The organism is Vibrio sp. T20 (assembly GCF_007858795.1).
In the GTDB taxonomy this organism is placed as follows: Bacteria; Pseudomonadota; Gammaproteobacteria; order Enterobacterales; family Vibrionaceae; genus Vibrio; species Vibrio satsumensis.
Genome location: NZ_VFEB01000219.1, coordinates 1 through 57,671, shown reverse-complemented (window position 1 = coordinate 57,671; position 57,671 = coordinate 1). Strand labels below are relative to the sequence as shown.

Sequence of the window (57,671 nt, the reverse complement as noted above, 5' to 3'; positions counted from 1 at the left end):
AACTGGCGACAGAAGAGAAACGCGAAATACTTCCAACAGCGAAGAAAGCAACGTACATCTTCCTAGCTGCGATTGGTTTCGTGGTTTGTTACGCAGCGGCTATCTCTAGCTCTGTTGGCCTAATTGAAAACCCAGCGCTAGGTCGTAACGAAGCGATCATGTCTGTGATGCTGGCAGCGGCAGCGGCTATCGTGATGTTCACTAAGATTGATGCAGCGAAGATCTCTTCAGCGCCAACGTTCCGCTCTGGTATGACAGCGTGTGTTTGTGTACTTGGTGTGGCTTGGTTAGGTTCAACGTTTGTGAACGCACACGTTGCTGAAATCAAAGACGTAGCAGGCGCTCTACTGGCTGATTACCCATGGATGCTGGCTCTTGTTCTGTTCTTCGCTTCTATGCTGCTTTACTCTCAAGGCGCAACAACGGTTGCACTGATGCCTGCAGCACTAGCAATTGGCGTAGCACCACTAACAGCCGTTGCTTCTTTTGCTGCGGTAAGTGCTCTGTTCGTACTGCCAACTTACCCTACGCTACTAGCGGCAGTTGAGATGGATGACACAGGCTCAACACGTATCGGTAACTACGTATTCAACCACCCATTCTTCATTCCAGGTGTGGTAACAATCAGTACTGCGGTAGCACTAGGCTTCGCATTCGGCGGTCTGTTTATCTAACATACGCTGGCGATTGAACATTTAAAAGGAAGCTTCGGCTTCCTTTTTTGTTTTCTACTCAATGTATTATTTGATACGCATCAAATAACCATTATAAAATTTAAAAACGGCTTAAAAATAAAGTTTGAATAAAATTCCAAGATTATTCTAACCGTTCATAAACAACACCTACCAAATCAATCATCCCCCACTTACCCTTAATCCACAACGAATATTAATCCAAGCTAACTAACCAAAAAACCTTGCCATTTTTTTACCATTTTCTAACCCATTCATTGGCCATTATTTTTGTGAACAGCACCAAACTTAAATTCCAACGTAAGGAATAAAATAACCGCAGCTAAAATAAATCTAACTTCATTTGGATTGGTAAATATAAAAACATTAATTTAAAAAATCCAACTTTATATCGTTGGATATTTTATAAGTGTCAATGTATTTACAATCTATAAATCATTAGTCGCTAATTCACATCACTTCTATTTAAGATGATGTAAGGAGATAGCCATGACAACTCAAACGATACCAAGCGAGAAAAAAAAGGGCGGCTTCTTTGCCAACTTTAAATTCCCTTCTGCCTACACCATTCTATTTATTCTCATTGCGTTCGTCGCTCTGCTTACCTGGATTGTTCCAGCAGGCCAATACGACCGCGCAATGAATGAAGAGCTAGGTCGAGAAGTACCCGTAACCGGCACCTATCAAGCGGTAGAAGGTAACCCTCAAGGCGTGATTGATGTACTGCTAGCGCCTATTGATGGCTTCTACGACCATAATAGTTATGAAGCGGCCGCAATCGACGTTTCACTATTCATTTTAATCATTGGTGGCTTCTTAGGACTAGTAACCAAAACTGGCGCTATTGATGCGGGTATCGAGCGCGTCACCGCCCGCTTAGAAGGGCGAGAAGAGTTGATGATACCAATCCTGATGGCACTGTTTGCCGCTGGCGGTACTGTCTACGGCATGGCGGAAGAATCACTCCCCTTCTATACATTGCTAGTGCCTGTAATGATGGCTGCTCGCTTTGACCCTCTAGTTGCCGCTGCAACCGTACTGCTTGGCGCAGGCATTGGGGTGCTGGGTTCAACAATTAACCCATTCGCAACCGTGATCGCTGCTAACGCCTCTGGTATTCCATTTACAGACGGTATCGTGTTGCGTATTGCGATGTTGATTATTGGTTGGGGTATTTGTGTTGCCTACGTGATGCGTTACGCAAGAATGGTTCAAGCCGATCCAACAACATCAATTGTCTACGATAAATACGAAGAGAACAAAGCGCACTTCTTAGGTAATGCGAGCGGAGAGAAACTTGAATTCACCGCGACTCGCAAACTGATTCTGACCATTTTTGGTGGCTCGTTCGCTGTGATGATTTACGGTGTATCCGTTGCTGGATGGTGGATGGCAGAGATCTCAGCAATGTTCCTAGCAGCAACCATCATCGTCGGTATTGTGGCTCGTATGAGCGAAGAAGAGTTTACCACCAGCTTCATTGATGGTGCCCGCGACCTACTTGGCGTTGCGCTTATCATAGGTATTGCACGGGGTATCGTGGTGGTGATGGACCGCGGTATGATCACTGATACAATTCTCTTCTCTGCAGAGCAAATGGTAACGGGGCTTTCTTCAGTTATCTTCATTAACGTGATGTTCTTCTTAGAGATTCTACTGTCGTTCTTAGTTCCATCGACGTCTGGTCTAGCAGTATTGACCATGCCAATCATGGCACCACTGGCTGACTTTGCCGGTGTAGGTCGCGACTTGGTTATCACTGCGTACCAATCTGCATCCGGCTTGGTCAACCTAATCACCCCGACCTCTGCGGTGGTGATGGGCGGCTTGGCGATTGCTCGCGTCCCTTATGTACGCTGGGTTAAATGGGTGATGCCATTAGTCGGTATCTTGATGGTGTTCTGTATTGTTGTACTGAGTATTGGTGCGCTGATCTAACTAACAGCACTTCACTCCTTTCTCATCCAAAGCCGCTTCTCACAGCGGCTTTTTTATTGCTTCCTCTCCCAATGTAACCCTCTGCTACTAAAACAGCTCCTCAAAGCCATACACGCGATATTCAAGCTATCTTCTGTTCGTAGCAAAGCTCAGCCAAACCCAAAGCACTCGCAATAGAAGAATCAATCCGACTTTTAAACATCAAATTAGCTTGAGGAAATAACACTCTATTTTCAACTGTGATGTTTAAACAAATAGTTAGTCACTTATTAGCGTTAATTATATTTAAAGTAATTTACATACTAATAGACAAACGATAGTTAATGCCATTTTTTATCAAAAAACACACTTAAACAGACGATTTTAAAATGTGATCACAACAGCTTTATTCGCATTTACTTTGTTAATAAATAATTAATTCCAGATCCAAAATTAAATATCTAAATAAAAACACTGCATACTTCCAAGCTAAGTACACTCTTATCAATAAAAATATTCTGCATATAATCCCTCGTAAATTAGATTCTAGTAAGTTTCGTCAAAAAAGCGTGCATAAAGTTCCCAAACAGCTAACTATTTAGAATGTATTACTCATAACTAAAAGTGCATAAAGTTTGTTAAAACCCTTAATTTTAAAGGGCTGCGGGATAAAAAACGATTTGTGATAGATCTCTAAGAATACCTGACTAGCAGGCGTAATATTAATTCCAGACAAGAGATGTGAATAAATAATCCATTCATCTCAACTGAAAATAAATAATTACTCTTAGCGATAAAAGTAATTCAAATATATAAGAGAGAGACGATCATGAGTAAGTTCTATGTTGGTTCTGAAATAGGTCAATTACGCCGCGTTCTAGTTCACCGCCCAAGACGCGCACTGACTCACCTAACACCCTCTAACTGTCACGATTTGCTATTTGATGACGTACTGGCTGTTGAGCGCGCAGGTAAAGAGCATGATGCATTTACTAAAACGCTACGTGATCAAGGTGTTGAAGTTCTTCTTCTTACTGACCTACTAGCAGACACACTAGCAGTGCCAGAAGCGAAAGATTGGCTTTTGAATCATCAAGTTTCTGATTACCGCTTAGGTAAAACTTTTGCTAACGACGTGCGTTGCTACTTAGGCGACTTACCGAACTTAGAGCTAGCAAAAATCCTAACGGGCGGTCTGTCTTACGCTGAAATGCCAATGAAATCATCTTCAATGATGCAAGGCATGCACGCACCGACCGACTTCATTATCGAACCGCTACCAAATCACCTATTTACTCGTGACACATCTTGCTGGGTATACGGTGGCGTATCTATCAACCCGATGGCGAAACCTGCTCGCCAACGTGAAACCAACCACGTTCGCGCTATTTACCGCTGGCACCCAACATTCGCAGGCCAAGACTTCATTAAATACTTTGGTGATGAAGAAAATATCAGCTACGACAACTCAACGATTGAAGGTGGTGACGTTCTTGTTATCGGTCGTGGCACAGTTCTTATCGGTATGTCTGAGCGTACAACAGCACAAGGTGTTGAGCACTTAGCGTCTAGCCTATTCAAACACGGTCAAGCGAAACAAGTTATCGCAATGCAACTACCAAAACACCGCTCTTGCATGCACTTAGACACCGTTATGACTCACATGAACGAAGATACCTTCTCTGTTTACCCTGAAGTTGTAAGTAAAGACGTGCAGTGCTGGAACCTAACTGGCGATGAGTCTGGCGCAGTGAAAGTGAAAGAAGAGGGCTACTTCGTAACGGCTATCGAAAAAGCACTTGGCGTAGACAAGCTAAACCTAATCACGACCGGTGGTGACAACTTCCATGCAGAACGTGAACAGTGGAACGATGCGAACAACGTTCTTACCGTTAAACCAGGCGTTGTTATTGGCTACGAAGGCAATACATACACCAACGAAAAATACGACAAAGCAGGCATCACGGTTCTTCCTATCCCTGGAGATGAACTTGGCCGCGGTCGCGGTGGCGCACGCTGCATGAGCTGCCCAATTGAGCGTGATGGTATCTAATCACTAAGACGAAACGGCCAAGTTGAACGACCTTAAATAATCTCAGCTTGGCCAAATGAGAGAACACAATTATGACTAAGCAAACTGTTGTTGTCGCACTCGGTGGAAACGCCCTACTTCGTCGTGGTGAGCCGTTAGAAGCCGATGTTCAGCGCCGTAATATTGAAACAGCTGTTAAAACCATCTCTGAAATCGCGAAAGTGTACAACGTGGTTTTAGTTCACGGTAATGGCCCACAAGTTGGTTTACTTGCTCTGCAAGGTTTGGAATACAAAAAAGTAAATCCGTATCCATTGGATGTGTTGGGCAGTGAGACTCAAGGCATGATCGGCTACATGTTGATGCAGGAGTTCAAAAACTATCTGCCTAACCGCAACATCTCATGCATGTTGACGCAAATGACAGTTGATCCAAACGATCCTGCGTTCGCAGATCCAACCAAGCCGATTGGCCCGATCTACGAAGAAGCTGAAGCGCGTGAATTGGCAGAGAAATTCCACTGGATCGTTAAACCAGACGGCCAACACTTCCGTCGCGTGGTGCCAAGCCCACGCCCTACAGGCATTGTTGAGCACGAAGCAATCACCCAACTTATCGATGCCGGCCACCTAGTGATTTGTACTGGCGGCGGTGGCATCCCAGTCAAAAAAGAAAACGGCAAATTAGTCGGTGTTGAAGCGGTTATCGACAAAGACATGTCAGCGGCTTTCTTAGCGAAACAACTGGATGCGGATGCGCTGCTTATTTTGACCGATGCTGACGCTGTTTACCTTGACTGGGGCAAACCGACTCAACACGCACTGCGTAGCACTACACCAAGTGAACTGGCGCAATTCGAATTTGATGCAGGCTCAATGGGGCCAAAAATTGAAGCGTCGTGCGAATTCATCCAACAAGGCGGCAAGGTCGTCGGTATCGGTGCGCTCGAAGATGGTTTGCAAATCCTGCAAGGCCTGGCGGGCACCAATATCACCAAAGATTAATCCACTCGCGAGCTTTTCAAGCCTTGCGAGAAAACTGAATCACCGTTTGAACTGAAATTAATACACAAAAATTGAATCGCGCTTTCTTGAATTTTCTTTCCCTGTAACAGGAAAGCGCCTAAATCTAAGAAGGAATACATCATGGCTTTTAACCTACGCAATCGTAACTTCCTAAAACTACTAGATTTCACTCCACGCGAAATTCAACACTTGTTAGATCTTTCTATGGAGCTAAAAAAAGCGAAGTACAACGGTTACGAACAGCCGACACTGACTGGCAAAAACATTGCACTTATCTTTGAGAAAACCTCAACTCGTACTCGCTGTGCATTCGAAGTCGCGGCATTCGACCAAGGTGCTCGCGTGTCTTACTTAGGTCCATCTGGCTCTCAAATTGGCCACAAAGAATCTATGAAAGATACCGCTCGCGTTCTTGGCCGTATGTACGATGGCATTGAATACCGCGGCTTCGGTCAAGAGATCGTTGAAGAACTAGGCGCTTACGCTGGTGTACCGGTATGGAATGGTCTGACTGACGAATTCCACCCAACTCAAATCTTGGCTGACTTCCTAACCATGACGGAATACGGCCGTGGTAAACAGCTACATGAAATCAGCTTTGCTTACCTAGGCGATGCTCGCAACAACATGGGCAACTCTCTGATGGTTGGCGCTGCGAAAATGGGTATGGACATCCGCCTTGTAGCTCCAAAGCAATTCTGGCCACAAGAAGAGCTACTAGCTCAATGTCGTGAAATCGCAGAACACACTGGCGGCAAAATCACGCTAACAGAAGATGTCCAAGAAGGCGTGCAAGGTTGTGACTTCCTATACACCGACGTTTGGGTATCCATGGGCGAAGCGAAAGAAGCATGGGCTGAGCGTATCAACCTAATGATGCCTTACCAAGTGAACATGGAAATGATCAAAGCAACAGGCAACCCACATGTGAAATTCATGCACTGCCTACCGGCTTTCCACGGCGAAGATACAACAGTCGGTAAGCAACTTGCTGCTGAATATCCGCAACTTAAAGATGGCGTAGAAGTGACAGATGAAGTAGTCGAGTCTGAATACTCAATCGTATTCGATGAAGCAGAAAACCGCATGCACACCATCAAAGCAGTCATGGTTGCGACACTAGGCAGCTAATAAATTAAAAAGTTACGAAGTTAAAAAGTTAAGCACTCACTTGTTCGCAAGACATTGACAAGTTAAGTGCAATAACAGGGAAATGCGGGTGGCATTCTTGGGATTTTGACCTTGGATAAAACCCGCATTTTTTTTCATGTACTAAAAAAGATTATTACCTGAAAAATCCTGAGATTCGCAGTTCCGACAAAGGCTTAAATGGAAGTTCCAAACGGACGTGATTTCGCATAAAAATCCATTAAATGAATACTTTACAGAAAGTATTGCATGGCCTTTTTATCTGAGTATAATCCTCCGCAATTTGTCTAAAGAGAGCAAAAAATGAACCGCAGTTCTGTCGCACATAATTGTCAAACTACACGCCAAAGAGTGGCGTTAGTGTCATTTTTATTTTGCTCTATTGATCGTTTCGAAGCCTCCTATTTTTAGGGGGCTTTTTTTTGTCCGCAATTTGACTGTATGCATAGAAAAAGGAAGACCCGTTATGGCGCATTCGTTATTTAACAAGCACATCATCTCCATTCCAGAGCTCTCTCGTGATGAACTGGAGCTTATCGTCGATACTGCAGCAAGACTCAAAGCAGAGCCAAACCCAGAGCTGCTGAAAAATAAGGTGGTTGCGAGCTGCTTCTTTGAGCCTTCAACTCGAACTCGCCTTTCATTTGAAACCGCAGTTCAACGCCTAGGTGGCACTGTCATCGGTTTTGATAATGGCGGTAACACGTCATTGGCGAAAAAAGGCGAAACACTTGCCGATTCGGTGCAAGTTATCTCTTCTTACGTTGATGCCTTTGTGATGCGTCATCCACAAGAAGGCGCAGCACGTTTAGCCTCTGAGTTCTCTAACGGTGTGCCAATTGTGAATGGTGGCGATGGTGCCAATCAGCACCCAACGCAGACCTTGTTGGATCTATTCTCGATTTACGAAACGCAAGGCACGCTCGACAACCTCAATGTGGCATTCGTTGGTGACCTAAAATATGGCCGCACCGTACACTCATTGACGCAAGCACTATCAAAATTCAATAACGTACGTTTCTTCTTTATTGCGCCAGAAGTGTTAGCGATGCCTGATTACATCTGTGAAGAACTGGAAGAGATGGGTATCCAATACAGCACCCACAGCAGCATTGAAGAAGTGGTGCCTGAACTGGATGTCCTGTACATGACTCGCGTACAGAAAGAGCGCTTCGATGCATCGGAATACGCGCACATGAAGTCGGCTTACATCCTAACCGCCGATACATTGAAAGACGCTCGTCAAAACATGAAGGTGCTTCACCCACTGCCACGCGTCGACGAAATCACCACTGACGTTGATAAAACGCCACACGCTTACTACTTCGAACAAGCTGAAAACGGCGTGTATGCACGTGAAGCTTTATTAGCCCTAGTTCTAAACGACACTTTATAAGCAGGAGATACAGTCATGGTTAAACAAACTCAGCTACAAGTAGAAGCGATCCGTAACGGCAGCGTCATTGACCACATCCCTGCTCATCTTGGGATTAAAATTCTCAAACTGTTCAAGCTGCATAAAACAGAGCAACGCATCACGATGGGGCTAAACCTGCCATCATCAGCGCTCGGCAACAAAGACCTAATCAAGATTGAGAACATCTTTCTGACCAAGGAACAAGCCAATCAATTGGCTCTGTACGCCCCACAAGCGACAGTGAATCAGATTGAAGAGTACAAAGTGGTCAACAAGCTCACACTTGTGCTGCCAGAACAAATCAACAGTGTGTTCGCCTGCCCAAATAGCAACTGTATTTCACACGGTGAACCTGTCGAAAGTAGCTTTAAAGTGCAGCTAAAACACGAAAACGTACAGTTAAAATGTCACTACTGTGAAAAAGTATTCTCTCGCGAGATCATGAGTGAAATTCGCTAACCCTTAGCGCTATTACCTCCGCAACAAAAGCCCTTTATAGTTTATGGATATTTATTCCCAACACGGAATAAATATCCATTTAACCAAAGAATAAAACTCCACAATAAAAGCAATTAACCAGAATTTTGTTTGGTGATCACCTTCAAAAAGATAACTATCCTTTAGTGGTAGACTCAATGCATAGATGATCATACATCTCGCATACCCTCCCTCTTATTTCGGGGTTCATCGGTAAGCCCTAATTAACAATCGTACTCTACGGCTTTGGGAGTGCGTTCTGCGCTATGGACAAGCGATATCAACACGTTGACCTTAAGGAGTTGTTCATGAACCAAATCACTGAGCACGGTTGCTTGTATTCAGCTGAAGATAAAACACTGACTGCCGCGTGCAAACGCTTACTACAACAACAAAGCTTCTCGACCCAGAATCAACTGCGCGAGAAACTCGTCGACATTGGCTATACAGGCATTAGCCAATCGACCGTCTCTCGCATTTTGTCACAGCTTGGCGTTGTCAAAATTCAGAATGCCTGTGGCAAAAAGGTTTACTGCATCACGGTTGAAAGCGCGCCTGTGCGTGTCGATGCCTCAATCTCATCACAAATCGAATTAATTACTCACAACCAAGCGATGGTGATTGTAAAAACAAACCCTGGTTGCGCACAGTTGGTCGCAAGATTAGTCGATATCGACCCACATACCGAGATTATCGGTACGGTTGGCGGCAATGACACCGTGCTCATTATTCCGAAAGACACGATGAACATTGATGCTTGTGAACAAGTAGTAAGAGCACGCTTAGGTGTTGCCTAAATGTCTTATTGGCAAGGGCTGTTCACTGCAGTTGCGCAGCTAACCCTCTCTCGACTGCCTAAGAAAGTGGCTCACCCGCCCTAGCGGATATTTGCTGGTCGATGAAACTAATCACAAACTATTACGGTCTGATTGAGTTAAGATACCTTCAACTCCATTTTGATGACTAAATAGTATGCGACGACTTGCCACATTACTTTTTGTTTGCGTTTCCCTGTTCACCCAGCCTGCGTGGGCGCTTTTTGGAAACGACAACGCCGAGCCAAGCTTCGGAGGCAATAACAACGGTTTTGTCCCTGTAGACCAAGCTTTCCCTTTCAATTACTACCAACAAGACGGCAAGGTCCTTCTCGACTGGCAAGTAAAAGAGGGCTACTACCTCTATCAACATAGCCTCTCGTTCACTGGCCAAAACCTCGCTATCGGCAACGTTGAAATGGAAGATGGCCAACCACACCAAGATGAATTCTTCGGTGAGGTGAGCATTTATACTCAGCCGTTATTCGTGCAAGTTCCGCTACAGAGTTACCAAGATGGCTCACAGCTGGTCGTTAAGTATCAAGGCTGTGCAGATGCTGGTTTCTGCTACCCACCAGAAACTCGAGTAATCGACATAGCGCCGTTTGAAGCAACGGGTTCAAGCGACACTGCTGCCGACACTACCAGCAACCAAGCGAACACCGCACCACAAGTTGCTTCTCCAAAAGCAGATGTGGCAAATAACACGACACCACAATCAAGCGCACCCGTTTCAAAAGAAGCGAGCCTAGCCGATAAACTCGGTGACAGTTGGTGGACTCCATTATTATTCTTAGCACTCGGTGTTGGCTTAGCCTTTACGCCATGCGTTCTGCCTATGTACCCAATTCTGACGGGTATCGTATTGGGTGGCGGCAAGCTCAGCCAAGGTCGCGCTTTGATGTTGTCCTTCATCTATGTGCAAGGCATGGCGTTGACCTACACCTTATTAGGTTTAGTGGTTGCTTCTGCAGGCATGCAGTTCCAAGCTGCTATGCAACACCCTTACGTGCTGATCGCGCTGAGTGTTCTGTTCGTGGCGTTAGCGATGTCAATGTTTGGCGTTTATAACCTGCAACTGCCAAGCAGCATCCAAACTTGGCTTAACAATCAAAGCAACAAGCAGCAAGGTGGCAATAGCTTGGGCGTGTTCGCGATGGGCGCTATCTCTGGCTTGGTATGTTCACCTTGTACCACGGCGCCATTGTCAGGTGCGCTGCTGTATGTAGCTCAGAGTGGCGACCTATTTACCGGTGCGATTGCTCTGTATGCGTTAGCTATGGGTATGGGTATCCCGCTGCTCTTGGTTGCGGTATTTGGTAATAAGCTACTGCCAAAAGCAGGCAGCTGGATGGATAAGGTGAAGATCGTATTCGGCTTTATCTTGCTGGCAGCGCCTATCTTCCTGCTAGAGCGAATTATTCCTGAATTATGGGCGACGGTACTTTGGTCTGGCCTTGGCTTCATCGCCTTTGGTTGGCTTTACCACAGCAAAAATGCACTGCCATTTGGCGGCTGGAAACAGAGCGCAGTGGGCATCATCGCAATGCTCGGCCTATTCGCTTCTGCGCAACCTGCGTTGAATTACTGGTTTGCAGAAAAGAGCGTGATGGTTGAACAGCAAATCCAATTTGCACGCATCAACACGGTTGAAGAATTAGAAATCCAGCTCATCGAAGCCAAGAAACTCGGTAAGCCTGTGATGCTCGACTTCTACGCCGATTGGTGTGTGGCGTGTAAAGAGTTTGAGAAGTACACCTTCCACCAAGCTGATGTGGAAAACAAGCTTTCTGACTTCGTACTGCTACAAGCGGATGTAACGAGAAACATGCCTCAAGACATTGAACTGCTTAAACAATTACAGGTGCTCGGCTTACCGACGATTGAGTTCTGGGATGGTGAGGGTAACCATGTTCCAAATGCTCGTGTAACCGGTTTTATGCCTGCCGATGTATTCTTAAAACACATGCAAAACCACCAGCTATAACGGTAATGTTCACTAAAATATAGCCGAATCGAAAGCCGCACCGCCCCTCCGTAACGAGATGGCAGTGCGGCTTTTTTGCTATTCAGAGTAACGCTTTCTTATTCCGGGGATAAAAGTCGATATGGTTCAGACTTTTAATGCATAGATATTGTCCACATACTCAATCAGGATGATAATAAATATTAACTAAATTGTTAAAAGTATGAACGTCATGGACTCGACCTATACCATCATCATTGCTGATGACCATCCTCTCTTTCGCAACGCCCTGTTTCAGTCAGTTCATATGGCGATCAGTGGTGCGAACCTGCTTGAGGCTGATTCCCTCGATGCCTTACTGACTCTGCTAAAGAAAGAAGATGAACCAGACCTGCTGCTGCTCGACCTTAAGATGCCGGGTGCCAATGGGATGTCTGGCTTAATTCAACTGCGAGCTGAATACCCAGATTTACCGATTGTAGTGATCTCTGCCAGCGAGGATGCCAGCGTTGTCACTCAAGTGAAGAGCCATGGTGCCTTTGGCTTTATTCCTAAGTCGAGTGATATGCGTGAATTGGTCAGCGCACTCAATCAAGTGCTGAATGGCGACCCGTTCTTTCCTGAAGGGCTTATCACCAACAATGCAGCCTGTAGCGACCTTGCGGAAAAGCTTTCCACATTGACGCCTCAGCAATACAAGGTATTAGGGATGCTTTCAGACGGCCTGCTGAACAAGCAAATCGCGTATGAATTGAATGTTTCGGAAGCGACCATCAAGGCACATATGACAGCCATCTTCCGTAAACTGGATGTGAAAAACCGAACTCAGGCGGTTATCTTGCTACAAGAAGTCCACAACTAAGCTTCACTGATATCCTCTTCTAAAGTCGTCTTTGGTAAACATAAACCCAACCTGACGACTTTATGATCATCTATCTCTGCAACCACCCAAGTAATGTCATGCCACACAAAACTATCGCCTAATACAGGATGTGCACCAAGCTCTCGCTCAGCCAATTGTTTTAGCGTTATTTCTCGCTCTTCTTCCGAGCCCAGTTCAATACCATAACAATCACTGATCGCTGCAACCGATAGTTCGACATCCAAGAAGAAATCACCAAAGAATCGAGCGGTCTCTTCAGCTAGAGGAGCCTCACTGAATAGCGCACTTAAGCTATCTAGGTCTTTATCTTGACCAAGCACACATAAGATATCGTTCGCCTCTAGCACGGTACTGCCCGATGGGTGAAGCAAGGCATCCTTTCTAAACAGTGCAGTAATGCGCGTTCCTTCAGGCATAGACAAGCGCTTCAATGGTTCGCCCACACACCATTTCTCTTCTTTCAGCTTGTAGACAAACATCTCCCACTCACTGGTCGGATAAATCTCCATGCCGGTACGAGAAATTGGGGTTGGTGTCGGTGGTAAGGTCACCTGAGCCAACCTCGCAACTTTCATCAAGCTACCGCCCTGAACAATCAGCGAAACCATAACCACGAAGAAGGCGATATTGAAGTAAAGCTGGGCATTAGGCAGGCCAGCCATCATCGGGAACACCGCCAAAATGATCGGCACAGCGCCACGTAAACCTACCCAAGAAACAAACCAACGTTCTTTGGTGGTAAAGCTTCTGAACGGCAGTAAACCCAACCAAACAGACAACGGGCGAGCAAACAAGATCATACCGAAAGCCAATGCTAACGCAGGAAGTGCAATGTCCATCAATGTCGATGGCGTCACCAATAACCCCAGAACCAAGAACATCACGATCTGGCTTAGCCACGTCATGCCATCAAGAACATTAAGGATAGAGTGTCGAGAGCGAGTTGGACGATTACCAATGAACAAGCCAACGAGGTAGATCGATAAGATACCGCTGCCGCCAAGCATGTTAGAGAACGCAAACAGAGCCACACCGCCACTGAGCACCAGAATAGAGTAAAGACCATCAGCCAGTTGCACTCGATTGATAAGACTCCATAGCACCCAGCCCCCACCAAGACCGATAAGAGTGCCGATACCAAACTGCATCGCGAAGCTTTTCAGTAGGAAGTTCATCCCCATTTCAGCATCAGGAGTGCCCAGCAGCGCAATTAAGGTCACCGTCAGGAACACCGCCATTGGGTCATTGGTACCGGATTCGATCTCTAGGGTTGAGCCAACACGTTCATTGAGGCTCTGCCCTTTCAACAAAGAAAATACCGCAGCTGCATCGGTCGAACCCACAATCGCACCAACTAAGATACCCTGCATCAATGACAGATCGAACAGCCAAGCCGCCATTAAGCCCGTTAGGGTTGCAGTACATGCGACACCTATCGTCGCCAGCGAGAGCGACGGCCAAAAAGCGACCTTAAAGCTCGCGACCTTAGTTCGCATACCGCCATCAAGCAGGATCACGGCAAGCGCAAGGTTACTCACCAAGTAAGTGAGGGAGTAGTCGTCGAAATTGATGCCACCGGGCCCATCTTCACCGGCTAACATGCCAACGAAAAGGAAGATCAAAAGAATAGGAACGCCCAATCGAGAGGACACTTGTGAGAAAAGTACACTGATGGCGATGAGTACGGCACCAGTCAAAAATAAGTGATTAATGGTTATTGCGTCCAATTCGTTCCCCCAAAGAATAAAACTCGAGCTTTAAGCCTGTTGATCTTTTGCCACTAGCTTGTTGATCTTATGCCGTTAAGCAAGTCACAGCCGGTGAAAGTACCGTAGTTACTATAACAAACTTATGTTTCGCTTCGTGTCATAGGCAGGACTAAATACCGTTTCTCGGTCATTTAGTTGTTAAATTTTATGACTCGCCGCCTAATTCATACGTTTTTGTTAGACCTTAGGCTAATTTAACAACATTGCAACATCACATTTTTCTATGGTTATGCCTTCTAACTCCCATATTTCAGTGGATTAGCGCTAATAGCGTCCCGACTAAAGTTGCACAGATCACTTTACTTATCCTTGCTACATTCTAAATCGTAACATTACGTTAACACGGTAATTTTCTACAGAAACAGTTTCTACGGAAACGAAATAAAGGAGAAGGCAATGGCGTTCGAATCTACGGAACATGCTCAAGCCTACTGGAAGGAAAACTTGGGAATTATGGGAACACTGCTCGCGGTCTGGTTTGCAGTGTCTTACGGCGCTGGCATCTTATTTGTGGATGCCCTCAATACCGTTCAGTTTGGCGGGTTCAAGCTAGGGTTTTGGTTCGCTCAGCAAGGTTCGATATACACCTTCGTGGCGCTGATATTTATTTACGTTGTTCGCATGAATGCGCTCGACAAAAAATACAACGTACAGGAAGACTAGAGGCTAGAACATGGATATTCAAACTTGGACGTTTATTCTCGTCGGTATTACTTTCGCGGTATATATCGGCATCGCAATCTGGGCTCGTGCAGGGTCTACTAGTGAGTTCTACGTTGCTGGCGGTGGTGTACACCCAGTAGCAAACGGCATGGCGACTGCAGCTGACTGGATGTCGGCAGCATCATTCATCTCAATGGCAGGTATCATCTCATTCGTTGGTTACGACGGTGCAGTTTACCTAATGGGTTGGACAGGTGGTTATGTACTACTTGCACTATGTTTAGCACCTTACCTACGTAAGTTTGGTCAGTTTACGGTTCCTGATTTCATCGGTGAGCGTTACTACTCGAAAACAGCACGTATGGTAGCGGTATTCTGTGCAATCTTTGTATCGTTTACGTACGTTGCAGGTCAGATGCGTGGTGTGGGTGTTGTATTCTCTCGTTTCCTAGAAGTCGACATTAACCTAGGTATCATCATTGGTATGGGTATTGTGTTCTTCTACGCAGTACTTGGTGGCATGAAAGGCATCACTTATACGCAGGTAGCTCAATTCTGTGTCCTCATTTTCGCCTTCCTTGTTCCAGCAATCTTTACATCAATTATGATGACAGGTAACCCACTTCCACAAGTTGGTATGGGTTCTACGCTATCAGGCACAGATGTTTACTTACTTGATAAACTGGATGGACTCACAGAAGAACTCGGATTTACCGCCTATACCGAAGGTAACAAGAGCATGGTGGATGTATTCTTCATCTGTGCGGCTCTAATGGTCGGTACTGCAGGTCTTCCACACGTAATCATTCGTTTCTTCACGGTACCAAAAGTACGTGATGCTCGTATCTCAGCGGGTTGGGCTCTACTATTCATCTCATTGCTATACACAACAGCACCAGGTGTTGCAGCCTTCGCTCGTGTAAACATGATCGAAACAATCAACGGCCCTGACATGCAAGGTGTCGCAGCAGCAGATGCACCAAGCTGGTACAAAAACTGGGAAAGCACTGGCCTAGTGGGTTGGGAAGATAAGAACGGCGATGGCAAAATGTTCTACTCGGGCGATGAACGCAACGAGATGAAGATTAACCGTGACATCATCGTACTGGCTTCTCCAGAGCTAGCGAAACTACCAAACTGGGTTGTAGCACTACTAGCAGCAGGTGGCCTAGCAGCCGCACTATCAACTGCCGCAGGCCTACTATTAGTTATCTCGACATCGATTTCACATGACTTGTTGAAGAAAGGCTTCAGACCAAACATGACCGACAAGCAGGAGCTGTTAGCCGCTCGTTTGGCAGCCATGGTCGCGATTGTCGGTGCAGGTTACTTGGGTATTAACCCACCAGGCTTCGTAGCACAGGTAGTAGCGTTTGCCTTCGGCTTAGCCGCAGCATCCTTCTTCCCAGCGATTATCCTAGGTATCTTCTACAAGAAGATGAACAAGGAAGGCGCAATTGCAGGTATGTTGTCAGGTATTGCCTTCACAGCAAGCTACATCATCTACTTCAAGTTCATCAACCCAGCAGCAAGCACACCTGAAAACTGGTGGTTTGGTATCAGCCCTGAAGGCATCGGTACGCTAGGTATGTGTCTAAACTTCGTAGTATCGATTGCTGTAAACAAAGTAACAGCTGAAGTACCACAAGACGTACAAGATATGGTTGAGAACATCCGATACCCGAAAGGTGCTGGTGAAGCTCACGACCACTAAGCACGACCACTAAATAAAGATGTTTAGCAAAAAATGAATCAGTACTTACATTGTAGGGATTAGGTACTGAATCTCAGAAAGCCGATACGTTATGTATCGGCTTTTTCTTTTCCCGTTTCATTTTATAAAAAGACAAACAAAGGGTTGTTTTTAAAATCTCATTTGATAATAATTATCATTAACATCCAATAAAGAGATGCAAATGATGATGAAAGAACAGCAGGGTCTCTATTCGAGGTTTTACAAAGCACAAGATCGCTTTGTTTCATTAGAACAAGTGCAAGGCCATGAGCCATTTGTGATTCGAGACTACATCGAGTGCGCACTGACGCTTTCCGCTTACTATGAAAAGCACGCCGCCCAAGAAAACATCTTGTTGTGCGAGCTGTACCTGCGCCAAGTTTTCTTCCATTTGATTGAAGCGATTGAGTCTCCTGAGCGCAGTTTCGCCTTTCGTCATATCTGCCTAGACTCTATTCACTCACCACTATTTTATCTAAAACGCCATTACTGCCAGCAGCCTCAAGGCCAAGCGCGTTTTTTGAATCTCAGCCAAACACTACAACAAGTCCAAGCCCCACTTGGCTAACAAGGATAGAAGATGACCCTACAATATCGAATTGAGAAAGACAGCATGGGCGAAGTGAAAGTCCCTACTGATGCGCTATACCAAGCACAAACTCAACGTGCTGCAGATAACTTTGCTTTTAGTTCACACAAGATGCCCACCAGCTTCATTCAAGCATTGGCATTCATTAAACAGGCCGCCGCAGACACCAACGCTCAGTTGGGTTTATTGGAAGGTGATATTGCCAATGCGATTGCCGAAGCGAGCCAAGAGATCATCGATGGTAAATACCTCGATCAATTCCCGATCGATGTTTACCAAACTGGCTCTGGTACTAGCTCCAACATGAATGCCAACGAAGTGATTGCAACACTCGCTTCAAGAAGTTTGCAAGGGGACGTGAATCCGAATGATCACGTCAATATGGGCCAAAGCAGCAACGATGTGGTACCAACCGCAATTCAAGTCAGTGTCGCCCTTATGGCTGAAAACAAACTGCTACCGGCATTAACTCACCTTTCAGAAGCACTTACCGTTAAACAGCAAGAGCTGGCTGAGGTAGTAAAAACAGGCCGTACTCACCTAATGGATGCGATGCCCATTACCTTTGCTCAAGAGCTTGGTGGTTGGAAGTTCCAGATTGAACACGCCAAGCAAGCCATTCAAAGCAGTTTGCCAGCAATCAAGGCGCTTGCTCAAGGTGGCACAGCGGTAGGTACGGGCATCAATGCCGACCCACGCTTTGCCGATAAGTTTGCGAGTAACCTGTCTCAATCGACAAAGATCAGTTTTACCTCGAGTGAAAACTTCTTTTTTAACCTCAGCAGTCAAGACGCGATCGTTGCGTTTTCTGGTCAGCTTAAAACTGCAGCAGTTGCGATCCTCAAGATCTCAAACGATCTTCGCTGGATGAACTCAGGCCCGCTGGCTGGCTTAGGGGAAATTGAGTTACAAGCGCTGCAACCGGGCTCGTCTATCATGCCAGGAAAGGTCAACCCTGTGATTCCAGAGGCTGCAGCCATGGCGGCGGCGCAAGTGATTGGTAATGACACCACGATCACGATTGCTGGCCAATCGGGTAACTTCCAATTGAATGTGATGCTGCCGGTTATTGCTCATAACGTTCTAGAAAGCATAGAGTTGTTAGCAAACAGCTCAGTCGCACTGGCTGATAAAGCGATAGCTACCTTCACCGTGCGCCAAGACAATCTCGATTTAGCACTGTCAAAGAACCCAATTCTAGTGACAGCGCTCAACCCTGTGATTGGTTACCTAAAAGCAGCAGATATTGCCAAGAAGGCCTACAAAGAAGGCTTACCGATTCTTGATGTGGCAGAAAGAGAAACCGATCTTAGCCGAGAAGAACTCAGCAAACTGCTCAATCCGACCACACTGACACAGGGTGGTATTGCTGGTTAGCTAGTTACTTAAAAAGCGAATAGGCATTAACAATCCTTACTGAAACAAAAAAGGCCTCATCCGAGGCCTTTTCTACATCCGTTCATTAATTAGCTCACCCGATTTAAGACCGCTCTGAGTTTTAGCGGCTTGACGGGTTTAGCGATAAAGCTGAAGCTATTGGCTTTTATCGCTGCCAGCATGTCATCGGTTCTATCAGCACTGATGATGACCCCTTCAAAAGAGTCCCCAAGACGTAAGCGGCATTGCTGCAACACTTCGAGTCCAGTTCGACCATTATCGAGGCGGTAATCCGAGAAAATCACATCCGGGTGCCAATCATCATCGAGACACTGCAAGCTTTCGACTAAGTCGACGGCGGTCTTAACCTCACAGCCCCAACGACCAATCAGGTTCTCCATCCCGACCAAAATCTCGCGCTCATTATCGACACACAATATTTTCAGATGTTCGATGTCACTGGTCGCCATTGGCGTTGAAGCTTGCACAACTGGAGCCACTTTTTCTGCTCGAGCTAAGGTGATGGAAAAAACACTGCCTTGGCCCGGCCATGAACGCATCGAAATTTGATGACCAAGTACATGAGCAATACCTTTGGAGATGGCTAACCCTAACCCCAACCCTTGATCAGAACGCACTTGGCTGCCACGAGTAAATTCTTCGAAGATCTCTTGTTGCTTGTCTTCATCGATACCGGTTCCGTTATCCCACACATCGATTCGTACCTGGCCGTTCACTCGCCTTGCACCCAGGACCACTTTTCCTTCAGGGTTATAACGGAAAGCATTGGTCAAAAAGTTCTGAATCACACGCCTCAATAACTTAGGATCTGAGTGAATGAACAATGACGATGGGATCATCTGAAACTCAATTTTTTGTTGTCTCGCTAACGCGCTAAATTCCGCGTTCAAGTTGGTTAGCACATCGTGCACGGCAATCGCGTGAATGTTGGTTTCTAATTTCCCTGACTCCAAGCGAGAGATATCCAACAAGTCGCCAATCAGATCTTCTGCGGCCCCTAACGCACTCTCGATATGAGATGACAACTGCTTCACCTCTTGCTCTTTTGCCACCTCAGAAAGTGACGAAGCAAACAAGCGCGCAGCATTGAGCGGCTGCATTAAATCGTGGCTTACCGCGGCTAGAAAACGACTCTTGGATTGTGATTCTTGATCCGAAATCTGAGTTGCTTTTACCAAGCGATGGTTCAGTTTTTCGAGCTCTTGAGTTCGCTCATGTACTCTCGACTCCAAGCTTTCATTAGCATCTTTTAGCGCTTGCTCTGCTTGCCTAAATACCGTGATATCGGTAAAGCTCATTACAAAGCCACCACTTGGCATCGGGTTACCTTGCACCTCAATCACTCGACCATCAGGACGAATACGAGAAGAGGTGTGTCTAGTGCCTTGTTCAAGGTGATAAACACGGCGGCGAACGTGATCTTCTGGGTCACCCGGACCACACAAACCTTGCTCGGCATTGTGACGAATCACATCTGAAATGGGTCGCCCTACCTGAATCAAACCCGCAGGAAATTCAAACAGTTCTAAGTAACGTTGGTTCCACGCCACCAGCCTCATTTGCTTATCGATCACTGCGATGCCTTGACCAATGTGTTCAATCGCACCTTGTAGTAAACCACGGCTAAAATCGTACAGCTCAGAGGCCTCATCAACGATGGTCGCGACCTCTTCAAGCTGCATGTTTCTGCCCTGTAAAGCAGAAGTAAGTACTAACTTAGCGGAAGAGGCACCGAATACACCCGCGAGTACGCGCTCTGCATGTCGAATCAAACTCGCAGGTGCTTGTTGATTGGGAAGCAGCGGTTGTCCGTGTTGTTGCCAATAGCTGTGTAAGGCGCTTTTCGCTCGCTTTCGACCGACAAAGCGTGATGCCAACATCTCTAGTTCCGCAACCGTCACACGATTCTGGTAAAGGCTGATGTTTTCATTCTCAGGCAGCGGTGTACCAACAAATGCTGCTGATTGTAAGCGCTCACTTAGGCTTGGTCTTGTCGACATCGAAACCACGGCATAGCACAAGGTATTAAGCACAATACTCAGCACAATTCCCCAGTTTGAACTACTGATATCCCAACTGCTGAGCAACTCTGGTGGCGTGATAATCCACAGTAAAAGGTTACTTTGGCTGTCGCCTGCCAACATGCTAGTTTGACTCATTAGGGTGATAAGCCAAATCAACGAGCCCACCATTAAGCCGACGTACACACCCTTGCGGTTACCCGGGCGCCAGTACAAACCACCAATCAATGCTGGCGCGAATTGAGCAATCGCAGCAAACGAAAGAAAACCAATCGCTGACAGTGAATGAATGGTATCGAGAGCCTGATAAAACAGCCAAGCACCCAGTAACAGCAGTAAAATTAGCCCGCGACGAATCACTAATAACAGGCCAGAAAAGTGTCGATGTGTTCTTTGGGTTAGACGCATACGGCGCAGTAGCAATGGCATCACTAAGTCATTCGATACCATGATCGCCAGTGCAATGGTCGATACAATCACCATGCCACTCGCCGCAGAAGTACCACCAAGGAAAGCTAACAATGCAATGTGATTAGCGCCTTCTGCCATTGGTACACTGATCACGTAGGTATCCGCAGGCATGCCAGTAAGTAGCCCTTGCCCTGCCCAAGCAATTGGCAGCACGAACAGTCCCATCAAAATCAGGTAAAGCGGAAATAACCAGCGAGCGGTATGCAAATCTTGCGGACGTTCGTTCTCTACCACCATGGTGTGAAATTGACGCGGCAGACAAACAATCGCCAACATGGTTAAAACGGTATGAATAATTAATGTCGGAATATTGGGCGATTCGTAGGTGGAAGCAGCCACATCAAGCAAATCAATTTTATCGCTGCTCAACGCCAGATACATGATGAATAAGCCAACAATCAAAAACGCCGCCAGTTTAACGATGGATTCAAACGCTACCGCCATCATCATGCCACGGTGATGCTCTGTGTTATCAATGTGCCTTGTACCAAACAGCATGGTAAAAATGGCCAAAGCACCGACCACGAACCAAGATACGTGATAGTCCTGATAACCGAAATCAGCCGCTAGGTTTGGCGCAACAATATCCAGCCCCATGGTGATACCACGCAATTGCAGAGCGATATAGGGAAGGATACCGACCACTGCAATAACGGTCACTGCTACCGCTAAGCCCTGAGATTTTCCGTAACGAGCCGCGATAAAGTCGGCAATGGAGGTGATGTGTTCACGCTTCGCAATCAAGATCAACCGCGCCAAGATCCGCCACCCTAGTGTAAAGACCAGAATCGGCGCGAGATAAATGGGCAAAAAGGACCAAGGATTATTGCTCGCCTGCCCGACCGTTCCATAGAAAGTCCAAGAGGTACAATACACTGCAATCGAAAGGCTATAGATCCACGGGCGCCAACGCGATAGCCAACGAACCTGCCGGTCTCCATACCACGCGATCAGAAACAACACGCCCAAGTAAGCTAAAGAGACTGGAATTACTACCCATCCTTGCATTGAAAACCCTTTCTTCATCCATAAAAAAACCTCTCCATAAGGGAGAGGTTTCATTTAACTAGGGAAGTGCGTTTAACTCAATCGCATCGCTTAAATTCTGTGCTTTGGGCTTTAAATATCAGCCGTTGCCGTTAACTATGTGCTTCAGATTGCTTTGAATCCGAGTTTTCCGCGTCTGTTTGATTAATCTCAACCACGGAGCTTCTTTCATCCAGTTTGATGAACAGTGCCAGTCCACCCATCGCAGCCATCGCCCAGAAGATATTGGCACCCCACAACTCATAGCCCCAACCACTTAGTGTTGTCATTAGAGCAATGAATGCGCCTAACGGAATTGCGTTGTACAGAGCTTGTAATGCCACCATCTTGTTCTGTTCTTCAGATTGAATGTATTGAATCGCAGCGATGTGTGCCATCGCAAAGGTCACACCGTGCAGTAGTTGCACTAAAATCAGAGCAGCAATGGCCGTGGTTGATGCTGTGATACCCCAACGAGCCATCACACCTAATGCCGCCACAACAAACAAAGTACGTAACGTCAGCCCAGAAAACAGTCGCTTGCTCAGAGCAAATACTGCGACTTCGGCAACCACACCCAAGCTCCATAGGTAACCAATGATGGCTTCAGAGTGCCCCGCTTCTTTCCAGTAAATCGCACTAAAGCTGTAATAAGCGGCATGGCTACCTTGCAACAACGCCATTAAGGCCAAGAACTTCACAACAGAAGATTCTCGCAGCAGTTCACCTAGCTTAGGGCGAACGGCCTGTTGTTGAGAGTGTGTCACCGGCATCACGTTCGGATTTCTCATCGCCAACACTAATGACACCAGCACACCGGCAAACGCCGTGTACAAGATCATGTCCGTGCCAAATTGCGCGACCAAGTAACCCACCACAGTCGAACCTGCGATAAAGGCAATCGAACCCCATAAACGAGTTCGTCCGTAGTCGAGCATATTAAGACGACTGTAGTGGTTAGCCATCGCATCCGAGAGCGGGATGATCGGCCCATAACAGAGGTTAAACAGCACCGTTGCCAACAGCATCAATATAAAGCTGCCGCCAGTGAAAAAGTGGAAGCCAACAAACAGCAGGGCCGCAAAACTCAACCAACGCAGAGCCGGCATCAAGTGTTCAACTTTATGGAGACGAGGCGTAATCACGAGGTTTGCCACACAACGCGTCGCAAAACCGATACCAATTAAGACACCAATGTCTCCTGCAGAAACGCCTTGGTCTTCAAACCACAGCGCCCAAAATGGCAAGTACACGCCATACGCAAAAAAGAAACCAAGAAAATACTGAGAGATCCAGCCATAGGGTGAAGGGCTAAACATAAATAACCTATAAAGTGTGCAGAAAAAGGCAGCACCAATTATGCCTATCTCACATACGATGAAAAAGGGAATAATTACGGGGATAGTATTCCTATATTCAATTAGTTTGGATATAGGATTTAGACTAAAGTCGTCTGGAGCTTCGCTGGTATTTTGTCAAACTGATTAAAGACTCCCATTTCTTCTTGTGATGCTTATGCCTGACAAATTTAATATGCAGCACCCACCCTTCGATAGCCTGTCCGACATCGAACAGTTGAAGCTGCGATCTTCATTAGACGTGGTGTATTACCGTTCTCAAGAAGTGATACTGGAAGCTGATAGGCCGAACAGACACCTGCACATCCTGATCAAAGGAGCCGTTGAAGAACGCGCCAGCAGTGACGGCGAGATTTACGCACATTATGCCAATGACGATATCTTCGATGTACGCAGTCAGTTTGAGCCTCACACCAAACACCAATATATCGCGCTTGAAGATACCCTAAGTTATCTACTGCCAACCGATATCTTTCTCGAGCTTTACCACGCCAATGGCCAGTTTGCCGCTTACTTTGATAGCAACCTCTCGACCCGAAAAGCATTGATTGAAGCCGCTCAGCAACAACAGAATCTTGCCGAGTTCATACTGACCAAAGTGGACGGCTCTATTTGTCACCCTCCACTGATACTGGAACCCGACCAACCTATCAACCAAGTCACTCAAACCCTTAAAGAACAAGGGTTAGACTCGGCCTTAGTTCATTTAGAACATGATGATCCAAAAGCTTTTGGATCATCATGTACCCTTCCGTATGGAATCGTCACACGGACCAATTTGTTACATGCGGTGATGCTCGATAATCATCCGCTCGATACCGCGGTTGGCGAGATAGCAACGTTCCCGGTACTGCACGTTAATCAAGGGGACTTCTTGTTTAACGCCATGATCACCATGACCCGAAATCGCGTAAAAAGGCTGATGGTTTGTGATGGTACAAATGCTGTTGGTATGGTGGATATGACGCAGATTTTGAGTGCATTCTCCACACATTCTCACGTTCTCACTTTGCGTATTGCTCGTGCCACCAGCGTTGAAGAATTGGCAATGGCTTCCAACAAACAGCGTCAATTGGTCGAAAGCCTACTCAGTAATGGCATTCGTACACGCTTTATCATGGAGCTAATTTCTGCGGTCAACGAACAGATCATTGAGAAGGCTTTTGAGTTGATTATCCCACCTGCACTGCACAATCATTGTTGCCTGATCGTGCTGGGTTCTGAAGGGCGCGGGGAGCAAATCCTCAAAACCGATCAAGACAACGCTCTGATTATTCAAGATGGTTTGGAATGGCACCAATGCCAAAGTGCCATGAACGACCTCACCCATACCCTTCAACAATTGGGTTACCCGTTATGCCCGGGCAACGTGATGGTCAACAACCCGAAATGGGTGCATTCAGAGCAAGAGTGGAAACAAACCCTCACCCGTTGGGTAAGAAAAGCCACGCCAGAGACAGTGATGGATATCGCCATCATGGCGGACGCACACGCTGTGGCGGGTAACAGGGAACTACTCAAACCGGTCAAGCAGCACTTGAGTGATTTGATGCTCGGACAAGAATTGATTCTGACCGAGTTCTGCCGCCCTGCTCTGAACTTCTCGGTTCCCCTGACCCTGTTTGGTAATGTGAAACAATCCAAGTCAGGACTCGACATCAAACAAGGCGGTATTTTCCCAATTGTTCACGGTGTGAGAGCGCTAAGCCTTGAACATGGTGTGACAGTCAATAACACCTTTGAACGCATTGAGCACCTCGTGAACAAAAAGGTACTAGAGCAAAGCACCGCGGATAACCTCAATGAAGCGCTCAAGCAGTTCTTTAAGTGGCGCTTATCACAGCGCCTATCGCAACAGCACAGCAGCAATAAAATCGACGTCAAACTGATGGAGCGAGCAGACAGAGATCTGCTTCGTCATAGCCTGCACGTGGTGAAGAAATTCAAGCAATGGCTCGGCTACCACTATCAGATACGGGATTAGGCCATTGAACGATGAATAGGTTGGTTCGCTATTACTGGCATCACAAGCTCAAAGGCTCTCTCTATCAGCCTCTGTTTACTGCGCCTATTGATCATGAATATGTATCACTCGATTGTGAAACCACCAGCCTAGACCCCAATCAGGCAGAATTAGTCACTATTGCCGCGACCAAGATCATCGGTAACCGAATCATTACCAGCCAACCTTTTGAAGTCCGATTGCGCGCCCCTCAATCGCTCGATTGCAATTCAATAAAAATCCACCGCATTCGTCATCAAGACCTAAAGCACGGTATCGAAGAAAAACAGGCTTTAGTTGAGCTACTGAACTTCATTGGAAATCGTCCTTTAGTCGGCTATCACATCCGTTATGATAAAAAAATTCTCGACCGCGCCTGTTTAAAACAGCTTGGATTTCCACTGCCTAACCGATTAGTCGAAGTGAGCCAACTCTATCAAGATAAGCTCGAAAGACAGCTGCCCAATGCCTATTTTGATCTCAGTATGGACGCCATTTGTCGCCAGCTCGATTTACCTATTCCGGTCAATAAACATGATGCATTACAAGACGCTATCTCCGCTGCGCTGATCTTTGTGCGCCTAAAACATGGTGACCTGCCCCGTTTCAACTCTTCTTATTCTTAATTCAACCACTGGCGCTTCACATAGAGAGCAACATCTCAAAAATGAACTTAACTCGCTATTTTGTAAGTGAAAAGCAGCGTCTCATCCTAAAGTCTAATTGTGGAAATCGCCGTCCTAGCCGAGAGTGATAACACAAAGACGGTTCTGTAATAGACCTAGAAACTGAACACAAAGGAAGTTGCCAGTTCATTAGGAATGTAGGCACAAGGAGAGATGCAATGAGTGAAGCCCACGTTTATCCGGTAAAAGAAAATATTAAATCAACCACACACGCGGATAATGACACTTACCTAGCCATGTACCAGCAATCTGTTTCTGACCCTGAAGGCTTTTGGGGTGAACACGGAAAAATCGTTGATTGGATTAAACCTTTCACACAGGTAAAAAATACTTCTTTCGACCCAGGCCACATTGATATTCGCTGGTTTGAAGATGGCACGCTTAACGTTTCGGCTAACTGTATCGACCGCCACCTTGCTGAGCGCGGTGATGAAGTCGCTATCATCTGGGAAGGCGATGACCCGGCTGATGATAAAACTCTAACTTTTAATGAACTACATAAAGAAGTGTGCCTGTTTTCAAACGCTCTGAAAGAGCAAGGCGTACGCAAAGGTGATGTGGTTTGTTTATACATGCCGATGGTGCCAGAAGCAGCAGTAGCAATGCTGGCATGTACCCGTATCGGTGCGGTGCACACGGTAGTATTTGGTGGTTTCTCACCAGAAGCACTGTCTGGTCGTATTATCGATTCAAATTCTAAAGTCGTTATCACTGCCGATGAAGGCGTGCGTGGCGGCCGTGCGGTTCCACTGAAGAAAAACGTCGATGAAGCTCTGACTAACCCTGAAGTTAAGAACATCGAGAAAGTTGTGGTATTCAAACGTACTGGTGGCGATGTTGCTTGGCATGAACACCGTGATGTGTGGTGGCACGATGCTATTGCTAATGTATCTGCAGATTGCCCACCAGAAGAGATGAATGCAGAAGATCCACTATTCATCCTTTATACGTCAGGCTCAACAGGTAAACCTAAAGGGGTTATGCACACCACTGGTGGCTACCTTGTTTATGCAGCAATGACATTCAAATACGTATTCGACTATCAAGAAGGCGAGACTTTCTGGTGTACAGCGGATGTGGGTTGGATTACGGGTCACACATACCTTGTATACGGGCCGCTAGCTAATGGTGCAAAAACCATTCTGTTTGAAGGCGTGCCGAACTACCCGAACACCAGCCGCATGAGTGAAGTGGTCGATAAGCACCAAGTGAATATTCTTTATACTGCGCCAACGGCTATTCGTGCACTAATGGCGAAAGGCAACGAAGCCGTTGAAGGTACTTCTCGTGACAGCCTAAGAATCATGGGCTCAGTGGGTGAACCTATTAACCCAGAAGCGTGGGAATGGTACTACAAAACAATTGGTAATGAGCAATCTCCAATTGTCGATACGTGGTGGCAAACTGAAACGGGCGGCATCTTAATCGCACCGCTACCGGGCGCAACCGATCTAAAACCAGGTTCAGCGACGCGTCCATTCTTCGGTGTGCAACCGGCGTTAGTTGATAACATGGGTAATATCATTGAGGGTGCAACAGACGGCAACCTAGTGATTCTAGATTCTTGGCCGGGCCAAATGCGTACCGTTCATGGCGATCATGACCGCTTTGAACAGACTTACTTCTCTACATTTAAAGGCATGTACTTCACCAGTGATGGCGCTCGTCGTGATGAAGACGGCTACTACTGGATTACTGGCCGTGTTGATGACGTACTTAACGTCTCTGGTCACCGTATGGGTACTGCAGAAATTGAATCGGCTCTAGTCGCGTTTGATAAGATCGCAGAGGCCGCGATTGTGGGTATCCCTCATGATATTAAAGGCCAAGCGATTTACGCTTACATCACGCTGAATGATGGCGAGTTCCCAACTGCTGAACTTCATAAAGAAGTGAAAGACTGGGTACGTAAAGAGATTGGCCCAATCGCAACGCCAGATGTGCTGCACTGGACTGACTCATTACCGAAAACTCGTTCAGGTAAAATCATGCGTCGTATCCTGCGTAAGATTGCTACCGGTGATACAGGTAACCTAGGTGATACCTCTACTTTGGCAGACCCAAGTGTGGTTGATAAGCTGATTGCCGAGAAAGCAGAACTGGCATAAGCAACCGGTCACACCCTGAATTACTGTTTAAAACAGACCTTACCTAAACCGTCACCTATGTGGCGGTTTTTTTATGGCTGATCTTGATCTCAAATATCCAGCCCCAAATTAAGGCTAAGGCGCTTTTTTGTTAAGTTGGTAACAATTCCACGCTGTATCAATAGGAGATTAGACCAGTAAATTGCTGCGATTTGCGCTGAATTAGCTATAATCTGGTTCTAATTTTTAAATTTGGGTTTTTCTCACTAGAAATTAACCGCAAATTTTCAATAAAATGGCAACATTCACGTTCGTAAACACGATAAAGGAAGATAGCCCCACGATGTCTACAAAGTTTCGCATTCTAGTTTTAAATGGCCCAAACCTTAACCTGTTAGGCCTAAGAGAGCCGGCACACTACGGTTCTCAAACACTTGACCAGATTATTAGCTCATTGACCGAGCAAGCGAAAGCACACGATGTTGAGCTATCTCATTTACAGTCAAATCGTGAGTATGAACTGATTGAAGCTATCCATAGTGCATACCAAAATGTTGATTTTATTATTATCAATCCAGCAGCCTTTACACATACCAGTGTGGCACTGCGTGATGCACTACTTGGAGTTGCAATCCCCTTTATTGAGGTTCACCTATCGAATGTTCACGCACGTGAACCATTCCGTCACCACTCTTACCTATCTGATAAAGCAGAAGGTGTGATTTGTGGCTTAGGTGCCCAAGGTTATCAATTTGCTTTGACCGCTGCGCTCAGCAAGCTCAACTCAAAGTAAACATAAACAACGAACTATTACTAACCTACTCAGTCAAAGAGTAAGTTCAATTAACAGATAAAGAGAAAGAAACAATGGATATTCGCAAAATCAAAAAGCTAATCGAATTGGTTGAAGAGTCTGGTATTTCTGAGCTAGAAATCTCTGAAGGTGAAGAGTCAGTACGAATCAGTCGTAACAGCACTGCACCTGTAGCACCTGTTCAATATGCAGCAGCTCCAGCACCTGTAGCAGCGGCAGCAGCTCCTGCGGCGGCACCTGTAGCAGCAGAAGCAACGGCTCCTGCAGTTCCAGCTGGTCACCAAGTTCTTTCTCCAATGGTTGGTACTTTCTACGGCGCTCCAAGCCCAGACGCAAAACCATTCGTTAAAGTTGGTCAATCTGTAACTGCTGGCGAAACTCTATGTATCGTTGAAGCAATGAAAATGATGAACCAAATCGAAGCTGATAAATCTGGTGTTGTAACAGCTATCCTAGTTGAAGACGGTCAACCAGTAGAATTCGACCAAGCTCTAGTAATTATCGAATAATAGAGAGCACTCATTATGTTAGATAAATTAGTAATCGCGAACCGTGGTGAAATTGCACTACGTATTCTGCGTGCATGTAAAGAGCTTGGCATTAAAACGGTAGCGGTTCACTCAACTGCTGACCGTGATCTTAAGCACGTACTGCTTGCAGACGAAACCATTTGTATCGGTCCAGCTCGTGGTATCGATAGCTACCTAAACATCCCTCGTATCATCAGCGCAGCTGAAGTGACAGGTGCAGTAGCTGTCCACCCTGGCTATGGCTTCCTATCTGAAAATGCAGACTTTGCAGAACAGGTAGAGCGCAGTGGCTTTATCTTTGTTGGCCCTAAAGCTGAAACCATTCGTATGATGGGTGACAAAGTGTCAGCTATCACGTCAATGAAGAAAGCTGGCGTACCTTGTGTACCAGGTTCTGACGGTCCTCTTGACGATGACGAAGCGAAAAACAAAGCACACGCTAAGCGCATTGGCTTCCCAGTTATCATCAAGGCATCTGGCGGCGGCGGCGGTCGTGGTATGCGTGTTGTTCGTTCTGAAGCAGAACTAACAGAAGCTATCGCGATGACTCGCGCTGAAGCAAAAGCATGTTTCAACAACGACATGGTTTACATGGAGAAATTCCTAGAAAACCCACGTCACATTGAAGTACAAGTGCTTGCAGATGGTCAAGGCAATGCTATCCACCTAGGTGAGCGTGACTGTTCAATGCAGCGTCGTCACCAGAAAGTTGTGGAAGAAGCACCAGCTCCAGGTATCACTGAAGAGATGCGTAAGTACATCGGTGAACGCTGTACTCGTGCATGTATTGAGATCGGTTACCGCGGCGCAGGTACATTTGAATTCCTATACGAAAACGGTGAGTTCTACTTCATCGAAATGAACACTCGTATCCAGGTTGAACACACGATTACTGAAATGGTAACGGGTATCGACCTAGTGAAAGAACAGCTACGTATTGCAGCTGGTCAGCCTCTATCATTCACTCAGGATGATATTAAGCTGCGCGGCCACTCAATCGAATGTCGTATCAATGCTGAAGATCCAGTTCGCTTCCTACCTTCACCAGGTAAGATTGAACGTTTCCACGCACCGGGCGGCATGGGCGTACGTTGGGAATCTCACATCTACACGGGTTACACAGTGCCACCACACTACGATTCAATGATTGGTAAGCTGATCACTTACGGTGAGAACCGTGATGTTGCTATCGCTCGTATGAAGAACGCATTGGGTGAAATGATTGTTGAAGGTATTAACGTTAATACCGAGCTTCAATTGTCTATTATGAACGACGAAAACTTCCAACACGGTGGTGCAAACATCCACTACCTTGAGAAGAAACTTGGTTTGTCATAACCCGTTCGTTTAAGAACAGTCAAAATGCTCACTTCGGTGAGCATTTTTGTTTTTGAGCCGCCGAAAAAATCAATCTTTAATCCCCATTATATTCCGTGGGGTTTTGGTGAATTTGCTCATATTTTCTGCTAGACTCGCCATCCAATTTTTCTCATATAGAAGATGCAGCCATGCCTTGGATTCAAATCAAGCTTAATGCTACCAATGAAAATGCCGAACAAATCGGCGACATGTTAATGGAAGAGACTGGTGCTCTTTCTGTAACTTTCCTGGATGCACAAGATACCCCTGTATTTGAGCCTCTGCCGGGCGAAACTCGCCTTTGGGGTGATACTGACATTCTCGCGCTTTACGACGCTGAGACTGATACTAGTGTCGTTCTAGCGCAGATTAAAGCAAGCAACATGTTCCCTGCAGACTTTGCTCATAAAGTAGAGCAAATTGAAGACAAGGATTGGGAACGTGAATGGATGGACAACTTCCACCCCATGAAGTTTGGTGAGCGTTTATGGATCTGCCCTAGCTGGCGCGATATCCCTGAACCTGACGCTGTCAACGTAATGCTAGACCCAGGTCTTGCATTTGGTACAGGTACCCACCCGACAACGGCATTGTGTCTTGAGTGGCTTGAAGGCTTAGACCTAACCGGCAAAACCGTGATCGACTTCGGTTGTGGCTCAGGCATCCTAGCGATCGCTGCGATCAAACTAGGCGCGGCAAAAGTTATCGGGATCGATATTGATCCTCAAGCTCTGCTTGCATCAAAAGACAACGCACAACGCAATGGCGTTGCTGAGCAACTAGAGGTGTTCTTGCCACAAGATCAACCGGAAGGTTTGCTAGCTGACGTGGTTGTTGCCAACATTCTTGCCGGTCCATTACGCGACCTTTCTGGCATCATCAAAGGCCTAGTTAAGCCAAATGGTGTGCTTGCGATGTCGGGTGTTTTAGATACACAAGCAGAAGATGTTGCGACTTATTATCGTGATGAGCTTCACATTGATCCGATCATTGAGCAACAAGAATGGTGTCGAATCTCAGGTCGCAAGCAAGGCTAGACAAGACTTTGGGCGCTAATTGACTGAAATTTAAACAAATTACAAAAACAATTTGTAAATGCTCAAATATTAGTCTTTTCACGCAGCGAAAAAATGCGTAAAATGCGCGCCCTTGCTGGTACAGAACTGTGATGACATTTTTGAAAATCGGAAATTATCAACTTAAGAACAATCTAATCGTCGCTCCTATGGCTGGCGTAACGGATAGACCATTCCGTGAGTTGTGTCTTCGCTACGGTGCGGGGATGGCAGTCAGTGAAATGATGTCCTCCAATCCGAAGGTTTGGAAAACGTCAAAGTCTCAGCAGCGTATGGTACATGAAGGCGAATCGGGCATTCGTTCAGTACAAATCGCTGGTGCAGATCCACAGCTTATGGCCGAGGCTGCTCAATTTAATGTCGATAACGGTGCGCAAATCATCGATATCAACATGGGTTGTCCAGCCAAAAAAGTGAATAAGAAGCTTGCGGGCTCAGCCCTACTGCAGCATCCAGAACTCATTGAAGACATTCTGAAAGCGGTGGTAAATGCTGTCGACGTTCCAGTAACGTTGAAAACGCGCACAGGCTGGGATACAGACAATAGAAACTGTGTCCAAATCGCGAAAATAGCCGAAGACTGCGGCATACAGGCACTTGCCCTTCACGGGAGAACTCGCGCTTGTATGTACAAAGGTGAGGCAGAATACAAACACATTAAAGCAGCGAAACAAGCAGTATCTATTCCGGTTATCGCTAACGGTGATATCGATAGTCCGGAAAAAGCGAAGTTTGTGCTGGAGTACACCGGTGCTGATGCTTTAATGATAGGTCGACCTGCCCAAGGACGTCCTTGGATTTTTAACGAAATCCTACACTATTTGGAAAACGGCACCACGATGGACCCACTCCCGATTTCGGAAGTGAAAGACATCATGCTTGGTCATGTGCACGCTCTACATGAATTTTATGGAGAGTTTTTAGGCCCTCGCATCGCTCGTAAGCATGTGGGTTGGTATCTAAAAGAGCATGAACAAGCGAGTGAGTTTCGCCGTACCTTCAACGCATTCGAAGCAGGTGATCTGCAGCTTGAAGCGCTAGAAGGTTTTTTTGATAACGTTGCACCATAATTACGAGAAGAGCTAGACCGAATATGTTCGAACAAAATCTGACTTCAGAAGCATTGACAGTAACTACAGTTACATCACAAGACCAAATCACGCAGAAGCCACTACGTGACTCAGTTAAAGCATCATTGAAAAATTACCTTGCTCAATTAAACGGTCAAGAAGTCAGCGAGTTATACGAATTAGTATTAGCTGAAGTTGAACAGCCACTACTAGACACTATCATGCAGTACACTCGCGGTAACCAAACTCGCGCAGCAACCATGATGGGTATTAACCGCGGTACTCTTCGCAAGAAACTAAAAAAATACGGCATGAACTAATCATTCTTTCGTAATTTATTGAATTGAAAGCCAAACTCATTTTTGAGTTTGGCTTTTTTTTGGCTTGTATAGCCCTGCTCAGTGGCTGACTACTCCCCAGTGCGACAGCAGCGCCTTTTGTCGACGTTTGCGGAATCCAAGGCTGCCAGAATCGAACAATGGCTTGCATCGTCGTCTACATGGCCACAACACGCATCATTAATCTTTTTAAGTGCGGTGCGAATCTTAGTTAATTCGGTAATCTTCTCATCAATCATCTCTAGCTTTGCTGAGGTAATCGACTTCACTTCAGCGCAACTGTGCTGTGTGGCCTCGAGGCGAATCTCAAGCAATTCTTTAATCTCGTCCAAACTCAGCCCCAACGCTTTAGATTTGAGAATAAATGTCACCTGTTTCTGGTTATTTTCATCATATAGGCGATAACCCGACTCACTGCGACTGGCTGGCGCGATCAGGTTATTCTTCTCATAAAATCGCAAGGTATCGGCTGTCACACCGCATCGTTTCGCTAATTCACCGATCTGAAACATGTTTTTTCCTACTGTTTCGTCCATTCCACAATTAACCTTATCGTTACTTTTCAGGCTGAAATGGCACTTTTCATAATTAATTTTGAGATGCCAAACGATTGCGCGAGCTTTTTTGTAATAAATTAGTTAGAATCTGCGCCATCAAATTTGGAGTTGGTTATCTTATTAAGATTATATAAGCATAACCCAAAGGTCTTTACCAAAACTGGCCAATATTTTATCTCTGACTCTTAGCGAAATCTGTTTGAGTAAGAAGATAGAAACAAGTTCTTTTTTGGCAAATATCTTTATTTTAACCCCATGAATTTGAGGAAGATGGAAGCATGAATAACGCTCGTCCAATTCGCCGCGCTCTAATCAGCGTATCAGACAAAACTGGTATCGTTGAATTTGCACAAGCTCTTGCTAACCGTGGTGTAGATATTCTATCTACCGGTGGCACTGCTCGCCTGCTTGCTGAAAAAGGCATCTCTGTTACAGAAGTATCTGACTACACTGGTTTCCCAGAAATGATGGATGGCCGTGTTAAGACTCTGCACCCAAAAGTTCATGGTGGTGTTCTAGGCCGTCGTGGCCAAGACGATGACGTGATGGAAACTCACGGTATCAACCCTATCGATATGGTTGTTGTAAACCTATACCCATTCGCAGAAACCGTTGCTAAAGAAGGTTGTACCCTTGCTGACGCTGTTGAGAACATCGATATCGGTGGCCCAACAATGGTTCGCTCTGCAGCGAAAAACCACAAAGACGTAACTATCGTTGTAAACGCACACGACTACGAGCGCGTTATCGCTGAAATGGACGCTAACGAGAAATCTCTAACACTAGAGACTCGCTTCGACCTAGCTATCGCAGCATTCGAGCACACGGCTTCTTACGACGGCATGATTGCTAACTACTTCGGCACTATGGTTCCTAGCTACGGCGAGAACAAAGAAGGTGATGAAGAAAGCAAATTCCCACGCACGTTCAACCAACAGTTCGAGAAAAAACAAGACATGCGCTACGGTGAGAACAGCCACCAAGCAGCCGCATTCTACGTTGAAGCAAACCCTGAAGAAGCATCTGTTTCTACTGCTCGCCAAATCCAAGGTAAAGCGCTTTCTTATAACAACATTGCTGACACTGACGCAGCACTTGAGTGTGTGAAAGAGTTCGACCAGCCAGCATGTGTGATTGTTAAGCACGCTAACCCATGTGGTGTGGCACTAGGTGAAGACATCCTAGAAGCTTACGATCGTGCATTCAAAACAGACCCAACGTCTGCATTTGGCGGCATCATCGCATTCAACCGTGAACTAGACGCAGCAACAGCAACGGCTATCACTGAGCGTCAATTCGTTGAAGTTATCATTGCACCTTCTGTTTCTGCTGAAGCAGTAGAAATCGTAGCGGCTAAGAAAAACCTTCGCCTACTTGAGTGTGGTGAGTGGACAACTAAAACCACTGGTTTTGACGTTAAACGCGTTAATGGTGGCTTGCTAGTTCAAGACCGAGACCAAGGCATGGTGTCTGAAGACGACCTTAAAGTGGTTTCTAAGCGTCAACCTACAGCTGAAGAGCTAAAAGATGCACTGTTCTGCTGGAAAGTAGCGAAGTACGTTAAATCTAACGCTATCGTTTACTCGAAAGGCGACATGACTATTGGTGTAGGCGCTGGCCAAATGAGCCGCGTTTACTCTGCGAAAATCGCAGGCATCAAAGCTGCAGACGAAGGTCTACAGGTTGAAGGTTGTGTGATGGCATCAGATGCATTCTTCCCATTCCGTGACGGTATCGACGCGGCAGCAGAAGCGGGCATTAAGTGTGTTATCCAACCGGGTGGCTCTATGCGTGATGACGAAGTTATCGCAGCAGCAGACGAGCACGGCATGGCGATGATCTTTACAGGCATGCGTCACTTCCGCCACTAGAAAGAAAAGATACGAGAGCGCTTCGCTACGAGAAACGGGAACGCTGCGCTCCGAGATGAGCAACACTCTCATTTAGTGTTGCTCAGACATTTTCTAGTTCTACTACTATCAATTTTGATTGAAGGTTTAAAACATGAATGTACTAATTATTGGTGCCGGCGGTCGTGAGCACGCACTTGGTTGGAAAGCAGCACAAAACCCAAACGTTGAAACAGTATTCATCGCGCCAGGTAACGCAGGTACTGCACTTGAGCCGAAACTTGAGAACGTAAACATCGGTGTTGAAGACATCGCAGGTTTAGTGGCGTTTGCTCAAGATAAAAAAATCGAACTGACTATCGTTGGTCCTGAAGCGCCATTGGTTATTGGTGTGGTTGATGCATTCCGCGAAGTGGGTTTACCTATCTTTGGTCCTACTCAAGCAGCAGCACAGCTTGAAGGTTCGAAAGCATTCACTAAAGACTTCCTAGCTCGTCATGATATCCCAACGGGTTACTACGCAAACTTCACTGAGATTGAGCCAGCTATCGCTTACGTTCGCGAGCAAGGCGCGCCAATCGTTGTTAAAGCTGATGGTCTTGCGGCGGGTAAAGGCGTTATCGTTGCGATGACACTTGAAGAAGCAGAAGACGCAATCAAAGACATGCTAGCAGGCAACGCATTTGGCGAAGCTGGCAGCCGCGTAGTTATTGAAGAGTTCCTTGAAGGCGAAGAAGCAAGCTTCATCGTAATGGTTGACGGTTCTAGCGTTCTTCCTATGGCCACCAGCCAAGATCACAAACGTGTTGGCGACAAAGACACAGGTCCTAATACTGGCGGTATGGGTGCTTACTCTCCAGCGCCAGTAGTAACGCCAGAAATCCACAACCGTATTCTTGAGGAAGTTATCTACCCAACGGTACGTGGTATGGACGCAGAAGGCGCACCTTACACGGGCTTCCTTTACGCAGGCCTAATGATCGATGCTGACGGTACACCTAAAGTTATCGAATACAACTGCCGCTTTGGCGATCCAGAAACGCAGCCTATCATGATGCGTATGGAATCAGATCTTGTTGAGCTTTGCTTAATGGCTATCGACGAGAAGCTGGACGAAGCGGAATCTAAGTGGGACCCTCGTGCTTCTATCGGTGTTGTTCTTGCCGCTGGCGGTTACCCTGCTGACTACGCAAAAGGCGACGTTATTTCACTACCAACAAGTGAAGTTGAAGGCCAAAAGGTTTTCCACGCGGGTACGACAAATAACGAAGCTGGCGATGTGGTGACAAACGGTGGTCGTGTACTTTGTGCAACGGCACTGGGTAATACGGTTTCTGAAGCTCAGGAGCGCGCCTACGCGTTAACTAAGCAAGTTAGCTGGAATGGTATGTTCCACCGCAATGACATTGGTTACCGTGCGATTGCGCGCGAGCAAGAGCAGTAATCAATCTTGTTACTCGCTTACTTTCCAATAACAGTAAGCGAATAACAGCAAAAGGCACCTCAATAGGCGCCTTTTTTATTACTCAATCTTTACTAAGAATCTGTACCTGTACAGACAAATCAGCATTTGGCCTACAGTAGGCTAAACACTCTCAACCCTTGAATTGATCGCTATTCTTTCAACAATGATGGCCTAACGACACAATCATGGCTGTCTTCAGCTAGCATCAGCAACTCTTCCACACTCATCTTACCCAGTGAATCACTGCCAAGAAACGCTGCATAACTTTCCACAGCTGCTAGTCGGTTGATCACGAAGCTTGGTAAGGTCTGGTTAAATTCAAAGCGATCAAACTCACCACCAGCGCACGTTTCAAAAGAGCTGCCATTCCAATACCCTTGAACCAGTCTGAGCCCTTCGTCATCCTGTTTCATCGTAGTTTCTAGAACCGATTTAGCTTCTTTCTGATAGTTTTCAAGTTGCTTAGCTTGGATAGGTAAAATTTTGCTGTCGATACGATACTGTTGATACACAGCTTCGCCTGACTTATTGAAACGCACATGGACACGATAAGGAACAAGCTCATTCGAAGAATTACGCTGCTCGCCTTCACGAATAAATTCACGAAGCACGCCTTCTGACCAAGCATAGTCAGTTTGATACCAGCCGTAATCGCCGACAGTGACGTAGTCAGCTGAAGTATGAGGTTGTGTTAGCTTGTTTGTAACCCAGTAGAAACTTGTCGCGTCGCCCATGACTTGGCCGCCGGTGTGAGTTTCAAATTGCTCTAGGTTTTTGCGAGGGCTTGTTGAAGAACAGCCAATAAGAAATGTAGATAATAGTGAAACGAGAAGAAATGCTTTTTTCATAAAAACCTGTACCGAGGTGGAATACGACTACCTCGGTACAGTTTAGATTATTTCACTGAATCTTTCAGCGCTTTACCTGCAACAAATGCTGGAACATTTGCAGCAGCGATTTGGATCTCATCACCAGTTTTTGGGTTACGACCAGTGCGAGCTGCACGGTGGTTTACTTTAAAAGTACCAAAACCAATTAGCTGAACTTGATCGCCATCTTTAAGAGCATCTGTAACACCGCCAAGAGTCGCTTCTAGAGCAGCTTTAGCTTGTGCTTTAGAAAGGTCCGCTTTTTCAGCAATAAAGTCGATTAATTGAGTCTTGTTCATTTTAGGTTTCCCTTCTTTGTATTTTTGAATTCAATTCACTCTAAAACATAAATGCCCCATCTGGCAAAGGTTTGTCGTCGATCTTTAGCTCTAATGCCGTAGTTTTAGCCATAATATGAGTAATAACTCACAATTTGTTACTGATTTTATTAAGCAAGCCCTTGTTTAAAAGGGGCTGAGAGCAAAATTAATGATGACCTAGCCACTACTTTTTCACTATAATCCACGCTGAATCGCTGCTAAAGCGTACAATTTAATTTAAGGGCAAACATGCTGCTGCTAACTATTTACGTCTCCATTGCTATTGGAGTTTCTTTCATTTGTTCTGTTTTGGAAGCTGTACTTTTGAGTATTAGTCCGAGCTACATTGCTCAACTAAAACAAAATGGGCACCCTGCAGCAGAGTCTTTAGACAAACTGAAAACAGATATTGACCGCCCGCTTGCGTCAATTTTAACGCTCAATACCATCGCGCATACTATCGGTGCTGCGACAGCAGGTGCACAAGCGGCTGTCGTTTTTGGTAGCCAATGGTTAGGTGTCTTCTCTGCCGTGCTAACGCTGGGTATCTTGGTGTTGTCTGAAATTGTTCCAAAGACCATTGGTGCAACCTACTGGCGTCAACTTGCTCCTGCTTCGGCAAGCGTGCTGCGTTGGATGGTGTTCTTCCTAACACCGTTTGTATGGTTCTCAGAACAGATCACCAAACGTCTTGCTCGTGGCCACCAAGCACCAAAAATGCGTGATGAGTTATCTGCAATGGCGATCTTGGCAAAAGAGAGTGGCGAGTTTGCAGAAGGCGAATCAAAAATCCTGAGCAACCTACTGGGTATTCAAGATGTACCCGTGACTCAGGTAATGACGCCGCGCCCAGTGGTATTCCGTGTTGATGCGGAAATGAGTGTGAATACGTTCCTAGAACAACATAAAGACACGCCATTCTCACGTCCGTTGGTTTACAGTGAGCAGAGTGACAACATCATCGGTTTTGTTCACCGCCTAGAGCTGTTTAGATTGCAGCAAGCCGGTTGTGGTGAAAAAGCTCTGGGTGAAGTAATGCGCCCTATCCACGTGTTGCTGAACAACATGGGCTTGGCTAAGGCCTTTGACCAGATGATGGCAAACCGCCTGCAACTGTCTTTAGTTGTGGACGAATACGGCACTATTCAGGGCATCATCACCCTAGAAGATATCTTTGAGCACCTTGTAGGTGAAGAGATCGTCGACGAAGCGGATAAAACCACCGACATGCAAGAACTGGCGTTTCAACGCTGGGAGAAGTGGAAAGAGACACACGGTGTTATCGAAAACCGCGATGAAGAGGACGAGCTAGAGGAAGAAACTCCAACAGACAACGATGCCTCAGACGCAAAATCAACGGACGACGACGCCTCAAAAGATAAAGCTTCAAAAGACAAAGCGCAGAACGAAGACAAAAAAGACGCTTAATCTAAATTTGAGACCGTCAGATACAACAAAGGCTCCCTAGGGAGCCTTTGTTTTTATTCATGCTTTGGTGCAATTGCGAATTATAGCGCAACACCAATGTTACTGACTGGGTCTTCACGCAGTTCGTGGCGTAGATCTTTGATCAGCTCTAAGTCACGCTCAGTCGTTTCACGTAGAGGTCGGAAAATGGCCCACTGAACGTCCCACTCTTCACATACCGCTTCGTTTTCTTTCTGGTTTTCGTTGGTCACTTCTTCAGCGCCTTGAGCAAACTCAAGCTCAGCAACCGTCTTCACCGATTGTTGACTCACTTTAATTACCGCTTCCAACATATGTTCACGGTCAAGCAGGCCATGAATTAGCGTTGCTAGGCCTTGGCATGCGTCCATTGCTGGGTAAACACCATAAAAATCAAAATCATCACCGCTAGGGAATAGCTCTTCAACCTTCTCAAGTTGACGCTCAAAGTTCACCTTTGCTGTTTTAACCGTCAAGATTTCCCAAATGCTATCCAAAACATCACGATAGATTCGAGCTTCCGCAAATTCTGTATTCTCACAAAACATGGCATAGTTAGGGTACATACGCTCACATAGACACGCCATAAAGGTAATTTGTTGCCAAGGTTCTAACTTTTCAAGACGAACCTGCAGTGGATTCTGAAGCATAGTCACTCAATAATTGCAGAAAAAGACAGCGAAAGTGTACTTGATAAACCCTGGGGGGAAAAGGTAAGCCGATGAACAATTTTACGAATAAGCTCTATATTCTTACTGAGCATGACGATACCTATACGCAACTGATTCTAAACCAGGATTTACCCGACCTAGAAATCACTCAAAACCCCAAATCAGCACAGATTGTCTTGGCATCACCGCCTCTAATCGCAGAACGCCTCGGCGAGTTTAAAGAGCTAGACTGGGTACAGAGTACCTATGCTGGAATCAATAAACTCACGCAGCCAGATCTGCGTCAGGACTATACGCTAACCAACGTCAAAGGCATCTTTGGCCCGGCTATCGCAGAATACGTGTTGGGTTACACAATCAGTCACTGTAGACACTTCCCTCATTACCATCAGCATCAACAACAACGAAACTGGCAGCCACAGCTTTATACTAGCCTAACTGACAAAACTATGGTGATTTTAGGAACAGGGTCAATTGGCAGTCATTTGGCAAAAACCTCGGCGGCTTTTGGTATTCATACCATAGGTGTCAACCGTACGGGTATCCCATCCAAACAAGAAGCCTTTAAAGAGACGTTCCACATCAATGAGATAGAGGCTGCCCTTAAGCAGGCCGATATTGTGGTGAATACCTTGCCATCAACGCCTGAAACCTATCAATTACTCAATCAAACGACCTTAGGTTACTGCTCGAATGTGCTGCTGTTCAATGTCGGTAGAGGTGAATGCCTAGACAATAAGTCCTTGCTGCTAGCCATAAAAAACAGATGGGTAGAACACGCATTTTTAGATGTATTTGAAAGTGAGCCCCTCTCTCAGGAACACCCTTTCTGGAAACTACCGCAAGTGACGATTACGCCACACATTGCTGCACTCAGTGAGCCAAGACAAGTGGTAGAGATCTTCGCAGAGAATTACAAACAGTGGCGAGATGGTTTTACACTTAATCATGTCATCGATTTTGATAAAGGTTACTGATGTCCTCTTCGTTACTTAAAGAGATACGACAATGCCGAGCATGTGAGCCTCACCTCTCGCACGGCGCCAATCCAGTGATTCAAGCACACCCAAACGCACGCTTACTGATCATAGGTCAAGCACCGGGCATCAAGGTGCATGAGTCGTCGATCCCTTGGAATGATGCCAGTGGCGAACGATTAAGAGAATGGTTAGGGATAGATAGCGATACTTTTTACGACGAGCAAAAGGTCGCGATTGTGCCTATGGGGTTTTGTTATCCAGGTAAAGGAAAGAGTGGCGATCTGCCACCACGCAAAGAGTGCGCGGAGCTTTGGCATAACAAAGTGCTGCAATCTCTACCCAATATTCAAATGACACTGCTGATTGGCCAGTACGCACAAAACCATTACCTAACAAACAAAACCACCAGCACACTGACCGAAACCGTGCGAGATTGGCAAAGGTGGGCGCCTGAGTTTTTGCCATTACCTCACCCTTCGCCACGCAATAATATCTGGCTAAAGAAGAACCCTTGGTTTGAAAGTGAAGTCATTCCCTATATCAGGAAACATATCTCAGAGCATTTGGCCTACCATGATCCAAATGCCTAATTAACTGCACACAACAAGATTAAACCGCGATCAAATACCAATTTCAGGCAATAAAAAAGCGCCGTTGGTTTCCCAACAGCGCTTTCAATCATCTTACTCAGAATTACTTGTGGTAAGGCTTAGATAATTCGTGAACAGCGTCAACGAATATACCTGCGTTCTCTGGCGGTACATCTAAGTGGATACCGTGGCCTAGGTTAAATACATGACCTGTACCACCGTCGCCGAAGCCTTCTAGGATGCTGCCCACTTCTTCGCGAATACGTTCAGGCTGAGCGTAAAGCATTGAAGGATCCATGTTGCCTTGCAGAGCAACTTTGTCGCCGATGCGAGCTTTTGCATCTGCGATATTGATTGTCCAGTCTAGACCAACCGCATCACAACCTGTTGCTGCGATAGATTCTAGCCACATGCCACCGTTCTTAGTGAACAGAGTCACTGGTACACGACGACCTTCGTTTTCACGGATTAGGCCATCAACGATTTTGTGCATGTATTGCAGTGAGAATAGGTTGTAGTCACGAGGAGTCAGCACACCACCCCATGTATCAAATACCATTACCGATTGAGCACCCGCTTTAATTTGCGCGTTCAGGTATTCGATAACACTGTCAGCCAGCTTGTCTAGAAGCAGATGCAGCGTTTGTGGTTCTGCGTACATCATCTTTTTGATCTTAGTGAATGCTTTAGAGCTTCCACCTTCAACCATGTATGTCGCTAGAGTCCATGGGCTACCAGAGAAACCAATCAGTGGCACTTCACCTTTCAGGTCTTTACGGATCTGACGAACGGCATTCATTACGTATTGAAGCTCACCTTCTGGATCAGGTAGGCCAATCTTCTCTACGTCAGCTTTACACGTGATAGGACGCTCAAACTTAGGACCTTCACCTGTTTCAAAGTACAAACCTAAGCCCATTGCATCAGGGATAGTTAGGATGTCTGAGAACAAGATTGCCGCATCAAGCGGGAAACGACGTAAAGGTTGAAGTGTTACTTCTGATGCCAGTTCAGCGTTTTTGCACAAAGACATGAAATCGCCTGCTTCAGCGCGCGTTGCTTTATACTCAGGAAGATAGCGGCCAGCTTGGCGCATCATCCATACCGGTGTGTAATCAACAGGCTGTTTTAAAAGTGCGCGTAAATAGCGATCGTTTTTTAATTCGGTCATTCCGTTAAATTCCAATTCAATCTTGTCTAGTTTTGATGGCAAGTATTCTAACACTGATTGAAGGGTAAAAGCTGTGTGCTTTGCAACCTAGATCAAGTTATTAACTTTTAAATCAATGCTTAATTTGCACCCAATTGCGGGGGCATGTTAAAAATTTGTTCGCTAGCGAAAATTACAATTATAACATCTGAGTAGTCACTACTCAGCATCTCATAACGACATCTTACTTACCCCCTCCACTTGTGGAGGGTTTTTTTTCGCTTTTGACCACTTATAGGCCAAATACTATCACAGGCAAATTAGTGCTCTAACACCTGCTCCATAACGGCATCTTTCATCGCGTCATCAACGGTTTTCTCAATCAACTGTCTCGCAATGGTTCCTACAGGGGCAACATCAGGTAGGCTTGTTACGTCAAACCATTGAGCATCCGATAACTCGCTGTAGTCTGGCTTAAGCGTACCACCAGCATAATCTGCAAGAAAGCCCATCATCATACTCGATGGAAACGCCCACGGCTGGCTGCCAAAGTAACGAATATTATCGACATCGATACCCGTTTCTTCTTTTACTTCTCTTGCCACACACTTCTCTAGGGTTTCTCCGACCTCTAGGAAGCCCGCTATCACGGTATACATACCTGTTTTATGTCTTGGGTGCTGTGCAAGCAATATCTTGTTGTCGTTTCGTACAGCGACAATGATGCATGGGAAGATACGAGGGTAATGAAGTGTACGGCAATCTCCACACTGCATCGCCACCTGGTTATGGTTGAGATGATTTCGACCACCACACTGAGGGCAAAAACGCATACTTTGAGTCATATGCCCATATTGGATGGCTTTGCTTGCAGTCAAGAAACTCGCTTCAGGCCAGTGCAGTAACTCTCTTAGGCTGACCATGCTCAGCTCATTCTCCACATCACAGTCGTTGAGCCAATACACCTTACGACCTTGATGCTGACCAATACAGATTGCATGCTCAACACTCAGCCCAAGCTCTTCAGCAGAGCCAAACGGAAACTGATCATTATTAACCCAAATATCACTACCAGAAACGACGCACCAATAAGCTTGCTCTGTCATTTTGTTATCACTTTTTTTTAACATCCCTATGCCTCATTGCTTGCAGTTCGTTCATTTTACTGGCAATCTAATTTCATACTAGAGTTGTAGCAGAGAATATTTCAAGCTATTACTTTTAGTAGCTACCAATAAAACGGACCCTGCTTAGGCAATTACTTGATCACAAGGTTGTGATCAGATCATGAGGACATGGTCATGCTAAATAAATTCAAACAAATACAAGAACAATGGGGTGGCTCTAATGAGGTCATCGATCATTGGCTCGAAACTCGACAGTCTCTAATCGTTGAGTATTGTAAGCTTGCCGCTCTACAGCCTTCATCGTCGAAAGCAACTGCAATCACCGAACTGCCTTCTCCAGAAGAGCTCCAAAAATTCAGCCAACATCTTGTTGATTACATCTCCGAAGGTCATTTCAAAATCTATGACATGGTGATGGACAAATGGCAGTCTACTGGCTTCAAAGCAACAGACGAAATCAACCAATCTTATGGTCATATCGTTCTTACCACAGATCCACTGCTCAACTTCACCGATAAATACGCTGCCATTGAAGCGACCGATACATTAGAAAGCTTTGATAGTGAGCTGTCACTCGTTGGTGAGATTCTTGAGGCGAGGTTTGCGGTTGAAGACCAGCTGATACAACAAATTGCCGACAGTCTAGCGGTTCCACCAGGGGCGTAATGGCTTAACACCTTCTAAGCTTGCCTCAGTGCAAGCTTTTTGTTTTGTCTGTAGCGTTACCTAAAACATCCAACTCTTCTACCAGAGCCTATTGATTCGTCCCTACTCTGATATTTTGCGACAACCAGACGTAACACTTGTCACCAGTTTCATCCTCATGATCTCCCTGCAAACACCCAAAAATGCCTTCGAGAAAGTACTCGCGACTAAGTCCACCAGCTAAGAAAGCAATCAAACCTATCTGATTCTGAACGATAGGCCTCTCGTTAAACACCTATGCGCCAGATACAAAAAAGGCACCCGAAGGTGCCTTTTTCTTATCTCTTAGAGACTACTCGTAGAGCTTACTCTTCTGAAGAGAAACCAGCGTTTAGAAGTGCTGCTAGATTGTCAGTAGCTTGTTCAGCTGAAGGACCTTCTTGCTCTTCTTCACGTTGCTTTTGACGCTCTTGGTGGTATGCGAAACCAGTACCAGCTGGGATCAGACGACCAACAATTACGTTCTCTTTCAGACCGCGAAGGTCATCACGCTTACCAGAAACCGCAGCTTCTGTTAGTACGCGAGTCGTTTCTTGGAACGATGCAGCTGAGATGAATGACTCAGTTGCAAGAGATGCTTTAGTAATACCTAGTAGGTCACGTTCGAAACGTACTAGTTCTTTACCTTCAGCTTCTAGCTTACGGTTAGCAATCTTAACATTGTGGTACTCAACTTGTTCGCCAGGTAGGAACGGAGAGTCACCAGAATGAGTGATTGTACACTTACGTAGCATTTGACGAACGATAGTCTCGATGTGCTTATCGTTAATCTTTACGCCTTGTAAGCGGTAAACTTCTTGAACTTCGTTCGCGATGTACTGAGTTACTGCGTGGATACCACGTAGACGCAGAATATCGTGTGGAGTTTCAGGACCGTCGGCGATTACATCACCACGTTCAATCTTCTCACCTTCGAACACGTTCAATTGACGATGCTTAGGAATCATCTCTTCGTAAGCGTCACCGCCTTCACGAGTGATTACTAGACGACGCTTACCTTTCGTTTCTTTACCGAAAGACACAGTACCTGTGTGCTCAGCAAGGATCGCAGGCTCTTTAGGCTTACGAGCTTCGAATAGGTCAGCTACGCGTGGTAGACCACCGGTGATATCTTTGTTTCCGCTCGATTTTTGAGGGATACGAGATAGTGTGTCACCGATGCCAACTTCAGCGCCATCTTCGATGTTTACAATCGCTTTGCCAGGTAGGAAGTAGTGAGCTGGCATATCAGTACCAGGGATCATTACGTCGTTACCTTGCTCATCAACAAGTTTGATAGCTGGACGCATATCTTTACCTGCTGCTGGGCGAGCTGCTGCGTCTGTAACTTCACTTGAAGAAAGACCAGTTAGATCGTCAGTTTGACGAGAAACTGTAATACCATCGATCATATCTACGAATTGGATACGACCTGCCACTTCAGTGATGATTGGCATGGTATGCGCTTCCCAGTTAGCTACAACTTCACCAGCAGTAACTGCTGCGTTGTCGCCTTTGGTTAGCATCGAACCGTAAGGAAGTTTGTGCTTCTCTTTAGTACGGCCGAATTCATCAATAATCGTCATCTCAGATGCACGAGAAGTGATAACCAGTTTCTTATCTTTGTTAACTACGAACTTAGCATTGTGAAGTTTCACAGTACCAGTTGTCTTAGCTTGGATGCTGTTCTCTGCTGCTGCAGTAGATGCCGCACCACCGATGTGGAACGTACGCATCGTTAGCTGTGTACCCGGTTCACCGATAGATTGTGCAGCAATAACACCAACTGCTTCACCTTGGTTCACTAGGTGACCACGTGCTAGGTCACGACCGTAACACTGTGCACAACAACCGAAGTCTGCATCACAGGTAACTACAGAGCGCACTTTCATGCTATCTACTGAGTTATCTTCCATGATTTGACACCACTTCTCATCAATCAGAGTATTACGTGGAATCAGTACATCTTCAGTACCAGGCTTAAGAACGTCTTCAGCTACTACACGACCAAGAGCAAGCTCAGAAAGTGCAACTTTAACGTCACCACCTTCGATGTGAGGCATCATGTCGATACCTTCATGCGTGCCACAGTCATGTTCGTGTACTACAACGTCTTGAGCAACGTCTACTAGACGACGAGTTAAGTAACCCGAGTTTGCTGTTTTCAGTGCTGTATCCGCAAGACCCTTACGAGCACCGTGCGTTGAGATAAAGTACTGAAGGACGTTTAGACCTTCTTTAAAGTTCGCTGTGATCGGCGTTTCGATGATTGAACCATCTGGACGCGCCATCAGACCACGCATACCTGCTAGCTGACGAATCTGAGCTGCAGAACCACGTGCGCCCGAGTCGGCCATCATGTAGATGCTGTTGAACGATTCTTGCTGTTCTTCTTCGCCGTCACGGTTGATAACTGTTTCAGAAGATAGGTTATCCATCATTGCTTTCGCAACGCGGTCATTCGTAGATGCCCAGATATCGATAACTTTGTTGTAACGCTCACCCGCAGTAACAAGACCAGATTGGAATTGCTCTTGGATTTCGCGAACTTCTTCTTCAGCAGATTCAATTTCATCGTATTTCGCTTGAGGTACAACCATATCGTCGATACCTACAGAAACACCAGAAAGTGCAGCGTATGCAAAACCTGCGTACATGATTTGGTCAGCAAATACTACTGTATCTTTTAGACCAAGCTTACGGTAACACTCGTTAAGAAGAGTAGAGATCTGCTTCTTACCTAACTTTTGGTTAACGATGCTGTACGGTAGGCCAGCTGGAACGATTTGCCATAGCATTGCACGGCCGACAGTTGTATCAACCATCTTCGTTTCAGTAGTGCTGTTACCATCTTCGTCTACTACAGTCTCGGTGATACGTACTTTAACGCGAGCGTGTAGCTCAGCAGTCTTAGTACGGTATGCCTTTTCAGCCTCAGCAGGGCCAGCAAGGTACATACCTTCGCCTTTCACGTTGATCTTGTCACGTGTCATGTAGTAAAGACCCAATACAACGTCCTGAGAAGGTACGATGATCGGATCACCTGACGCTGGCGACAGAATGTTATTCGTCGACATCATCAGTGTACGTGCTTCAAGCTGTGCTTCTAGAGTTAGAGGCACGTGCACCGCCATTTGGTCACCATCGAAGTCGGCATTGTATGCCGCACACACTAGTGGGTGAAGCTGAATCGCTTTACCTTCGATTAGTACTGGTTCAAACGCTTGGATACCTAGACGGTGAAGTGTAGGTGCACGGTTAAGTAGTACTGGGTGTTCACGGATGACTTCGTCTAGGATATCCCAAACGATAGCTTCTTCGCGCTCTACCATCTTCTTAGCAGCTTTGATTGTCGTAGCCATGCCACGAGTTTCTAGCTTGCTGTAGATGAACGGCTTAAATAGCTCAAGTGCCATCTTCTTAGGAAGACCACACTGATGTAGACGAAGGTATGGACCTACTGTGATTACAGAACGGCCAGAGTAGTCTACACGTTTACCTAGAAGGTTCTGACGGAAACGACCTTGTTTACCCTTGATCATATCAGCAAGAGATTTCAGAGGACGCTTGTTAGAACCAGTGATAGCACGACCACGACGACCGTTATCTAGAAGTGCATCAACAGACTCTTGCAGCATACGCTTTTCGTTACGTACGATGATATCCGGAGCAGCTAGCTCTAGAAGACGCTTCAAACGGTTGTTACGGTTGATCACACGACGGTAAAGGTCGTTCAGATCTGAAGTCGCAAAACGACCGCCATCTAGTGGTACTAGAGGACGTAGATCTGGCGGCAGAACCGGAAGTACAGTCAGAATCATCCATTGCGGATCGTTACCCGATGCAATGAACGCTTCAACTAGCTTCAGGCGCTTAGTAACTTTTTTACGCTTAGTTTCTGAGTTAGTTGTTTCTAACTCTTCGCGCATTTCTTCCACTTCTTGATGAAGGTCCATTGTTGCAAGCAGATCTTTGATCGCTTCAGCACCCATCTTAGCAGTGAATTCGTCACCCCACTCTTCTAGACGATCCAGATACTCTTCTTCAGTAAGCATCTGAGATTTTTCTAGATCAGTCATACCTGGTTCAGTTACTACGTACATCTCGAAGTAAAGAACACGTTCGATATCACGTAGAGGGATATCCATTAGTAGACCGATACGAGACGGTAGTGATTTTAGGAACCAGATGTGAGCAACTGGTGAAGCTAGCTCGATGTGGCCCATACGGTCACGACGAACTTTAGTTTGTGTAACTTCAACGCCACACTTCTCACAGATAACACCACGGTGCTTCAGGCGCTTGTATTTGCCACAAAGACATTCGTAGTCTTTAACTGGACCAAAAATACGTGCACAGAACAGACCATCACGTTCAGGTTTGAACGTACGATAGTTAATTGTTTCCGGCTTTTTAACTTCACCAAAAGACCATGAACGGATCATGTCTGGTGAAGATAGACCGATTTTGATTGCATCAAATTCTTCGGTCTTATGCTGTGCTTTTAGAAAGTTTAATAAGTCTTTCACATTCAGCTCCTGTAAGGAGTTAAAGGAGCTCACTGCTGTAGCAAGCTCCCTTTTACCAAATAATCCTATCTTCTTTTAAAAAGAGGAGGGATTACTCTTCGTCTTCTAGCTCGATGTTGATACCTAGCGAGCGAATCTCTTTCAACAGTACGTTGAACGACTCAGGCATACCAGGTTCCATGCTATGGTTACCGTCTACGATGTTCTTATACATCTTAGTACGGCCGTTAACGTCATCTGACTTAACTGTTAGCATTTCTTGTAGAGTATATGCAGCACCGTATGCTTCTAGTGCCCATACTTCCATCTCACCGAAACGCTGACCACCGAACTGAGCTTTACCACCAAGTGGTTGCTGAGTTACTAGGCTGTAAGAACCAGTTGAACGAGCATGCATCTTGTCATCAACCAAGTGGTTCAGTTTCAGCATGTACATGTAACCAACAGTTACAGGACGCTCAAACGAATCACCAGTACGACCATCAAACAGTTTAAGCTGACCAGATTCTGGCAGATCACCCAGTTTAAGTAGTTCTTTGATTAGAGACTCAGAAGCACCGTCGAACACAGGAGTAGCAATCGGTAGACCGCCACGTAGGTTCTTGATCAGTGTACGAACTTGATCATCAGACAGTTCAGCAATATCAACTTTCTGACGAGTATCACCAAGATCGTAAACCTTCTGTAGGAACTCACGGAACTTATGCAGTTCTTGTTGTTCCTTAACCATTTGGTTGATCTTGTCACCGATACCTTTCGCAGCCAAACCTAAGTGAACTTCTAGGATCTGACCGATGTTCATACGCGATGGTACACCCAGCGGGTTAAGTACGATGTCTACAGGCTGACCTTTCTCATCGTATGGCATGTCTTCAACAGGGTTAATCTTAGAGATTACACCTTTGTTACCGTGACGACCGGCCATCTTATCACCAGGTTGGATACGACGTTTAACCGCTAGGTAAACTTTAACAATCTTAAGAACGCCAGGCGCTAGATCATCACCTTGAGTGATTTTACGACGCTTAGTTTCAAACTTCTTATCGAAGTCTGCTTTTAGCTCATCCCACTGCTCAGCAAGTTGCTCAAGCTGTGTTTGTAGCGCATCGTCTTCTAGAACTTGCTCTAGCCATTGCTTACGACCGATAGTATCAAGCTTAGCTTCAGAGTAACCACCAGACAGAAGTACAGCTTTAACACGGTTAAGAAGGCCACCCTCAAGAATTTGGAACTCTTCAGTTAGGTCTTTCTTAGCTTCTTTAAGCTGCATCTGTTCGATTTCAAGTGCACGCTTGTCTTTCTCTACGCCATCGCGAGTGAAGACTTGTACATCGATGATAGTACCCGAAACAGAGTTTGGTACACGTAGAGAAGTATCTTTAACATCAGATGCTTTCTCACCGAAGATAGCACGTAGTAGCTTCTCTTCAGGAGTCAGTTGAGTTTCACCTTTAGGGGTTACTTTACCAACTAGGATGTCGCCACCCTTAACTTCAGCACCAATGTAAACGATACCTGACTCGTCTAGTTTAGACAGAGCAGACTCACCTACGTTTGGAATATCAGCTGTGATCTCTTCAGAACCCAGCTTAGTATCACGAGCCACACAAGATAGTTCTTGGATGTGGATTGTCGTGAAACGGTCTTCTTGAACTACGCGCTCAGATACTAAGATCGAGTCTTCGAAGTTGTAACCGTTCCAAGGCATGAATGCGATACGCATGTTTTGGCCAAGAGCTAGTTCACCAAGGTCTGTTGAAGGACCATCAGCAAGAACATCGCCGCGTGCAACTGGTTCACCAGGAAGTACAGTTGGACGTTGGTTAATACATGTGTTTTGGTTCGAACGCGTGTACTTAGTTAGGTTGTAGATATCGATACCAGCTTCGCCAGGTACCAATTCATCTTCGTTAACCTTAACTACGATACGAGAAGCGTCTACAGACTGAACTTGACCACCACGTTTAGCAACCGCTGTAACACCAGAGTCAACTGCGATGTTACGTTCGATACCTGTACCTACTAGAGGCTTATCAGCCTTAAGTGTTGGTACAGCTTGACGTTGCATGTTGGCACCCATCAATGCACGGTTCGCATCATCGTGTTCTAGGAACGGGATAAGCGAAGCAGCGATAGATACTACTTGGTTTGTCGCAACGTCCATGTAGTCAACGTGATCGCGTGGGTGAAGACCAGATTCACCTTTTTGACGAGCTGTGATTAGCTCATCTGCAAACGTACCTTCTTCAGTAAGAATGGTGTTTGCTTGCGCGATTACGAATTGACCTTCCTGGATTGCAGACAGGTAATCAACTTCTTCTGTTACTACACCATCTACTACACGACGGTACGGAGTTTCTAGGAAACCGTAATCGTTACAACGTGCAAACGCAGATAGCGAGTTAATTAGACCGATGTTTGGACCTTCAGGCGTTTCGATCGGACATAGACGACCGTAGTGAGTTACGTGAACGTCACGTACTTCGAAGCCTGCGCGCTCACGAGTAAGACCACCAGGACCTAAAGCAGAGATACGACGTTTGTGCGTAACTTCTGACAATGGGTTGTTTTGGTCCATGAACTGTGAAAGCTGTGAAGAGCCAAAGAATTCTTTAACTGCAGCAGAGATCGGCTTAGCGTTGATAAGATCTTGAGGCATGATTGCATCAAGGTCACCAAGGCTTAGGCGCTCTTTAACGGCACGTTCTACACGAACTAGACCAACACGGAATTGGTTTTCTGCCATTTCACCTACAGAACGGATACGACGGTTGCCAAGGTGGTCGATATCGTCCACTTCACCAATACCGTTACGGATACCAATCAGTTTCTTCATCACTTCGATGATGTCTGATTCATCCAGAGTACCGCGCTCTTCTTCTTCTTCACGCTCGATAGAGCTGTTGAACTTCATACGGCCTACAGTTGATAGGTCGTAACGTTCTTCAGAGAAGAATAGGCTTTCGAATAGAGACTCTGCAGCTTCTTTCGTTGGTGGCTCGCCAGGACGCATCATGCGGTAGATTTCTACCAATGCAGAGATGCGATCTACTGTGCTATCTGCACGTAGAGTGTCTGACATGAATGGACCGTGATCTAGGTCATTCGTGAACAGAGTTTGTAGAGCCTTGTGACCTGCTTGAGACAGGTTAGCAAGTGCTTCTAGGCTAATCTCTTGGTTCGCGCCAACGATGATCTCGCCAGTTGCTTCATTGATGTAATCTTTAGATGCAACTTTACCAACGATGTACTCTACTGGTACTTCGATGTGCTCAACGCCATCTTTTTCAAGTTGACGGATATGACGAGCAGTAACACGACGACCAGTCTCAACGTAAGTTTTGCCGTTTGCTTCGATGTCGAATGACGCAGTTTCACCACGTAGACGATCAGGAACCAACTCCATAAGAAGAGTTTGGTCTTTCACTTCGAAGTTCACTTTGTCGAAGAACAGATCTAGGATCTCTTCAGTCGATTTACCAAGTGCACGAAGAATGATCGATGCTGGTAGCTTACGACGACGGTCGATACGTACGAATAAGTTATCCTTAGGATCGAACTCAAAGTCTAACCATGAGCCACGGTAAGGAATTACACGTGCGTTATAAAGAACTTTACCTGATGAGTGGGTCTTACCCTTATCACTGTCGAAGAACACGCCTGGGCTTCGGTGCAGCTGGGATACGATAACCCTCTCGGTACCATTAATTACGAAAGTACCATTGTCTGTCATAAGCGGAATTTCGCCCATGTAGACTTCTTGTTCTTTAATGTCTTTTACAGTACCTGCTGGTGCATCTCGATCAAAGATAACTAGACGTAGTTTTACGCGTAGTGGCTTTGAGTAAGTAACACCGCGGATTTGACATTCTTTAACGTCAAAAACTGGCTCACCAAGACGGTAGCTAACGTATTGCAGCTCAGAATTGCCGTTGTAGCTCTGAATTGGGAATACAGAACGGAAAGCAGCTTCAAGACCGTATTGACCTTCTGGATCCTGTTCGATGAATTTGTCGAAAGAATCAAGCTGGATCGATAACAGGTATGGAATGTCCAAAACTTGTGGACGAGTACCAAAATCCTTACGGATGCGCTTTTTCTCGGTATAAGAGTAAACCATGGGGTTCCTCAGCTCGCTGATAAGTGACCCAAACCACCCAAAACACTCTTCAAGAGGGGGCGGTGACAAACAGCTGTTTACTGTAGTGAACAATCATTTCGAAAAAATGACTGTTTTTTTGCTCGGATTATGACGGTTAAACAGCGGAAAATTCGTCATAGCCCTACAGCGCAAAAAGGCCGGTGGTTAATAAACCACCAGCCATTAGCCTTGCGGCTAAGAAATTAAGTAATAATTACTTGATTTCAACAGAAGCGCCAGCTTCTTCTAGCTGTGCTTTAAGAGCTTCAGCTTCAGCTTTGTCAACGCCTTCTTTAAGCGCTGCAGGAGCTGAGTCTACAAGACCTTTAGCTTCTTTAAGACCTAGGCCAGTTGCGCCACGTACAGCTTTGATAACTTGTACTTTGTTAGCGCCAGCAGCAGTTAGGATAACGTCGAATTCAGTTTGCTCAGCAGCAGCGTCGCCGCCAGCTGCGCCACCAGCTACAACAGCAGCAGCTGCAGTAACGCCGAATTTCTCTTCCATAGCTTCGATAAGCTCAACAACTTGCATTACAGACATTTCTGCAACTGCGTCTAGGATTTGCTCGTTAGTAATAGACATAACAATTCTCTTTTAAGTCAACAATAAGTTTAAATAGCAACCAGTGAAAAGCAAGGCTTATGCCGCAGCTTCTTCTTTTTGGTCGCGAACAGCAGCGATAGTACGAACCAGCTTGCCAGCAGAAGCTTCTTTCATGCACATCATTAGGCGTGCGATAGCTTCGTCGTAAGTTGGTAGTGTCGCTAGTACTTCAGCATCAGTAACTGCGCCTTCAAATGCAGCAGCTTTGATCTCGAAATCTTTATTCTCTTTAGCGAAGTCTTTGAAAAGACGCGCTGCAGCACCTGGGTGCTCATTAGAGAATGCGATCAGAGTTGGACCAGTGAAAGTGTCTACTAGACACTCGTAGTCTGTACCCTGAACCGCACGGCGTGCTAGTGTGTTACGAACAACTTTCATGTAAACACCCGCTTCGCGAGCTTGTTTACGTAGAGAAGTCATTGCGCCAACTTCAACGCCACGAGAATCAGCTACAACTGCAGAAAGTGCACCACTGGCAGCTTCGTTGACTTCAGCAACAATTGCTTTTTTGTCTTGAAGATTTAAAGCCATTTGGATTAACCTCTGGTTGTGATTACAGCACTCAATACAAAATGTAATGAGCGTTTACGATGTTATTTAAAAATGAATAAATTCACTTCAAACCACAACATCGCCTACGTAGGTTTTATTAAGCTATCAATAATCTAATGAAAATCGACAGCGCCTACGGTCTTGGGATAGATGATTTCAAATTGCTTCAAAACCACCCAACCACAAATATTAGGCGCAGAAGTATACACTAAATCTGCGCCTAAGCAAATTAGTTTGCTTGAGTGTCAAGACTAGCTTGATCAACAGCAACACCAGCACCCATAGTAGTAGAGATGCTTACTTTCTTCAGGTAAGTACCCTTAGCTGAAGAAGGCTTAGCTTTCTTAAGAGCAACTAGAAGAGCTTCTAGGTTCTCTTGAAGCTGGTTAGCTTCGAAAGATGCTTTACCGATAGTAGTGTGGATGATGCCGTTCTTGTCGTTACGGTAACGAACCTGACCAGCTTTAGCGTTCTTAACCGCTTCAGCAACGTTAGGAGTTACAGTACCAACTTTAGGGTTTGGCATAAGGCCGCGTGGACCTAGGATTGTACCTAGTTGACCAACAACACGCATTGCATCTGGAGAAGCAACAACAACGTCGAAGTTCATTTCGCCTTTTTTCACTTGCTCAGCAAGATCTTCCATACCAACGATATCTGCGCCAGCTGCTTTAGCTGCTTCTGCGTTTGCACCTTGAGTGAACACAGCAACGCGGATGTCACGGCCAGTACCGTGAGGTAGCACAGTTGCGCCACGAACGTTTTGGTCAGATTTACGAGCATCGATGCCTAGGTTAACAGCAACATCTACAGACTCAACGAATTTAGCAGTTGCTAGTTCTTTAAGAAGAGCAACAGCTTCGTTGATTTCGTATTCTTTAGTCGCGTCAACTTTGTCGCGGATTACGCGCATACGCTTAGTAAGTTTAGCCATGATCTTATCCCTCTACCACTAGGCCCATTGAACGAGCAGTACCAGCAATAGAACGCTTCATTGCTTCGATGTCAGCACCAGTCATATCAGCAGCTTTAGTTTCTGCGATTTCCTGAACTTGAGCGTCAGTTACAGTACCAACTTTCTCAGTGTTTGGACGACCTGAACCAGACTTAACGCCAGCAGCTTTCTTAAGAAGAACAGCAGCAGGTGGAGTCTTAGTTACGAACGTGAAAGAACGGTCGTTGTAAACAGTAATAACTACTGGAGTAGGTAGACCTTTCTCAACAGATTCTGTTTTTGCGTTGAACGCTTTACAGAATTCCATGATGTTCACGCCGTGTTGACCTAGAGCAGGACCAACCGGTGGACTTGGGTTTGCCATACCAGCTGCAACTTGCAGTTTGATATAAGCTTCAACTTTCTTAGCCATGATATTTCCTAATATTTTGGGTACATACGCTAGCCGCAAGGCGAGCTCCCCATAAATTCAATTAACTCTTTTTCGCTTCAACAGAAGCAAAAAGGCGCGAAATTATAATCATAATTCGCGCCTTTAACAACCCTAAAAAGGTGATTTTTTATACTCTTTTATTTTGAACAACTTATGAAGTATTTATCCACAGCTTGCTCAAAGGTCAGAGTTTTAGTCCAGTTTTTCAACCTGACCAAATTCAAGCTCAACCGGTGTTGCACGACCAAAGATCGATACAGATACCTTAATGCGGCTTTTCTCGTAATCTACTTCTTCAACAGTACCGTTAAAGTCAGCAAATGGACCATCGTTCACACGAACCACTTCACCCGCTTCGAACATTGTCTTAGGACGTGGAGACTCGCTCGCTTTCTCTAGACGGTTCAAGATAGCATCAGCTTCTTTATCAGTGATTGGTGCAGGACGATCAGAGGTACCACCAATGAAGCCCATAACACGCGGAATGCTGCGTACTAAGTGCCATGATTCATCATTCATGATCATTTGAACTAATACGTAGCCAGGGAAGAATTTACGTTCACTTTTACGACGTTGCCCAGCACGCATTTCCACTACTTCTTCAGTAGGTACTAGCACATCGCCAAATAGTTCTTCCATGTTGTGCATTTTAATATGCTCGCGTAGCGACTGTGCAACACGACCTTCAAAGCCAGAAAAGGCTTGAACTACATACCAACGTTTTTTTGGAGCTTCACTCATGAATCAGAACCCTCTACACTCCAGTTGCTAGAGAAACTAGACGGACCATGATGCCGTCAATTCCCCAAAGCACTAGAGACATAACAATACATACAGCTAAAACGATCAATGTAGTTTGCATAGTTTCTTGGCGAGTAGGCCAAACAACTTTACGAATCTCCATACGAGATTCTTTTGCAAAATCGATCGCAGCTTTACCTTTAGTTGTTGTTGCTGCAACGCCTAGTGCGGCAGCAATCAGCACAACTACACCTGCAGCGCGAATTACAACAGACAATTCACCATACAGGTAATTACCCACAACAGCAGCAGCCAACAGAACAAAAGCGACAATCCACTTCATTGTATCTGCTGCACCTGAGCTATCAGGAGTTTCAGCGTTTGCTTTCATAAAACCAACCTGTGATAAGTCTTAAATATAGACGACAATAACCCCGCTGTTGCAGGGCACATTCCTTTGCGTTGCAAAACAACACATCTAACAGTCATTTTAGTCAAAAAGACCGTTTAATTCTTTGCTAAGAGCAAAAATCGATGTCAAAACATCCAACTCTTTTTTTAGCGCAGAAAAAGGGCATCAAATGATGCCCTTTTTACTAGTGGTTCGTCAAATCTTATGCAAAGATTTTAGCTACAACACCA

At 45.8% G+C, this 57,671-nt stretch carries 46 protein-coding genes (1 of these 46 running past the window's edge); 29 read left to right on the top strand and 17 right to left on the bottom strand.

All coding sequences use genetic code 11. From position 1 onward, the window contains the following. From FTW16_RS21715 to FTW16_RS21660, 10 genes are all read left to right on the top strand, one after another. Window positions 1-674, top strand: partial view of an anaerobic C4-dicarboxylate transporter gene (locus FTW16_RS21715; RefSeq protein ID WP_017630904.1) — the 3' portion only. 634 nt of this gene lie to the left of the window's left edge; 674 of the gene's 1,308 nt are visible here — the last part of the coding sequence; its start codon lies beyond the left edge, outside the window; its stop codon occupies window positions 672-674. A gap of 507 nt (window positions 675-1,181) precedes the next feature. After that, on the top strand, window positions 1,182-2,630 hold the full coding sequence (locus tag FTW16_RS21710; protein ID WP_017062726.1) for a YfcC family protein: 1,449 nt from the start codon (window positions 1,182-1,184) through the stop codon (window positions 2,628-2,630). An 808-nt stretch (window positions 2,631-3,438) separates the two neighbouring features. Beyond that, a complete protein-coding gene (arcA, locus tag FTW16_RS21700; RefSeq protein ID WP_146492409.1) occupies window positions 3,439-4,662 on the top strand; it encodes an arginine deiminase in 1,224 nt (407 codons plus the stop codon). Window positions 4,663-4,733: 71 nt separating this feature from the next. Beyond that, window positions 4,734-5,645, top strand: a complete 912-nt coding sequence (arcC, locus tag FTW16_RS21695) for a carbamate kinase (protein ID WP_019821541.1) — start codon at window positions 4,734-4,736, stop codon at window positions 5,643-5,645. A 141-nt stretch (window positions 5,646-5,786) separates the two neighbouring features. After that, window positions 5,787-6,797, top strand: a complete 1,011-nt coding sequence (locus tag FTW16_RS21690) for an ornithine carbamoyltransferase (RefSeq protein ID WP_017063666.1) — start codon at window positions 5,787-5,789, stop codon at window positions 6,795-6,797. Between the two features lie 484 nt (window positions 6,798-7,281). Continuing rightward, window positions 7,282-8,211, top strand: a complete 930-nt coding sequence (pyrB, locus tag FTW16_RS21680; RefSeq protein ID WP_004729720.1) for an aspartate carbamoyltransferase — start codon at window positions 7,282-7,284, stop codon at window positions 8,209-8,211. Between the two features lie 15 nt (window positions 8,212-8,226). Then, a complete protein-coding gene (gene pyrI, locus FTW16_RS21675) occupies window positions 8,227-8,691 on the top strand; it encodes an aspartate carbamoyltransferase regulatory subunit (protein WP_004729721.1) in 465 nt (154 codons plus the stop codon). A 326-nt stretch (window positions 8,692-9,017) separates the two neighbouring features. Continuing rightward, on the top strand, window positions 9,018-9,506 hold the full coding sequence (locus tag FTW16_RS21670) for an arginine repressor (protein WP_004729722.1): 489 nt from the start codon (window positions 9,018-9,020) through the stop codon (window positions 9,504-9,506). Window positions 9,507-9,681: 175 nt separating this feature from the next. Beyond that, on the top strand, window positions 9,682-11,511 hold the full coding sequence (locus tag FTW16_RS21665) for a protein-disulfide reductase DsbD (protein WP_146492408.1): 1,830 nt from the start codon (window positions 9,682-9,684) through the stop codon (window positions 11,509-11,511). 211 nt (window positions 11,512-11,722) lie between these two features. Then, window positions 11,723-12,352 carry a response regulator transcription factor gene (locus tag FTW16_RS21660; RefSeq protein WP_012604978.1) on the top strand — a complete coding sequence of 210 codons (630 nt, stop codon included), beginning with the start codon at window positions 11,723-11,725 and terminating at the stop codon, window positions 12,350-12,352. On the opposite strand, the gene FTW16_RS21655 is transcribed toward FTW16_RS21660, so the two are convergent. Beyond that, window positions 12,349-14,100: a potassium/proton antiporter gene (locus tag FTW16_RS21655; RefSeq protein WP_146492407.1), complete on the bottom strand. Its 1,752-nt coding sequence runs from the start codon at window positions 14,098-14,100 to the stop codon at window positions 12,349-12,351. The two genes, FTW16_RS21660 and FTW16_RS21655, sit on opposite strands and share 4 nt — an antisense overlap. 438 nt (window positions 14,101-14,538) lie before the next feature. Here FTW16_RS21655 and FTW16_RS21650 point away from each other — a divergent pair, with 438 nt between their 5' ends. From FTW16_RS21650 to FTW16_RS21635, 4 genes are all read left to right on the top strand, one after another. After that, window positions 14,539-14,805 (top strand): DUF4212 domain-containing protein, encoded by a 267-nt coding sequence (locus FTW16_RS21650; protein ID WP_010435433.1) that lies wholly within the window; start codon window positions 14,539-14,541, stop codon window positions 14,803-14,805. A 10-nt stretch (window positions 14,806-14,815) separates the two neighbouring features. Continuing rightward, window positions 14,816-16,519 (top strand): sodium:solute symporter family protein, encoded by a 1,704-nt coding sequence (locus FTW16_RS21645; RefSeq protein ID WP_017062715.1) that lies wholly within the window; start codon window positions 14,816-14,818, stop codon window positions 16,517-16,519. A 202-nt stretch (window positions 16,520-16,721) separates the two neighbouring features. Then, window positions 16,722-17,108 (top strand): hypothetical protein, encoded by a 387-nt coding sequence (locus FTW16_RS21640; RefSeq protein WP_146492406.1) that lies wholly within the window; start codon window positions 16,722-16,724, stop codon window positions 17,106-17,108. Window positions 17,109-17,120: 12 nt separating this feature from the next. Beyond that, window positions 17,121-18,506 (top strand): class II fumarate hydratase, encoded by a 1,386-nt coding sequence (locus FTW16_RS21635; RefSeq protein WP_146492405.1) that lies wholly within the window; start codon window positions 17,121-17,123, stop codon window positions 18,504-18,506. 89 nt (window positions 18,507-18,595) lie between these two features. Here the strand turns inward: FTW16_RS21635 and FTW16_RS21630 are convergent, their stop codons facing one another. Next, window positions 18,596-22,027, bottom strand: a complete 3,432-nt coding sequence (locus FTW16_RS21630) for a PAS domain-containing hybrid sensor histidine kinase/response regulator (RefSeq protein ID WP_146492404.1) — start codon at window positions 22,025-22,027, stop codon at window positions 18,596-18,598. 131 nt (window positions 22,028-22,158) lie between these two features. Beyond that, window positions 22,159-23,364 carry a 3-phenylpropionate MFS transporter gene (locus FTW16_RS21625; protein WP_146492403.1) on the bottom strand — a complete coding sequence of 402 codons (1,206 nt, stop codon included), beginning with the start codon at window positions 23,362-23,364 and terminating at the stop codon, window positions 22,159-22,161. A 190-nt stretch (window positions 23,365-23,554) separates the two neighbouring features. Between FTW16_RS21625 and FTW16_RS21620 the strand changes: the two genes are divergently transcribed. From FTW16_RS21620 to fis, 9 genes are all read left to right on the top strand, one after another. After that, complete coding sequence (locus FTW16_RS21620) at window positions 23,555-25,387, top strand: DUF294 nucleotidyltransferase-like domain-containing protein (protein WP_146492451.1); 1,833 nt, start codon at window positions 23,555-23,557, stop codon at window positions 25,385-25,387. A gap of 11 nt (window positions 25,388-25,398) precedes the next feature. Continuing rightward, window positions 25,399-26,031 (top strand): 3'-5' exonuclease, encoded by a 633-nt coding sequence (locus tag FTW16_RS21615; RefSeq protein ID WP_048663023.1) that lies wholly within the window; start codon window positions 25,399-25,401, stop codon window positions 26,029-26,031. A gap of 218 nt (window positions 26,032-26,249) precedes the next feature. Continuing rightward, window positions 26,250-28,199 carry an acetate--CoA ligase gene (gene acs, locus FTW16_RS21610; protein WP_009844693.1) on the top strand — a complete coding sequence of 650 codons (1,950 nt, stop codon included), beginning with the start codon at window positions 26,250-26,252 and terminating at the stop codon, window positions 28,197-28,199. Between the two features lie 322 nt (window positions 28,200-28,521). Further along, a complete protein-coding gene (aroQ, locus tag FTW16_RS21605; protein ID WP_010435475.1) occupies window positions 28,522-28,971 on the top strand; it encodes a type II 3-dehydroquinate dehydratase in 450 nt (149 codons plus the stop codon). Window positions 28,972-29,045: 74 nt separating this feature from the next. Then, window positions 29,046-29,501, top strand: a complete 456-nt coding sequence (accB, locus tag FTW16_RS21600; protein ID WP_146492402.1) for an acetyl-CoA carboxylase biotin carboxyl carrier protein — start codon at window positions 29,046-29,048, stop codon at window positions 29,499-29,501. A gap of 15 nt (window positions 29,502-29,516) precedes the next feature. Then, a complete protein-coding gene (gene accC, locus FTW16_RS21595; protein WP_017062706.1) occupies window positions 29,517-30,860 on the top strand; it encodes an acetyl-CoA carboxylase biotin carboxylase subunit in 1,344 nt (447 codons plus the stop codon). A 170-nt stretch (window positions 30,861-31,030) separates the two neighbouring features. Continuing rightward, complete coding sequence (gene prmA / locus FTW16_RS21590; protein ID WP_146492401.1) at window positions 31,031-31,918, top strand: 50S ribosomal protein L11 methyltransferase; 888 nt, start codon at window positions 31,031-31,033, stop codon at window positions 31,916-31,918. Window positions 31,919-32,058: 140 nt separating this feature from the next. After that, window positions 32,059-33,027 carry a tRNA dihydrouridine synthase DusB gene (gene dusB / locus FTW16_RS21585; protein ID WP_032546269.1) on the top strand — a complete coding sequence of 323 codons (969 nt, stop codon included), beginning with the start codon at window positions 32,059-32,061 and terminating at the stop codon, window positions 33,025-33,027. A 23-nt stretch (window positions 33,028-33,050) separates the two neighbouring features. Then, complete coding sequence (gene fis / locus FTW16_RS21580) at window positions 33,051-33,347, top strand: DNA-binding transcriptional regulator Fis (RefSeq protein WP_004729744.1); 297 nt, start codon at window positions 33,051-33,053, stop codon at window positions 33,345-33,347. Window positions 33,348-33,436: 89 nt separating this feature from the next. Here fis and zntR read toward each other — a convergent pair whose 3' ends face one another. Further along, window positions 33,437-33,877 (bottom strand): Zn(2+)-responsive transcriptional regulator, encoded by a 441-nt coding sequence (zntR, locus tag FTW16_RS21575; protein WP_146492400.1) that lies wholly within the window; start codon window positions 33,875-33,877, stop codon window positions 33,437-33,439. A 323-nt stretch (window positions 33,878-34,200) separates the two neighbouring features. Between zntR and purH the strand changes: the two genes are divergently transcribed. After that, window positions 34,201-35,793: a bifunctional phosphoribosylaminoimidazolecarboxamide formyltransferase/IMP cyclohydrolase gene (gene purH, locus FTW16_RS21570; protein ID WP_146492399.1), complete on the top strand. Its 1,593-nt coding sequence runs from the start codon at window positions 34,201-34,203 to the stop codon at window positions 35,791-35,793. A 133-nt stretch (window positions 35,794-35,926) separates the two neighbouring features. Next, window positions 35,927-37,216 (top strand): phosphoribosylamine--glycine ligase, encoded by a 1,290-nt coding sequence (gene purD, locus FTW16_RS21565; protein WP_146492398.1) that lies wholly within the window; start codon window positions 35,927-35,929, stop codon window positions 37,214-37,216. Between the two features lie 170 nt (window positions 37,217-37,386). Here purD and FTW16_RS21560 read toward each other — a convergent pair whose 3' ends face one another. Further along, entirely contained in the window at window positions 37,387-38,085 is a 699-nt protein-coding gene (locus FTW16_RS21560; protein ID WP_146492397.1) for a DUF1481 domain-containing protein, read from the bottom strand. Window positions 38,086-38,132: 47 nt separating this feature from the next. After that, entirely contained in the window at window positions 38,133-38,405 is a 273-nt protein-coding gene (gene hupA, locus FTW16_RS21555; RefSeq protein WP_004729753.1) for a nucleoid-associated protein HU-alpha, read from the bottom strand. A gap of 270 nt (window positions 38,406-38,675) precedes the next feature. Here hupA and FTW16_RS21550 point away from each other — a divergent pair, with 270 nt between their 5' ends. After that, window positions 38,676-39,854, top strand: coding sequence for a CNNM domain-containing protein (locus FTW16_RS21550; protein WP_146492396.1), 1,179 nt, complete (start codon window positions 38,676-38,678; stop codon window positions 39,852-39,854). Between the two features lie 80 nt (window positions 39,855-39,934). On the opposite strand, the gene FTW16_RS21545 is transcribed toward FTW16_RS21550, so the two are convergent. Next, entirely contained in the window at window positions 39,935-40,522 is a 588-nt protein-coding gene (locus FTW16_RS21545; RefSeq protein ID WP_017062699.1) for a YjaG family protein, read from the bottom strand. A 71-nt stretch (window positions 40,523-40,593) separates the two neighbouring features. On the opposite strand from FTW16_RS21545, the gene FTW16_RS21540 reads away from it, so the two are divergent. Continuing rightward, window positions 40,594-41,520 carry a D-2-hydroxyacid dehydrogenase gene (locus FTW16_RS21540; protein WP_146492395.1) on the top strand — a complete coding sequence of 309 codons (927 nt, stop codon included), beginning with the start codon at window positions 40,594-40,596 and terminating at the stop codon, window positions 41,518-41,520. Next, a complete protein-coding gene (locus FTW16_RS21535) occupies window positions 41,520-42,113 on the top strand; it encodes a uracil-DNA glycosylase family protein (protein ID WP_146492394.1) in 594 nt (197 codons plus the stop codon). The genes FTW16_RS21540 and FTW16_RS21535 overlap by 1 nt, the downstream gene beginning before the upstream one ends. Before the next feature lie 103 nt (window positions 42,114-42,216). Here the strand turns inward: FTW16_RS21535 and hemE are convergent, their stop codons facing one another. Both hemE and nudC read right to left on the bottom strand, forming a co-directional pair. Then, window positions 42,217-43,284, bottom strand: coding sequence for a uroporphyrinogen decarboxylase (hemE, locus tag FTW16_RS21530; protein ID WP_146492393.1), 1,068 nt, complete (start codon window positions 43,282-43,284; stop codon window positions 42,217-42,219). A 299-nt stretch (window positions 43,285-43,583) separates the two neighbouring features. Beyond that, window positions 43,584-44,393 (bottom strand): NAD(+) diphosphatase, encoded by an 810-nt coding sequence (gene nudC, locus FTW16_RS21525; RefSeq protein ID WP_048659213.1) that lies wholly within the window; start codon window positions 44,391-44,393, stop codon window positions 43,584-43,586. 165 nt (window positions 44,394-44,558) lie between these two features. Here nudC and FTW16_RS21520 point away from each other — a divergent pair, with 165 nt between their 5' ends. Beyond that, entirely contained in the window at window positions 44,559-45,056 is a 498-nt protein-coding gene (locus FTW16_RS21520; protein WP_048605474.1) for an Rsd/AlgQ family anti-sigma factor, read from the top strand. A gap of 344 nt (window positions 45,057-45,400) precedes the next feature. Here the strand turns inward: FTW16_RS21520 and rpoC are convergent, their stop codons facing one another. From rpoC to secE, 8 genes are all read right to left on the bottom strand, one after another. After that, the gene (gene rpoC / locus FTW16_RS21515; RefSeq protein ID WP_017060527.1) at window positions 45,401-49,603 is read right to left on the bottom strand and encodes a DNA-directed RNA polymerase subunit beta'; all 4,203 of its coding nucleotides are present in this window, start codon (window positions 49,601-49,603) and stop codon (window positions 45,401-45,403) included. Between the two features lie 91 nt (window positions 49,604-49,694). Continuing rightward, complete coding sequence (gene rpoB / locus FTW16_RS21510; protein WP_017060526.1) at window positions 49,695-53,723, bottom strand: DNA-directed RNA polymerase subunit beta; 4,029 nt, start codon at window positions 53,721-53,723, stop codon at window positions 49,695-49,697. 235 nt (window positions 53,724-53,958) lie between these two features. Then, window positions 53,959-54,327, bottom strand: a complete 369-nt coding sequence (gene rplL / locus FTW16_RS21505) for a 50S ribosomal protein L7/L12 (protein ID WP_017631516.1) — start codon at window positions 54,325-54,327, stop codon at window positions 53,959-53,961. Between the two features lie 57 nt (window positions 54,328-54,384). After that, complete coding sequence (gene rplJ, locus FTW16_RS21500; RefSeq protein ID WP_010435550.1) at window positions 54,385-54,879, bottom strand: 50S ribosomal protein L10; 495 nt, start codon at window positions 54,877-54,879, stop codon at window positions 54,385-54,387. 250 nt (window positions 54,880-55,129) lie between these two features. Continuing rightward, the gene (gene rplA, locus FTW16_RS21495; RefSeq protein ID WP_048659214.1) at window positions 55,130-55,834 is read right to left on the bottom strand and encodes a 50S ribosomal protein L1; all 705 of its coding nucleotides are present in this window, start codon (window positions 55,832-55,834) and stop codon (window positions 55,130-55,132) included. Window positions 55,835-55,838: 4 nt separating this feature from the next. Then, entirely contained in the window at window positions 55,839-56,267 is a 429-nt protein-coding gene (gene rplK, locus FTW16_RS21490) for a 50S ribosomal protein L11 (RefSeq protein WP_010435555.1), read from the bottom strand. Between the two features lie 213 nt (window positions 56,268-56,480). Then, complete coding sequence (nusG, locus tag FTW16_RS21485; RefSeq protein WP_010435556.1) at window positions 56,481-57,029, bottom strand: transcription termination/antitermination protein NusG; 549 nt, start codon at window positions 57,027-57,029, stop codon at window positions 56,481-56,483. A gap of 13 nt (window positions 57,030-57,042) precedes the next feature. Next, window positions 57,043-57,420: a preprotein translocase subunit SecE gene (gene secE, locus FTW16_RS21480; RefSeq protein WP_010435558.1), complete on the bottom strand. Its 378-nt coding sequence runs from the start codon at window positions 57,418-57,420 to the stop codon at window positions 57,043-57,045. Window positions 57,421-57,671 lie beyond the last annotated feature (251 nt).

Bases quoted from the DNA above. Each gene is read 5' to 3' on its own strand.
- FTW16_RS21710 (WP_017062726.1), top strand. From the start codon at position 1,182: ATGACAACTCAAACGATACCAAGCGAGAAAAAAAAGGGCGGCTTCTTT.
- arcA (WP_146492409.1), top strand. From the start codon at position 3,439: ATGAGTAAGTTCTATGTTGGTTCTGAAATAGGTCAATTACGCCGCGTT.
- arcC (WP_019821541.1), top strand. From the start codon at position 4,734: ATGACTAAGCAAACTGTTGTTGTCGCACTCGGTGGAAACGCCCTACTT.
- FTW16_RS21690 (WP_017063666.1), top strand. From the start codon at position 5,787: ATGGCTTTTAACCTACGCAATCGTAACTTCCTAAAACTACTAGATTTC.
- pyrB (WP_004729720.1), top strand. From the start codon at position 7,282: ATGGCGCATTCGTTATTTAACAAGCACATCATCTCCATTCCAGAGCTC.
- pyrI (WP_004729721.1), top strand. From the start codon at position 8,227: ATGGTTAAACAAACTCAGCTACAAGTAGAAGCGATCCGTAACGGCAGC.
- FTW16_RS21670 (WP_004729722.1), top strand. From the start codon at position 9,018: ATGAACCAAATCACTGAGCACGGTTGCTTGTATTCAGCTGAAGATAAA.
- FTW16_RS21665 (WP_146492408.1), top strand. From the start codon at position 9,682: ATGCGACGACTTGCCACATTACTTTTTGTTTGCGTTTCCCTGTTCACC.
- FTW16_RS21660 (WP_012604978.1), top strand. From the start codon at position 11,723: ATGGACTCGACCTATACCATCATCATTGCTGATGACCATCCTCTCTTT.
- FTW16_RS21650 (WP_010435433.1), top strand. From the start codon at position 14,539: ATGGCGTTCGAATCTACGGAACATGCTCAAGCCTACTGGAAGGAAAAC.
- FTW16_RS21645 (WP_017062715.1), top strand. From the start codon at position 14,816: ATGGATATTCAAACTTGGACGTTTATTCTCGTCGGTATTACTTTCGCG.
- FTW16_RS21640 (WP_146492406.1), top strand. From the start codon at position 16,722: ATGATGATGAAAGAACAGCAGGGTCTCTATTCGAGGTTTTACAAAGCA.
- FTW16_RS21635 (WP_146492405.1), top strand. From the start codon at position 17,121: ATGACCCTACAATATCGAATTGAGAAAGACAGCATGGGCGAAGTGAAA.
- FTW16_RS21630 (WP_146492404.1), bottom strand. From the start codon at position 22,027: ATGCAAGGATGGGTAGTAATTCCAGTCTCTTTAGCTTACTTGGGCGTG.
- FTW16_RS21625 (WP_146492403.1), bottom strand. From the start codon at position 23,364: ATGTTTAGCCCTTCACCCTATGGCTGGATCTCTCAGTATTTTCTTGGT.
- FTW16_RS21620 (WP_146492451.1), top strand. From the start codon at position 23,555: ATGCTTATGCCTGACAAATTTAATATGCAGCACCCACCCTTCGATAGC.
- FTW16_RS21615 (WP_048663023.1), top strand. From the start codon at position 25,399: ATGAATAGGTTGGTTCGCTATTACTGGCATCACAAGCTCAAAGGCTCT.
- acs (WP_009844693.1), top strand. From the start codon at position 26,250: ATGAGTGAAGCCCACGTTTATCCGGTAAAAGAAAATATTAAATCAACC.
- aroQ (WP_010435475.1), top strand. From the start codon at position 28,522: ATGTCTACAAAGTTTCGCATTCTAGTTTTAAATGGCCCAAACCTTAAC.
- accB (WP_146492402.1), top strand. From the start codon at position 29,046: ATGGATATTCGCAAAATCAAAAAGCTAATCGAATTGGTTGAAGAGTCT.
- accC (WP_017062706.1), top strand. From the start codon at position 29,517: ATGTTAGATAAATTAGTAATCGCGAACCGTGGTGAAATTGCACTACGT.
- prmA (WP_146492401.1), top strand. From the start codon at position 31,031: ATGCCTTGGATTCAAATCAAGCTTAATGCTACCAATGAAAATGCCGAA.
- fis (WP_004729744.1), top strand. From the start codon at position 33,051: ATGTTCGAACAAAATCTGACTTCAGAAGCATTGACAGTAACTACAGTT.
- zntR (WP_146492400.1), bottom strand. From the start codon at position 33,877: ATGTTTCAGATCGGTGAATTAGCGAAACGATGCGGTGTGACAGCCGAT.
- purH (WP_146492399.1), top strand. From the start codon at position 34,201: ATGAATAACGCTCGTCCAATTCGCCGCGCTCTAATCAGCGTATCAGAC.
- purD (WP_146492398.1), top strand. From the start codon at position 35,927: ATGAATGTACTAATTATTGGTGCCGGCGGTCGTGAGCACGCACTTGGT.
- FTW16_RS21560 (WP_146492397.1), bottom strand. From the start codon at position 38,085: ATGAAAAAAGCATTTCTTCTCGTTTCACTATTATCTACATTTCTTATT.
- hupA (WP_004729753.1), bottom strand. From the start codon at position 38,405: ATGAACAAGACTCAATTAATCGACTTTATTGCTGAAAAAGCGGACCTT.
- FTW16_RS21550 (WP_146492396.1), top strand. From the start codon at position 38,676: ATGCTGCTGCTAACTATTTACGTCTCCATTGCTATTGGAGTTTCTTTC.
- FTW16_RS21545 (WP_017062699.1), bottom strand. From the start codon at position 40,522: ATGCTTCAGAATCCACTGCAGGTTCGTCTTGAAAAGTTAGAACCTTGG.
- FTW16_RS21540 (WP_146492395.1), top strand. From the start codon at position 40,594: ATGAACAATTTTACGAATAAGCTCTATATTCTTACTGAGCATGACGAT.
- FTW16_RS21535 (WP_146492394.1), top strand. From the start codon at position 41,520: ATGTCCTCTTCGTTACTTAAAGAGATACGACAATGCCGAGCATGTGAG.
- hemE (WP_146492393.1), bottom strand. From the start codon at position 43,284: ATGACCGAATTAAAAAACGATCGCTATTTACGCGCACTTTTAAAACAG.
- nudC (WP_048659213.1), bottom strand. From the start codon at position 44,393: ATGTTAAAAAAAAGTGATAACAAAATGACAGAGCAAGCTTATTGGTGC.
- FTW16_RS21520 (WP_048605474.1), top strand. From the start codon at position 44,559: ATGGTCATGCTAAATAAATTCAAACAAATACAAGAACAATGGGGTGGC.
- rpoB (WP_017060526.1), bottom strand. From the start codon at position 53,723: ATGGTTTACTCTTATACCGAGAAAAAGCGCATCCGTAAGGATTTTGGT.
- rplL (WP_017631516.1), bottom strand. From the start codon at position 54,327: ATGTCTATTACTAACGAGCAAATCCTAGACGCAGTTGCAGAAATGTCT.
- rplJ (WP_010435550.1), bottom strand. From the start codon at position 54,879: ATGGCTTTAAATCTTCAAGACAAAAAAGCAATTGTTGCTGAAGTCAAC.
- rplA (WP_048659214.1), bottom strand. From the start codon at position 55,834: ATGGCTAAACTTACTAAGCGTATGCGCGTAATCCGCGACAAAGTTGAC.
- rplK (WP_010435555.1), bottom strand. From the start codon at position 56,267: ATGGCTAAGAAAGTTGAAGCTTATATCAAACTGCAAGTTGCAGCTGGT.
- nusG (WP_010435556.1), bottom strand. From the start codon at position 57,029: ATGAGTGAAGCTCCAAAAAAACGTTGGTATGTAGTTCAAGCCTTTTCT.
- secE (WP_010435558.1), bottom strand. From the start codon at position 57,420: ATGAAAGCAAACGCTGAAACTCCTGATAGCTCAGGTGCAGCAGATACA.